Raw genomic sequence first — 57,671 nt, 5'->3', positions numbered from 1 at the left:
CCGATTAAATGCATATTAAGCATGATAAATCCAACGACAATCGTTCCTATAATTAGCGCTCTATGCATTGATTTTGCGTCTCGGTAAGACATAGCTCGGACCGCAACTTGCGGTAACCCGATGACCCCGACGCCAACAAGAATCCAAAAGGAAGACACATAAAGAGCTGTAAGCTGGCCGTCTTGGCCGTAAGGAGTTATTAAATTCGGATTCTCATTCATTAGATCCGAGAAAATTTGATCAAGTCCCCCACCTGCAATCACAACGCCAATAAGTAACAGCAGCGTCCCAACAAACATAATTACACCTTGAAAAGTATCTGTCATTGCTACCGCTCGAAATCCACCGATAATGACATAAATTAACACCGCAATCGCAAATACAAACAAAGCCGAGGTGTAAGTTAAGCCCGTAATCGACTGAATCAAATAGGCCCCGCCGATCCACTGGGCTGCCATGGCAGCGAACAAAAAGATAATTATACTCAAAGCCGAGAGCAACACAACCGATTTACTTTGATAACGCTCTTTCAAAAAATCTATTAACGTGACTGCTCGGTATCGTCGCGCGACTATGGCGAATTTTTTTCCTAACACTAACAGAACAAAGTAACCTGTAGCAACTTGTGTCATCGCTAGCAATACCCATCCTAAACCAATCGTATAGGCAGCTCCCGGTCCACCGAGAAAACTTGAAGCACTTCCATATGTGGCAACCATCGTCATCGCTAGCACAAGCCCGCCTAGCTCTCGGCTACCTAGAAAATAGTCTGTGATAAACGAGCTTGATTTCACCATTTTCCGGTTGGACCATACACCAATGAAAAAAATGACGACTAACAAAAGCACTAACGGAAGCAACACATCCCAATTCATGATGGGTCACCCCCTTCTTCACGTTCCTCTTCTTCATTTTCTAATGACATATCTACGAGTACAAACTTAACAACTATGACAACAAGGATCACCATCACAACAAACCCCGCAATGCAACTCCAAAAAAACCAGGCAGGAAAACCTAATATGTATGAATATTCTTCTGGTGGTTTCGAGCCTAAGGAATAAGCAAAACCATACCACCATGCTATATTAATCACCGCAAGCAGGACACCGATCCACGCCTCTCGATGGGCAATTTTAAACCGTCGTTCCACCGGTTTCGTCGTATCACTCATGTTGAACCCCTTTCTTCACAACTCTATGTTTACCTTCAGGAAGGTAATATTGAGAAAAGTATGTGGTGACCGTCGTTAACTACCCTTTACCTTGTAATCATTACCTTTTAAGATACCTTCTGTCAAACGAGATGCTAGTTGCTAGTATTTAGACTAATCATAAATGTAGGTGCGAAGAGCGCTCCCCATGCACTCTTCTCATCTGTATTTCATGAATTGAAAGATCCATTGTTTGATGGAGAAAGCTACTACAAATAATGAAATTGCGACGACCAAGGCTATTAATCCTCCCATTTTATCTCCTCCAATAGAGTAGGTTTTCCCTAATATAATAAAGTTTACCACGGGAAACTTATTTAACTTATTATATACATGGAGGAAGATTTTGGAACAACTTTTTCATCGTTTTATTCAATAGGGCGTTAAGGTATATCAACCTAGACCAGTCATTTTCTATTTTTTTAAAATCAAAAATAGAATATAAAAAAAGTGCCTGAGCCCTTTTCGAAATTTGACGGGACAGGCACTTTGTTCTAGCTATAGCATTTCTAAAAAGTAGACTAAATTCATTACCGGTAATTAATGTACTGAACAGGAATAGGCAAATCAGCCTCTCTGATCGCTGCAATGACGGTCTGTAAGTCATCACGATTTTTCCCACTCACGCGAATTTGATCATCTTGAATTTGAGTCTTTACTTTCAGACCTTTTTCTTTAATCAATTTCGTAATCTTTTTTGCATTATCTTTATCGACGCCTTGGACTAGCTTTGCTCGTTGGCGCACCGTTCCGCCCGATGCTCCTTCTAACTTTCCGTAATCAAGACTCTTCAGAGACACCTCTTGTTTAATCAACTTGCTAACTAATACATCTTTTAATTGATCCATTTTGAATTCATCGTCTGACACGAGCACTAACTCTTCTTTTTCTAGAGAAAGCGTACTTTTGCTACCTTTAAAGTCATACCGATTTTGAATTTCCTTCGTTGCCATCACAACAGCATTTTGTACTTTTGAAAAGTCTACCTTAGATACAATATCAAATGAACTCTCTTTAGCCATTATTTACCTCCGATTCGTTTGTCAACATTATTATAGATGATTTCGACTTGGCCTTCAACAGCTTCTCGACACAGGCTATTGCCAAGTTTGAAGAGTTTCTGGGAAAATTTAAACTATGATCGTTTTTTCAACAAAGGTTTATTCACATCTTTTAAGCCGACCAATCCTAAAACAGTCAATAAGATTTGTTGAGGTCCGTAGTAAGAATCTGTGGGATCAAAATATTCATCAAGAGTATGAACGCCGCCAAATTGGCCTCCCCCTCCTAAAGTTACGGCCGGAATTCCTAAACTGATTGGAACATTGGAATCTGTACTGGTGGGTCCTGCTAGAGCCGGTTGATAACCGACGGCATCCGTCGCGGCCAAGGCCGCTTGGACGATTGGTGCGTCCTCCGATTGGGAACCAGCGGGTCGGTCGCCTACTAGTTTGCTTTCTACCGTTATCGTGTCTGTGTCCCACCGTTTGTTTTCTTCGTCAGCTGCCTCATTAATAATACCTAGAACCTTCTCTTCTAACTTGGTTAACTCTTCGGGAGAGATGGAACGTAAATCAATCAGCATGTTCGCTTCGCCTGCAATCGTATTAACAGAGGTTCCTCCAGAAATGGTCCCGACTGTAAACGTCGTTTTCGGATCTTCTGGTGGGACAATAGCTGAAATCTTCGCTACGGCCCGTCCACAGGCATGGATCGCACTTGGTAAGCCAAATTCACCAAAGCTATGCCCGCCAGGCCCCCGATACGTGACAGAATACCTTCGACTACCTGTCCCTAAGTAGATCGTTCGAGATGGTGAACCGGGTTCAATGGAGATAAACCCATCGATATCGTTACGCTGATTGAAGAAGGCCTTCACTCCGTTTAAGTCTCCTAGTCCTTCTTCACCAACCGTTGCACCAAAGAGGATATCTCCCTCTGTTTCAACATTGAAGTTTTGAAGGGTCCGAAGAATCGTCAAAACAGCCGTCAGGCCTCTCCCGTCATCTGAAATCCCTGGGCCGTAAACCTTCCCATCTTTTCTTGTCGTTTTTACATCGGTGCCTTCAGGAAACACGGTGTCTAAATGAGCACACACAACCAACGTTGGTCCATTCCCTGTTCCTCGCCTTACACCAAAAACATTACCTGTTTCATCCGTATGTACACCTTCTAAGCCTAATAGCTCTAACCTTTTTTTATACTCCACACCTTTTTGTTTTTCTTGAAATGTCGGTGCAGGGATCTCTGTCAAGTCTATTTGCTCTTCTAACGTATGTTCATTCTCGCTTTTAATAAATGTAAGACTATCTTTTACCACTGTTTGTTTCAAGAGTGACTCATAAACTTTTTTAATCTCTTTATCTAAAATCGCTTCGCTCATCGAATCCCACCTTGTGTCTGTTTGTCTTTTATTGTATCAAATAATAGCATGGTTGGTTAATAGTGTTCTGGTCGGTTCCGGTGACGTCGGTTCCGGTGACGTCGGTTCCGGTGACGTCGGTTCCGGTGACGTCGGTTCCGGTGACGTCGGTTCCGGTGACGTCGGTTCCGGTGACGTCGGTTCCGGTGACGTCGGTTCCGGTGACGTCGGTTCCGGTGACGTCGGTTCCGGTGACGTCGGTTCCGGTGACGTCGGTTCCTGGAACCTCGGTTCGCGGAACCCTCAAAAAATCCTCTGAACTGGGGTTCAGAGGATCATCCATGACGAAGTCTTTTAAACTAACAAACTAAACTTTCACTCTGTGCTAAATCGTTCGGACGGTGACAATTCCTTCGATTTGTTTGATTTGTTCTTCCAGACCAGGAATGATGTCTCCGTTTACTTCACTATCGATATCGATCATCGTATACGCATAATCTCCTCGGCTTCTGTTAACCATGTCTGCGATATTCAAGTTGCAGTTGGAGATCGCAGAAGAGATTTGACCTACCATGTTCGGGACATTTTTATGAAAAGCAGTCACTCGACGCTTTCCTGTATAAGGCAACGATGCATTGGGAAAGTTCACTGAGTTTTTAATATTACCGGTTTCTAGAAATTCCTTCACTTGGCGGGCTGCCATAATCGCACAGTTTTCCTCTGACTCCTTCGTTGAAGCACCTAGGTGAGGAATTGGAACGGCATTCTTCATTTTCAGCACTTGGTCGTTTGGAAAATCGGTAATGTACTTACCCACTTTTCCAAGTTCGAGAGCAGCAGCCATATCTTGATCATTGATTAGACCATCACGTGAGAAATTTAAAATATGAACGTCAGGTTTCATTAAGCTGAACGTTTTTTCGTTAAACATTTCTTTCGTGTCATCTGTTAATGGCACGTGTACGGTAATGTAGTCGGAATGGGCAAAAACCTGTTCAATGGTCATGGCACGATGGACATTTCGTGATAAGTTCCAAGCCGTATTTACAGAGATGAACGGGTCAAATCCAATGACTTCCATATCTAAGTTGAGGGCATCATTCGCCACGAGGGCGCCAATCGCTCCTAACCCAATAACGCCTAACGTTTTACCTTTTATTTCTTTTCCAACAAATTGCTTCTTGCCTAATTCTACTTGCTTGGAGATTTCATCCCCTTCGCCTTCCAACGTTTTCACCCAAGATAATCCGGCAAACAGATTTCTTGAAGAGGCCATTAAGGTCGTTAACACAAGTTCTTTTACGGCATTGGCATTAGCTCCAGGCGTATTAAACGCAGCTATTCCTCGCTCTGTGCACTGGTCAACTGGAATATTGTTTACACCTGCTCCTGCCCGGGCAATGGCTTTTAAGTTGCTATTTAAATCCAAACTGTGCATATTGAAACTGCGAACCACGATAGCGTCGGGGTTTTCACTATCATTATCAATGGTATAGTCGCCTTGATTAAATACATTCAATCCTGTATCGGCAATATTGTTTAACGTTTTAATTGTTTTTGTCTGATCTAATGTTAGTGTACTCATTAAAAATCTCTCCTCTGGTTGTCTGATAGTCAATTCCTTGATCTGTTTCATCCCATTCTCTTAAAACGAGCTATATTAAGTATATTCTTTCAGCGATCCCCCCTAAAAATAAGCAGAAAAAGGCAAGGGAAGTTAATCCCTTACCTTTGCCCAGGCGAACGGCTATACGATAACTATGTGCTCCCTCACGGTCATCCGTGTTCGCCAGTTACACATAGCCTTTTGATTTCTCTCATAATAACAGATTCTAACCCTAGCTACAAGGTTTAAATTCAGAAAAATCAATTTAATTATTTTTTCTATCGAGGTAACCAATGTTTTGATGCAAAAAAATTATAAATGAACCGTTACATCAGCATCTTCTCGTAAGTCTTCTACGAGCGTTTGAGCGGCTTCAGCTTCTTTTTCAGCTTGAACATGGTTTTCTAGTTCAGGTTTCATTTCTTCAAATGATGGAATTTCCGTTTCTTCACCTTCTGCTCCACCCATTTGTTCTTGTTGAGCGACCATTTCATCGTAAAGTTGTTCAAGTTCTTCATCTGAAGGTTCAGCGTCACCTGTTTCGCTGGCAAGCAATTGATCGATCTTCACTTGCGTTTCAACTTGAGACATGACTTCTTCTTCATCCATGCCTTGATCTTCTAATGCGGCTAGGAATTGATCTTGAGATTCCATACCGCTTTGAGCTGCGATTTCATCTAAGGTTTCGTTGATGTCTTCTTCTGTAGCATCATAGCCACCGCTGTTTGCTTCTTGGATAAGAAGCTCTGTTCCGATCATTTCTTCTACTGTTTGCGCTTTTAACTGCTCTTGATCAACCTCCTCGCCGGTCATTTGCATTTGCATCGTCATTTGCTGGAATTGTCCAGAGTAAGTTGCTTCAAACTCTTCACCTGAAATCTCTTCCCCATTCACTTCCGCAACAACATCCGGAATGCCTTCTAAATCTGGTTCAGGCATATCTGGCTGAGCACCTTCTTCGCCTTCCATTGCAACTTCGTTTGCAGATTCATTATCTTCAGCAGGCTCTTCTTGTTGCGTTTCAGTAGCCTCATTATTATTGTTTCCTTCAGTATTTCCTTCATTGGGTTCATTGTCATTTCCGCAAGCAGCTACTACTGATACCGTAGCAGCGAGAGTTAGTGCTGATAACCATTTTTTCTTCATTCGTCATTCCCCTTTCAAATAGATCTTGGTGAATATTCTAACATAACAATATTCCATGTAAACTCATATGTACGATATTAAAACACCATGTACGAACATCTTATCTCTAAACGTCATCTTTATAATCATGTGCTGTTTTTTTTGAAATGAAGATGAGCGCCATTCTCATCCTTTTCAGCATGCTTTATTAGTGTCATTTTTGTTTTGAACAATGTCCATCACGAACTAACGTTGTAAAAGTGTGTAATATCCTCTTATCACATCTCATATAAGAAATGAGGGGCGGGGATGCTCTATGTAGTAGCCCCCCGCCAAAAAGACGTATAATTAGATTCTTTTTTCGGACACGACTTCACAAACCTGTTCATACATCTTGTCTACACCTTTAGACGATGCTTCAAATGAGAAGGCACTGTCCCTTGAAACCCCCATGTTTCCTGCCTCTTTCGCAGCATCAATGTTTGCGCCCATGAAAATAAACTCCCAATTGTATTTCGTTTGCTGATGATGGATCAATTCTTTTACTTTCTCATAGGTGAACTCGCGGCTCGCGTTCTCCATTCCATCGGTAGTAATGACCATGATCATCTTTCCAGGGCGTTCCTCCTCTTTTGTTTTTGACAATCGTGCACCCACTTCAAGAATTGTTTTTCCTATGGAATCCAAGAGAGCGGTAGTGCCTCTAACATAATACTCCTTTTCTGTTAGAGTCACTTCGTTTGCAGATACACCATTCCAGAGAATTTCATAATGATCATCAAACAAAACGGTCGTCAGGGTCGTCTCTCCTTCATGCTTGCACTGTTGTGTAATAAACGCATTGAAACCTCCAACGGTGTCCCGCTCCAGTCCAGCCATGGATCCACTTCGGTCTAGTAAGAATACAATTTCAGTTCGTTGGTTATTCATCTTCATCATCCTCCTTTGTTATTGATATAATCATAGCTAAGATGATCTACGAATAGGTCGCCTTGAAAGCGACATTCCAGGGAGGTTGAAGAAATGCTTGATCACAAGATTCTTAAAGAACTAGAAACATATTTGGAAGAACATCTTAACGGGGTTGAGTTTCTCTTGTATGAAAATGAGAAGTTTTCAGAAGAGAGAATCGAAGAAGAGAGGACGCTGACCGATTTAGAAGACTTTATTGAAAAAAACGGCAGCCCTCTTGGAATCAGATGTTGTTTCGGTTCATTGACAAAAAAGGGCTCAGTGACCCAGACATATACAAAAAGGCCGGACTGGATCGGAAGCATTTTTCGAAAATACGCTCCAACCCCAATTACCGGCCTGGTAAAAACACTATATTAGCTCTTGCTTTTGCTTTAGAGTTAAACCAACAGCAAGTAGAAGATCTACTCAGCTCAGGTGGGCATTCATTATCATCCTGTCATACGAGCGACTTAGTCATCCAGTTTTGTCTAGAGAAGAGCATCTACGACATCGATGACGTGAACCAAGCTCTAGACTATTTCGATCAGAAGCCGTTGACGCGGTAGGGACAGTTATTAAACTTCCGTCTCTGTGAAGACCGTTGTTTTTTAATAGACATCTTTCCTAGTGAATGTAATGAAAGCGACAAGGAGAGCTACTAGCCCCCATACGGTCAGGACCATTAACGAAAAACCTAGGGTCATGCCTTCGATCGGTGCTCCCATCCCGCTAATATAATTCGTCACACGTAGATTGACCATGAAAAAATACTTGGCCGTTTCCCAAGAAGAGACCATGTTGGACAAGATGGCGCCGGAAATCAAGGCGGCTAGCATAACACCCATCACTGCTGCTGTGCTGCGCATAAGAACGGAAAGCATCAACGTGATTGCCCCGACGGTGATCCCTACAAACCATGATAATCCAAGCTCCATGAGAATGTATTCCCATTGTTCAATTAAGCGCACATTGGTCGTGACAAGTTCTTCTCCTTCAACGGCAAACCCAGTTAAGATCGGCAAGCTCCAACCTGAATAGCCAAATACGGCTCCAGAAATCACGTATGATAAGACCCCCATGGACAACACAATAAAAGACACAGAAAAAACCATCGTCAAAAACTTGCTTAACAAAATTCGCCATCGCTTCACTGGTCTTGTCAACAGCATTTTGATTGTTCCTGCACTGGACTCGGAAGAAACAAGGTCCGCTACCACCACAACGACTAACAGTGGCAATACGAGGTCTATAGCATTTTCAATAAACACACGCATAAAAGTTGGGGCTCCGGGAGCGCTTGGATTAATATCTTGCTCCAAATAATATTCTTGCTGACTCACTTGGATTTGCAAATAGCCACGCCATTCATCGGAAATCCCGCTTGAATTTAGCCGGTTCTGTGTATTGGTAATCTCTTGTTGAAGTTCAGTGCGCCAGTCCAACGTTCCTAGTCGCTCTTGCATCGATTCCACTTGTTTCATTTGGGCATAGGTGAACAAACAGACGAGAACGGCAAGTATCGCAATAACGACGTACAATCTTTTTTTACGGACAAGCTTAATCAGCTCATTATGAACGAGATTAATCAATCGTTTCGCCCCCTGTCAGTTCAATAAACAGATCTTCTAATGTGGGCAATTTGATCTCAATCCCGTGAACGTTCACCCCAGCATGAACAAGTTTTTCGTTGATGTTCGCAATGCTCTCTCCATCGTAATGGCTAATAAGGACGTCTTCATGTTCAGCTACAATCTTCATTTTTTCAGATACAATGGTTTTGCCTATGGACATCGGATCAAGCTTCCACCACACACGCTCCTTCTCGGCCAAAAGGTGTTCCACAGAATCAACGGTGATGATTTGTCCTTTCGAAATGATCGCCACACGATCGCACATCAATTGAATTTCACTCAATAAATGAGAAGAGACGAGGATACTAATGTTATCTCGTTCAGCAAGCGTACGAATAAACTCTCTCATTTCTCTAATGCCACCGGGATCAAGACCATTGGTCGGTTCATCGAGGATAAGCACTTTAGGGTTTCCGAGCAAGGCCTGAGCGATCCCTAACCGTTGCCTCATTCCCAGGGAATACGTTTTGACCGTATCATGAATCCGGTTTTGGAGACCGACAAGATCGACCACTTCTAGCAATCTAGCCTGTTCAATTCGAGGGACCATCCGGGCGAACTGCTCCAAATTCTCCCAGCCTGATAAATAAGGATAGAGTTCTGGATTTTCAACGATAACGCCGATATGGTCGATCGCTTGAATAAATTCTTGTTGCAAATTGTGGCCATAAATGTACACCTCGCCTGAAGTAGGTTTGATTAATCCTACTAACATACGGACCGTCGTTGTTTTTCCAGATCCATTAGGCCCCAAAAAACCGAAGACCTCCCCTTCCTTTAATTCGAAAGAAATGTTTTTAATGATGTTCTTTTTTCCAATATCTTTACAAAGGTTTTTCACCACTAAAGTTGATGGCTGACTATTCATCGCCCTCGCCTCCCTCGTTCAATGTAATTAGAGCCGCAAGACGTCGGCCAATCAACTGGTAGCCTTCGTTGTTCGGGTGAAACTGATCGCTATATATAAAGTCGTTCACGTCTAATTGAAAGAGGTCGTAAGTAGGAACGAACACAACGTGATCGAATTTAGCTGCTATTTCAGCAGATTCATTATTCCAATTGCGCACGGCGCTCGATGTCATCTCCGCCCCGTCTAACTGATTGAATGGGTTATACAGTCCCAGATGATAGACCGTCGTATCACCGTTGGCACTCTCGATCGCGCTGTAAATCTCTTCGAGGTTCTCCAAATACGTTTCTGTCGAATTCTCAATAATAAAAGCAGAGTCTACGCTCAGTGCTTGGCCACCTTGAAACAAATCATTTCCACCAATTGTCATGAAGATCATGTCCGCTTGGGCGATTTGCCTTTGAATTTCCGTTTGCTCGAGCTGATTTAACAGTTCTTCTGAGGTATATCCCCTGACTGCAAGATTAGATAGTTGGATCGACTGGTCGCTTCTCGATTTTAACTCGTCCAGTAAATACGTCACATACCCTTGCCCTTGCAAGTCTCCTGTTCCCCGAGTAAGAGAGTCTCCTAGTGCTAACAGGAACGTATCACTCGATTGTTCTGCTTCATCAGAAGTGGAAGCGGGTGGCGAACCAGCTGAAGATTCTTGTAACAGTTGATCATTGATCGTCATCCCAAGACCGATGATCCAGACGATTGTAGCTACGATTGAAAGACTGGCAACCACGGTCACTAAATTCATTTTCATACACTCATCCCCTGTTAATCGTGTTATGTTTGATTTCTTTGGATGTACTCACTCTTATATAAGCTGGTCACCAAGGCCCGGACGGGAACGGACGTTTGTTTGATTTGTAATTCTATAGTATCATATGCCTCCTTTATTGACAGAAAATAACCCTTATAAGACAGCAAATAAAATAGCCTATCCTTCGATGAAGGATAGGCGTTGAACGTTATAAATAGGAGATTTATAGAGTCGTAAGCTTAGTTATTACGTTCATTTTCCAGTTCATCGACGATCTCTTGAACAAATTGACCGATGTTTCCTTTTGAATAAACTCGAATCACTTCTGGCAAGATGGATCGTAAACAATGCTTTCTATATATTTCTGGAAAACCTTGTTCGGTCATCTTCTCTTCTAAATCTTTCGCAGCCTTCACGGCATAATAGGTAGCCATTTTATTCACTTCTTCAACGGTTGACTCGTCATCTGCCACGACTTGACCTAACTGTGAAAAACGGTGAAGGATGTTTTCATATTCTTTCTTGTCTATCACCTTCTGGTCCGTTACAAACAGGCCGTTTCCGTTACTCATTAAATTCTCAGAATGGCCAACAAATTTCATGCCTATAAAAGTAAGATGAGGGAACGCCTCATTTAGTTGTGCAGTCGGCATCGTGGTCGCTACATTTAGCAAGACAGCCTTATTTAACGGGTACCCTTCAGATTCACATTCATGAATAAAAGGGATGATTTGTTTTGCTGGGAGGGCTAATATTAAATAATCTAATTGAGTTAAGTCTTTCTTTCCCATCGTTTCAGCGTGAGAATAGTCCTTACTTACGGTTTCAGCTTTTGCAGTATCCGGATGATAAATTCCTGTAGGTTGTTCACATTGAGTAAGGATCGCTTTACCTAATCGACCAATCCCAACGATTCCCCACGTCTTTTCCATCATGTTTTCCTCCTTCATATTAATCGGTGTCTTTTGCCCTTAATAATGCGGATGCAATAGTGATTATTGAACAATTTCATATACCTTTAAACATATGATGACATTATCTCTATGATTTTTCCACATAGACAAAAACCACTTCAGGACGATCGAAGTGGTTTTTATTCCTTTATCTGATACTATGCATTTTACTTTCTTCCATCAATGATTTCCCTATCAAGACAATGTCACTCTTAGGAGAGCCTACCTCACAATATGTTGGAATAAATACGTTTTCTCCGATGATTGCATGATCAATGACAGCATGATCTCCAATCACCGCATTGGGTAAGATGACCGAGTTTCTTACCTTGGCTCCCAGACCGATTTTCACCCCTCCGAAAAGAACAGAATGATCAACCTCGCCATACACTTCATTGCCTTCGCTGAGCAAGCTTTGTTTAACTGTGGCAGCGTGATCAATATATTGTGGAGGATAGCTTTGTTCGACTGTATTTACATCGATTTCTTTCGTTGATAAAAAAATGTTCGATTCTTTATTTAGTAAGTCCATGTTCGCTTCCCAGTAACTCTCTAATGTTCCAACATCTTTCCAATAGCCATGGAAGGGATATGCAAATAAAGGTCGTTGATCCTGGAGCATTCTTGGGAGAATATCTTTACCAAAGTCTTTCGTGGAGAATTCATTTTTTTCTTCTTCGATCAATAATTGTTTTAAAACGGACCACTTGAAAATATAAACGCCCATAGAGGCTAAATTTGACGTGGGATACTCTGGTTTTTCTTCAAAATCTTTAATTCTATTTGTGTCATCTGTGCGAATGACACCGAACCTGCTAGCTTCATTCCAAGGAACGGGCTTTACAGAAACCGTGGCGTCAGCCTGAGATTGAATGTGGCTTTCAAGCATTTCTGTATAATCCATCTTGTAAATGTGATCCCCTGAAATGATCAGAACATGTTCTGGGTCATATTGTTCAATGTAGTCCAAATTTTGATAAACCGCATGAGCCGTTCCTTCATACCAATGGTCCGTATTTTTGCATTGGTAAGGCGGGAGAATCGTTAAACCTCCCTGTTTTCGATCGAACCCCCACGCTTCTCCTCTTCCAATGTAATTCTGTAATGTATGAGGAGAGTATTGTGTTAACAAACCTACCGTCTGAATACCCGATGTTTGACAGTTACTTAGGGTGAAATCAATGATCCGATATTTCCCTCCAAAGGGCACCGCCGGCTTAGCAATCGTATCCGTTAATTCCTTTAATCTCGAACCCTTGCCACCAGCTAACAGCATCGCTACACATTGTCTTTTTTTCATGAAATCCTCCAATTTTACTCTCATAGAATGATAGACCGTTACCGCTGTTTTAGAGAGCTCTATTACAAACCGTTCCACTCATCCATGCCTTTTTGAAAAAGTAGCTCTCTCATTCTTCCTGTAATTTTCTTTTATTAGCAACAATGCATTAATCGTATCATAGGATTACAGCCTCTTAAATTGAAAAGTTCTGACGTTTATTGACCTTTCATGACAAAACGTTCTCTTCTTATCGAGCAACTTCTTTCATTAGATAAAAACAACAAAGAATCGCAACCCCTTTGTCGTTATTTCTTTGTGACCGTGGGGACGGTTCTCGCGGTTAGGCCGGTGGGACGACTCTTATAGTTATGACGTTCCAATAACTAAAATCCACAAAACAGTCGTGGTTCATTTCCACAAGATGATTTGCCAATATAAGTTGATTTGAATTTCAGATGATTGAAAAGAGAATGAACATTCGGGAAATAATCAGTTAAGATCCTTAGCTGTTTTATTTCTCTAGAGTGGTTTGCTGGCGAGAGGTATAATAAATTAAGAAAGACAACCGATTTTCCCGGGACGGCTATTTTGAATTCATTTGAAAGGATTGAGGCTTCATGATTTCTTTTTTAATTACGTTACAACGAATGCTACGAGCCATAATCCGGGGACTAAAAGAACCTGAGTTTCAAGTTCTATTGACCTTAACGATTTTGACCCTGATCTCAGGAACGATTTTTTACAGTACCGTCGAAAACTTGCGTATTTTAGACGCCCTTTATTTCAGTGTCACGACCTTATCAACGGTCGGATATGGAGATTTCTCTCCCCAAACCGATTTTGGGAAAGTATTTACGATCGTTTATATATTTGCTGGAATTGGGATTATCGTTGCCTTCGTAACTAAGATATACGAATATACCCAACAAGGTCGAATCGATGTAAAACAAAAGAAGAAAGAAAAAATTAACCGCGGGGACGGTTCTCCCGGTTAAATTGCCCAAAAAAAGAAGCGTGAGATCTTCTCTCAACGCTTCTTCGTCATTCAAATGAATAATAAAACAAATGCGAAACACACTTGCAATCAGACGAACCAAATCCTTTAACGGGAACGCTCGCCTGATTATCTTTCATTAACCTTTGAAAGAGCTGACATTCTCCTTCTTTTCCAGGGTAGGTTTGAATACCGACAATGTCAACATAAGGACGTAGGTAATCAAGGTGCCAACGATGTTTCTTCTCCCGGGTCACATGCCTGCTTATTCTGGACCGAATATTTCGCTTGGCACTGCCTACATAAACATAAGTCCCCTGGTGAAATGAAAATGACCCGAGTTTTCCAATCGTAATCTCTTCGTCCCTAGTCATTCGCATCTCGATCGCATACAGCGTATGAGCTTCGTTGATTTGATCGGTGAACGTTTCCATTCGACACTCAACCTTTCACGGAGATTATTCAGGATCCTTCAATCTGCCAATTCAATTTCACAGGTAGCACCTGCTGAATCTGTCCTTCATAAGCCATCTTCTCCTTTTCGTTCATCCAAATGTGAATCTTTCCTTTGTCTGAGCTCGTTCGCACGAGGCGACCAATGCCTTGTCTGAGACGAAGAATCATGTATGGCATGTCCACTTCTTCAATCGGATGAGCCGAATGGTTTCGTTTTGCTTGGAAAACAGGATCTAATGGAGGAAATGGCAACGACGAGATGATCACTTGAGATAAGGACTCACCCGGGACATCCAAGCCTTCCCATAAATGATAGGAACACAGGACCGACGTTTCATCTAGCTGGAAAGTCTTGACCATTTCGCTAATTTCGCGATCTCCTTCGTACATGACGGTGAAGTCCCACGACTGTTGATCGGCCCATTTACGAAAGTGACGCATCTCTTCCTTCGAAGAAAATAATACTAAAGTTTTCCCCTGGCTCCCGTTTAAATCCCTCGCAATCGTATCCCATTTATCCGATTCTGTTTTCTGAAGATGTCCTTGAATCGTCATTTGCTCCTCGTACTCAAAGGGTGAATCGACGATAAACGAATCATACTGGTTGATCCCTAGACTGTTGGAAATATAATTGAAGTCACCCGCTTGAGATAACGTGGCCGATGAGAAGACGATCGGGATTTTTTGAGAGAACACTTCTTTCTTTAAAACGTCCTCCACAAGGCGCGGCATGATCACAAAGGAACTTTGCGATTCATTTTCCTCTAGCCAATAAATGCCTTGATCGTCTTTTAACAAGGTCGTTAACCCGTAGGAGAAAAACTCCAAGTACTCTTCGATAATTCTCACGTGGTACTCGTCAATCGTAAATAGTTCTGAATCAAAGACTAATTGTTCTAGTAGGGCCTGGGCTTTTTCATCTAATTTTGCCGCCAAGTCCATCATTTTTTTCGTCCTAGGTACTTCTTTACGATTTGAGCCTTTCACAAGCGTCGCCGTTTCCGTTAATAAATCGAACCACTCATCGTGATACATTAAAATTTCTTCAATGAGCATCAATGATTCTTCTCTCACTTCTTCGTTCATGTATCCTGTTAAGATGGTCGATAACGTTTGTGATTGAAAACGATAAGTCAACGCCTTTTGCGCTGCAAATTCCAATAAATGACCTTCATCAAAAACGACGGAACTGGCCTCTGGTAATAACGGTAACTGTCCTTCCCGTTTTCTGGACTCTTCTGTCCACACATGTTCCATATAGAAGTCGTGTGAGCAAATAATTAGATCCGTTGCATGGCGATAATATTCGCGGTGGAGCGTTTGGGCGCAGCGGTGACGCCACTCACACGTAGAACATTGTTGAAGGGGATCCCAAGCGATTTTTTCCCACTTTTCATTAGGAACCCACGGATACTCTTTTCGATCCCCGTAACGTTCAAAGGTCTGCATCGATGCCCCTTGCTGGTAAACAAAATCAGGAATCTCGTCGTGGACAGAAAGGATATCTTCATCGTCTGTTTTGTTAGACAATGGATCTAATTTTTTCATACATACGTATTGTTCTCGAGCCTTCGCCAACCGGACATCAATCTTAAGACCGAGCGCTTTTTCGAGCTTTTTAATATCGCCCTCATCTTTTACTAGCTGCTCGATTAATGTTTCATCAGCACAGGAAATAATCGCCGGCTTCCGTTTATATCGGGCGTAACAAATCGCATACAGAAGATAGACAAACGTCTTCCCCGTGCCAACACCTGCTTCTGCAAAAATGGTGGATTTATTTTTGAATGCTTGTTCAAGCTGAAATGCCATATAAATTTGTTCGTCACGAAGTTCGTATCCTTGTTCCGGTAACACGTCATAAAAGACGTCCCCTACATAATCCCCGAGACGTTGAAAGAAATTTTCAGTTTTTGAAATCGTAAATGGAGTTGATTGTGCCATGAATAATGTTTCTCCTTCCAGGGGGACGGTTCTTGTGGTTCAACCTTGGTCGCTACTATTTTAGCAAACCTGCCCCGCGCCTTCCCCATTGTACAGAGTTTCTTTGGCAAATGTCCATTGATTGGGTTGATTTTTTTGTGAAATTTACTAGGGAAAAAGTTCATAGAACGAAGGTCTTCCCGAAAAAATAGACGCGGTCTAGAATGTTTGACTACCTTTTCCCATAGGTTAAGAATAAGAAGTTTGCAGTTGGCCGTCAGTTAATCAGCATGATTTAAGGGGGAGAAGAATGGAAAAAGATAAAAAAATCATTAGATTATATGGAAATCGACCTGTGCCCTTTTATTTCAAAACTCCTATTGAAACGCAAAAAAAGGATATTGAGTTAGCTGAAGCTCATTTAATCAAACACAAAAATAAAAAATATAAGACTGCCTACAAATAAAAAAACCTGAAGAAGTGATCCTTCCTCAGGTTGGTGATGTAGTTATCATTGTGCAATTTTCTCTAGCTTGATTAATCGCGCTTTGATTGAGCTATTTGTTCGTTTATGTAGCTCTGCCAGCTCTTTAATGGTTTTACCATTGTCAAAGGCTTCAATCAGTAATTCTTCCTCTTCTTCATCCCACCCTTTCCCTGCGTTTTCAGGCAGCCTTTTCTGCCGTTTCTCGCTTATTTCCAATTTTTCTAGCCCTTTCACCGCTATAAAGAGAGCTCTTACTGTCTCTGGATTTTGGTATGTGCTTTCTTCAGGGAATACTTCTCCTGTCTGCGGGTCAATCCCATCTGATAAAAGAGTGATCATTTCTAATGCTTTTTTAATTTCCATTTATACTTCCCTTCTTGTGAAAAATCGTAGTATTCTGCTAGTTTTAGGGAGAGCAGGGCCCTATTTATTATAAAAATCTTATGAGTCCATTGAGGCATTACAGGGGGGATCGATTTCCTTTGGCCATAAAAATGCACTGAAATCATCGTGTGAAAAAAGTTGATTTGTTTGAAGTGTAGTGGTAAAAGTTGGTATCAAGTGATTGGAAGGGCGGTGGTTTTACCAGGAGCACTGGTACATTAAATAGTGGGAATCAAAATCGAAGTGATTCAGGAGGTCTTCTAAGATGGATTTCGTCTCCTCAATCTGATAGTAATAGAAGTCATCATACGAGTAGTAACCGAAGAAAGGGCCAGGCATTGATGGTAGAGAATCTTGGGGATTTTTCCTGTTTTCTAGAACCTTTACGCATAAGTTATAAAGGTCTTCCAAGTTTTGTTTTGTAACAAGCTCAGTAAACAAAGGTTCATCGTTCCCATTATGGAGGTTTTCAACAAACCAATGGTGAATCTGATTTGCTTTTCGCCAGTAGGCTACTTCTTCCCTCAGACTTTTCCATGACATGCCGAACTCTTCAAAGTGTTTAATGTGTGGTTTTATTTTTCGATAAATCTCATTTTGTTCCTCTTCTAGTTCTCCTAAATCTGCACTAGCTGAATGGACTTCATAATAATCCATTCCTTCAATTTTAGGTAACGAAACTAAATACATATCTAATCCCATTGGCAACTCTCCTCTATCAATTTTTTGCTAGGATCTAGCAAATTGATTCTATCATAGTACATTTCACTATGGTCATCGGATATGTTACAAATTTCGCACAACCATGGGGACGGTTCTCGTGGTTGATGTTAGGTCAGAATTGTCTAACGAAAAGGACCGTCCCTACGGTATTGAACCGCAAGAACCGTCCCTCCGGTCTTTGACTAAGCGCCTAAATTTTTATTTTGATCAATTGGAGTGCCACTGTTGCCACGGAGGATGAGAATTGTGATGATCGCAATGGCAAGGGCTGCGATGTACCACAAACTGAAACCACCAGCGACAAAGGCCATTCCTAAGCAACCAACGACTAATAAATAGTAGGTCATTGGAATAAGAGTTTTACGAATAATTAATCCTTCTTTTCCAAGAAGCCCTACTGTTGCAGAAGCTGCTACGACGTTATGAACTGTAATCATATTCCCGGCAGCACCACCGACAGCTTGCAAGGAAACAATGATGGCGGCACCGGCTGATCCTAAACCGATCTCTTCGGCTGTCGTGAACTGGAAGTGGGAGAACATCATGTTACTAACGGTATTACTTCCTGCTATGAACGCTCCTAATGCACCGATAATTGGTGAGAAGAACGGCCATGCTTCTCCGGCAAGTGAGGAGACAGCCTGCGCCAATATAACCGGCATACTCTCTACACCTGGTCCACCAGAGTTAAGAAAAACTTGAGCCATAGGAACAGCAAAGAGTAACGCGGCCGCTGCACCGACAATCGTTTTCAAAGAATCTTTCCAAGCTCGACCGTATGAACCTGGTCTTTGTCTCATGTTGTGGGTAAAATAGGTAATTATTGTGACGACGAGAAAGATAAACCCTGGCAGGAAGAAAGGTGCTGCACTGGTACTAATAGCGGAACCGAATATATTGTCTATTACTAAGACCACACTAGGGTGTTGGAGAGCACCTCCGACTGCATCAACGGTCCGAGTAATAATCAGCAACGCGGCCACAATGATATACGGGCTCCACGCTCGTAACATCCCCATTCTCTCGCCAATGACTTCTTTTGTTGCAGCATCTTGAAGTTCACCAATCCATTCTGGCGCCCATTTGCTGCGATCTTCGAAGTCGAAATATTCGGACTTGTCAGGTTGTAAAAATCCAGCCTTTGCGGCAGGAACAACGATCATCAGACCGACTAATCCACCGAGTAATGAAGGGAATTCAGGTCCGAGGAATAAGGCGAATAAGTAGTAAGGTACGATAAAGGAAACAGCAGCAAAAATCGCGAACGGCCATATTTTAAATCCTTCCGCAAACGATTTATTTCTCCCAAAGAAACGAGTCAGAATGCCCGCCATTAATAATGGAACTAGAATACCAGCGATCCCATGGGTCATCGCTACTTGTGCGCCAATCTGTGTCACATATTCAAGAAGTGAAGTGTCTCCGATTGCGGCCATGACGTTGTCTTGGCCGGACAGTCCTGTTTGAACACCAACGAGCATTGGGGTACCGATCGCCCCAAACGAAACGGGAGTACTTTGGATGATTAAGGCAACGACAACGGCACTCATGGCAGGGAATCCTATTGCAACCAGGAGTGGAGCCGCAATCGCTGCAGGTGTTCCAAAGCCTGCCGCTCCTTCAATGAACGAGCCAAACAGCCAGGCAATAATGATGGCCTGAACTCTCCGATCCGGCGATACATCGACGAAACCTTGGCGGATCGTTTGTAACGCACCACTTTCTTTGAGCGTGTTTAACAATAATATCGCTCCAAAAACAATGAACAGAATCTCAAGAGCTTTGACAATACCGTGTACCATCGCCCCACCAACTTGACTCAGCTCTGCTCCCCAAACAACATATGCTAATAGAGCTGTTACAAAAAGTGCCAGTGGCATGGCTTTTTTAGCCGGCCAGTTTAACACAACTAGAAAAATAAAAACAACAGCAATCGGTGTTAGAGCCAATAAAGACAAGACGGTTAAATTTCCCGTTATAAAGTCCACAAAACTCCCCCAGACATAAAAAAGTATTTTGTTCTTTATGTCTCGTCATGGTGTCTAGCAAAATGTAAACGCTACCAATTTACTGCACCTCTATAAACATCACCTCCACAGCTTGATCAAACCAAGGAAACCATGGGGACGGTTCTTCTGGTCAGTCCCCTTGGTCATCCCTGTGGTCAGTGGTTCTTCTGGTCAGTCTCCCTGGTCATACGAACCGCAAGAACCGTCCCTGCGGTCAGACGAAGGTATTTTCCAGTGTGCCGATTCCTTTGATTTCACACGCTATTTTGTCACCTGATTTTACAAACTCAGCTCCGAGAGGGCTTCCTGTCAAAATCACATCGCCATGTTTCAATGTCATCACACTTGAAAGGTACGAGAGCATCTCCCGAATGGGAACAATCATTAATTCAGTGGCACTGTTTTGCTTTTCTTCATCGTTTAATCGCGCTTCCACATTCACGTTAAATGGATCAAGGGACGTTTCGATGACTGGTCCTAACGGTGTAAACGTATCAAAGGATTTCCCCACCATCCAATGCCCATCTTCTCGAAAGAACTGGGGAGCGGTCACGTCGTTGCCCACGGTGTAGCCAAATACATAGTCTAAAACATCTGCTTCAGCCACATCTTTCATCTCTTTTCCAATCACCACCGCCAATTCAGACTCAAACTTCACTTCATCTAAAGCGCCTGGTATCACAATGCTCTCTTCCGGGCCTATGACAGATGAATTTGGCTTAAAGAAAAACACAGGAATCTCCGGTAGCCCATCTGGTCGATCAGCTACTTTTGCAACATAATTAGCCCCGATTCCAATGATGTGGTTCGGCTCCAATGGCGCAAGAAGCTTCACTTCATTTAATGAATAGGTCTCACCTGTGTATTCCCACTGGCCAAAGATATCACCTGAAATTTCTTGGATCTCTTGATTGTCTAACACACCTTTATAAAGGTTCTCATTCACAGTAAATCTTATGAATTTCAAAAAATCAGCTCCTTGTGTAAGTTCTCCGGTCATTTATACCCCCCCCTAGAAGAAACGATCGTCTACATTTCAACTGAGGGGAGACATCCAATTATTTATAAGATTTTTCGCTCACTTTGGCTTTGTGCTCAATTCTGCGGCGGTGCAAGATTGGCTCTGTATAGCCACTCGGTTGATCGCATCCTTTGAAAACTAACTCACACGCTGCTTGGAATGCGACTGAACCATCATAGTCTGTGGCCATTGGTCGATATTCTGGATCTCCTGCATTTTGTTCATCGACCACTTTGGCCATCCGTCTCATCGTTTCATTGACTTGTGCTTCCGTACAAATGCCATGGTGTAACCAGTTCGCCATATGTTGACTTGAAATTCGGAGAGTAGCACGATCTTCCATCAATTGAACATTATTAATATCTGGAACTTTAGAACAGCCAACCCCTTGCTCAACCCAACGAACAACATAGCCTAAAATCCCTTGAGCGTTATTATCCAGCTCTTGTTGAACCTCGTCAGAACTCCAATCATACGTTTTCGCGACAGGTATTTGTAAAATATCATCCTTATAATCTGTCGTTTCTTTACTAATCTTCGCTTGAATAGACGGGACATCAATCTCATGATAATGCAAGGCATGTAACGTGGCAGCTGTTGGGGATGGGACCCACGCCGTATTGGCACCAGCTTCAAGCTGTCCGCCTTTTTGCTCAACCATCGCTTTCATTAAGTCAGGCATGGCCCACATGCCTTTACCCACTTGCGCACGCTCTCGAAAACCAGCGGAAAGACCGGTTGTTACATTTGATTTTTCATAAGCTTGCAGCCACGTAGAAGCTTTCATCTCATGTTTTCGAATCATCGCACCTGCATTCATGGAGGTATGCATTTCATCCCCCGTTCTGTCTAAGAAACCAGTATTAATAAATACGATTCTTTCTTTCACTTCTCGAATACACGCTTTTAAGTTCAACGAGGTTCGCCGCTCTTCGTCCATCACACCTATTTTAAGCGTGTTACGCTTAAGGCCTAAGAGGTCTTCCGTTCGGTCAAAGAGTTTATTAGCAAAAGCAACTTCTTTAGACCCGTGCATTTTAGGCTTCACAATATAAATCGAACCTTCGGAGCTGTTTTGATACTGGCCCGTTCCTAAGAGGGTGTGTTTCGCTAGTAAACTAGTAAACACCGTATCTAACATTCCCTCGTAAACTTCTTCACCATTTTTGTCTAGAACAGCATTATTCGTCATTAAATGGCCAACGTTACGGACAAACATGAGGGATCGGCCCGATAGCGTGAATTCTTTCCCTTCTACTGATGAATACACACGGTCAGGGTTCAATGTTCGTTCAATCGCTCTGTTGCCTTTCATAAAAGTTGTCGACAAGTCGCCTCTCATCAGCGCTAACCAGTTGCGGTAAACGAGTACTTTATCTTCTGCATCAACGGCTGCGACCGAATCCTCACAATCCATAATCGTTGTTAAGGCTGCTTCCATCAAAACATCTTTGACGCCTGCTTTATCTGTTTGACCAATAGGGTGATCAGGATCAACCTGAATTTCAATGTGTAACCCGTTATTTTTTAGCAACACTGCTTCAGGTTTTTCTTTATGGCCTTGATAACCTACGAATGCCGATTCATCCTTTAAAACGGTGGTACTTCCCCCTTCTAAGGCTATAACCAACTTTCCTTTGTCAATCACATAGTCCTCCGCGTCTTTATGCAGCCCATTTGCTAAAGGAACCGCTTGGTCAAGGAAGTCCTTTGCGAATGAAATAACTTTATCTCCGCGAACAGGATTGTACTTCGCATCACGAGTAGCCCCATCTTCTTCAGAGATCACATCTGTCCCGTAAAGAGCATCGTATAGACTTCCCCAACGTGAATTGGCCGCATTAATCGCATAGCGAGCATTATTTACAGGAACAACCAATTGCGGCCCTGCTTGATGAGTGATCTCTGGGTCGGCCCCTTCCGTTGTAATTTGAAAATCTTCTACTTCTGGCTCTAAATAACCAATTTCTTCTAAAAAGGTTTTATATTTGTCAAAGTCAAAGCTGTCTTTATGTTCTTTATGCCAAGAATCGATGTCTTGTTGGATCTCCTCGCGACGTTGTAACAACGCTTTGTTTTCTGGAGTTAACTCGTGAATCAATGAATCTACTTGGGACCAAAAGTGTTCACTTTTTACTTCACTACCTGGGATTGCTTCTTCATTAATAAAGTCATAAAGCTCTTTCGCTACTTGCAAATTGCCAACCTTCACGTAATCTTGTGTCATTTGTCATGACCTCCTATTATTTTTTTAAAGCGCTTTTCCGTTACACATATATCAAACTTACATTTTCCGAAGGTAAGGGCTGCTCGCTATTTATGAAATAACCGCCTTCATCGCTTTTTTCACCTCGCCGCAACGCCCTGGTGAAGGGAAAAGCTTGCCGGCATTCAATAGATTGTCCGGATTAAAGACCTCTCTTACTTCCGTTTGAGCATTAATTTCACTATCGCTAAAAACAAAACGCATTTCTTCTATTTTTTCGATCCCGACACCGTGCTCTCCAGTGATCGTTCCCCCCACATCTGCGCAGACTTTCAAGCAAGCGCTGCCTGCTTCAAGTGCTTTCTCCGTATCCCCCGGCTTATTGGCGTCAAAAAGGACTAAAGGATGAAGATTCCCATCTCCCGCGTGAAAAATATTCGCAATTCGGAGACCGCTCTCTTCACTGATTTGGTTGATTCTCGATAATACTTCAGGTAATCGACTTCTTGGGATGACACCATCTTGCACTAAATAGTCTGGTGAAATGGCTCCCATGGCGCCAAACCCTGTTTTTCGGTTCGCCCACCATCTAGCTCTTTCTTGTTCGCTTTCAGCTACTTTTACTTCGCGGACATTTCTACTCGTGCATACGTTAAGAATGTCTGTGATCTGTTCTTCTATTCCAGCGGAAATGCCATCTACCTCAATGAGTAAAACAGCTTCAATATCCTTTGGATGACCGACTGGGAAGGCAGCTGCTTCCACGGCTTCAATGGCTGTTTTATCCATCATTTCCATCGCGGCCGGGACAATCCCTGTAGAAATAATGTCCGACACCGCCCGACTGCCATCCTCAACATCATCGAAGTAAGCAAGGACTGTCTGTTTTTCCTCGGGATTTTTCAAAATGCGTACGGTAATTTTCGTGACAATTCCTAACGTTCCCTCTGACCCTGTGATGAGACCGATTAAATCATAGCCTGGGGTGTCAGGAATGCCATCGTTGCCAAGGTGAATAATCTCGCCATTGGGTAGCACGACTTCCAAACCTAATATGTGGTTGGTAGTTACCCCATATTTGAGACAGTGCGCTCCGCCTGCATTTTCTGCCACATTTCCACCGATCGTACAGGCGTACTGACTGGATGGATCTGGCGCATAATAATAACCTTTATCAGAGATGGAGTTTGTTAGTTTAAGATTTATATAACCTGGCTCCACGACTGCCCGCCTATTCTCCACATCTAGACTGATCAATTTTTTCATTCTAACAAGGCTAATAATGACTTCGTTATTGAGGGGAGTCGCTCCTCCACTCAAGCCTGTACCGGCGCCCCGGGCAAGAAATGGCAGTTGATGCTTCGCACAATATTGGACGATTTTGGCTACTTCTTCTGTGTTTTTTGGAAAAACGACAGCTCTTGGCAAATGCTTATGAATCGTAAATCCATCACAGTCATAGGCTAATAAATCCTCTTTATGGTACAAAATGGCATTGGGTCCGGTGAGCAGACGAGCTAACTTGTTAATATGTTTATCGTTTGTTTTCAATTTTTTAACCATCTGGCACTCCCCTTTCCTTTTGCTCATCATCTTGTTTATAAGCCCAGTCAAGAACTTGAACAGTATGAACGATTTTTTGATTCCGTCCATATTTTTCAACACCCATCGCCATTTGCAGCATGCAACCTGGGTTCCCCATGGAGATCATTTCAACATCTTCAGGCACGTTTTCCATTTTGCTTTCCAGGACAGCGCCTGCCATCTCCGGGTTCGTAATGTTATAAATCCCAGCACTCCCACAACATCGATCTGCATTTGGCATGTGGACCATTTCTACGCCAGGAATATTAATAAGGAGATCCCGTGGCTCCTCTCGAACATTTTGGCCATGGGCTAAATGACAAGCATCATGATACGTGATTCTTTTGTTCAATGGCGTTGAAGGTGTTTCATAGCCTGTATCATAAAGGTATTTAGAAATATCTTGAACTTTCTTGGAAAACTGTTCTGCTTTTTCTTGCCACTCTGGTTCTTCACGAAACAACTCAGGATAATCTTGCAACATACATCCACACCCAGCAGAGTTTACGACTACCGTGTCTGCGTCTTTAAAAGCTTCAATATTTTGTTTAGCAAGCTTTCTTCCTGTCTCACGGTTACCGGCATGAACATGTAATGCTCCGCAACACGTTTGATTTTTCGGTATGGTCACATCGCTTCCATTCCGTGTTAATACGTTGATCGTTGATTCATTGATGTCACTGAACATCACATCCATGATACAACCAGTTAAAAAGGCCACCTCTTGTTTCGATTCGTTTTTCGCTTTAATAACCTCTTGATTTTTATATTTTTTCCGAGCTGGAGGGTTTACCTTTGGCATGACCGCTTCCATGTCCACTAAGTGTTGCGGCATGACCTTCATCAACCCTGTTTTCCGAACGGCCTTCTGCATGCCACTCTTTTGATAAATCCCCAATAAGCTGCCCAGCTTGTTTAACCGGTTGTGGTAAGGAAAGAGCCCTTCCAGAAAGACTTTACTGACCATTCCTTTCCATCCACTTAGCGGCATCGCTTGGCGAATTTGTCCTCGCGCTTCTTCGATAAGTCCGCCTACTTGCACATCTGCTGGACAAGCTGTTTCACAGGCTCGGCAGTCTAAGCAAGTAAAGACGGGATCCATGAACCGTTCATTCACTTCCAATTTCCCTTCAGCAACGGATTTGATCAAATGGACTCGTCCTCGGGGAGAGTGTTGCTCCTGTCCGGTAATTTCGTAGGTCGGGCAAGCTTCTAAGCACAATCCACAATGAACACAATCTGCCCATTTCTCCTCATCAGGATGTTCCTTCCACTTGTAGTTCGTTAAACTCTTCGTCGTGCAGGTAGGGTCTTTGATCATTTCTTTTAAACTCACGTTATATTCCTCCTACAAAACGAGTGTTGTTGAGGGTTCTTTTTGGATCAATTTGTTTTTTGATCCCGTCCAACAGGTAAAAGTAAGGAGGGTTTTCTCCCCAAACATTTATTTCTTGGCGAAGTTTGTATGGTAGATGTTTAATAACCGCGTGTCCGCCGTATTTTTCAGCCACACCTCTCAAATGATGAATGGCTGAAACGACATCTGACTTCGCTCCCTTTACATGAATTTGACAAATACCGTGTCCCAGTCCGCCATGTGCTTCTACGTCTAAATTATGTGAATCTCTTAATCTATTGCTTTCTTTAATCACTTCGAGAACGTCTAAATTTTTTACTGATACTTTGATCGAAGCAACGGTTTCATCACCTGTATTGGAGACAGCTCCGTTAGGTCCAATCGTATAAAAACGATTCCAAAAGTGTTCCATATTTTCTTGTTTGAGAACATTCATGGTGGTTTGAGCAGGCTTTAATTTTTTCAAAAAGTCTTCTTGATAAGCAACAGAGCTTTCAACATCTTCAAAACTCATCGCTAATGTGTACTTTGGGATCTGCGTTAGTTTTTCAGATAATGATGGAGCTAACAATTCAAGAGAAGTGGGCTCCAATTGTGTATCTAAGAGACTGACGACAAACGATCGAATGGTTTCTAAATCGTCGTTCTCGACGGTCAATAAAACAAGCGTTTCATCTTTAGGCAAGGGACGAAGTTTCATCGTGATTTCAGCGATCACCCCAAGAGTTCCCATTGAACCAACAAAAAGTTTGTTCATATCATAGCCTGCCACGTTTTTAACGACCTTGCCCCCGGAACGGATAATCGATCCATCTGGATAGACCGTCTTCAGACCAATGACGACATCTCTCGCTGAACCATAGCCGAGACGCTTCGCACTGCTGTCATTTGCAGCTATGATTCCGCCGATCGTCGCATGATCTGGCCATGCTGCATCTAGTGACACCTTTTGCTTATGGTCTTTTAGGTAATGTTGTAATTGGTTGAATACCGTGCCGGCCTTTACCGTTAACGTCATGTTCCCAACGGTATGTTCGATGATTCCTGAATAATTTTCTAGCGACAGTAAAATATCGGCGGGTTTGTCCAGTCCACCAAATCCTCTTTTTGTTCCACTTCCGACCACCGTTACTTTTCTGTCATGGTCATTGGCATACTTGACAACGTTTACAATTTCGTCCAGTGAACTGGGATAGACAGTTACCTTTCCACCATTTCCTAAAGGATGATCTGCACTGTCATTTACTTTTATTTTATTTTCAGGTAAAAAGGAGGCAAATTCAGCTATAAGAGTTGAACTAATCAAGTGAACACCTCTTTCGTTTCTTATTAGGAAACCACGTTTCTTAAATAGGCCAAAAAAAACTTTTAAGCAACCTCACTTATGCTTAAGTTTTCTTAGCTGTCTAATTTCGTTGTCTTAACTCCCACAATCTCCCTTTTTGGGATGTGAATTACCTTTATTAAAGCATGAATTGGCATTCATTTCAATAATTTTCTGAAAATATCAACTTTTATCTTATTTTTACACACCCGTATAACCTAGCCGACGGGATATTTTATTACAGCGATCAATAAGGATCGTCTTGATTTCTTCTAATCGTGGCTCGGTTAATCTCGTCGATGGTCCAGATATACTGACTCCGGCCGTGATGTCCCCTCTATGATCAAAAATCGGTGCAGCAATGCAAGTGATCCCTACTTCATTTTCTTCAATTTCAACTCCAAAGCCTTGAGTTCTTATTTTCTGCAATTCCTGAAGTAACTTCTCTTTATCTGTAATTGTATTATCAGTATGTTTCGGTAAGCCATTTTTCTCAAGTATGGTAGCTGCTTCTTGGTCGTCCATATGAGCAATCAACACTTTTCCCACACTAGTTGCGTGAAATGACACTCTTTTACCTACTTTGGAATGGGTACGTAGCGTTTCGTTCCCTTCTAATTTTTCAATGTAATAGGCTTCACCTTGATCATAGACGACCAAATGAATTACTTCATTCGTCAGCGTCTCTAACTCTTTAAGAAAGGGCTTAGCTTGAGGACGCAAATCAATTGATTCTAGCAAAATCGAACTTAATTCAATGTACTTATATCCCAGTCTATATTTCTTAGTCTCTTCGTCCTGCTCGATATAACCATGATCCATAAGCGTTCTCAGCAATTTGAAAATAGAGCTTTTGTTCAACTCAATTTTTTCTGCAATTTCCGTGACTCCAAGCCCGTCTTTTTTCTGACTGACTAACGTAATGATCCTTAATGCCCTGTCGACTGATTTAACCATGTTCATCCCCCACTATGCGTCCGTTTGTATAATTGTGAATTATAACATATTTTGTTGCCATGGGGACGGTTCTTCTCGCCGCACCCTCGCCAAAGGTCGCCAAGGTGACGGTTCTTGCGGTTCAACCTTTTAGGCCTAGAAATTTCTTGTGAGATCTTTTCAATCAGTAAAATCGTTGAATTGTGTTATCCTCGGACCTTGCAGTTGACCAAAAGAACCGTCCCCTCGGTCATGGACCAGAAGAACCGTCCCTCTGGTCAGTCTTCCCGGTTAATAAACTCCATTAATCGTTCTTGGTATTCGGTGGTTGAGGTGGAGTAGGATTTGACGTGACCTGCTTCTGGGACTAGCCACAAGGTTTTGTCACCGCCCGCTGCCTCATAAATTTCTTCGGTCATCGATGTGGGAACAAGCTCATCTGCTTCTCCATGAATGAGAAGTAACGGGAGCGTATTTTTCGCAACCTGGTCAATGACAGAAGCTTCACCAAATGTGAAACCGGACCTGATTTTAGTCATTCCACTCGTCACTGGGATCATCGGAAACGGTGGCAGATTGTACAAATTCTCTAGTTGATAAGAAAGAATATCTTCTGCTGACGTGTAGCCACTATCTGCAATGACGCCTTTCACTTGCGGTGGCAGCTCTTCCCCACTCGTCATGAGTACGGTCGCTGCGCCCATAGAATGCCCATGGAGAAAAATTGAGCTACTGCCTGTTTTCTCAATCAAAACATTGATCCAGTCAAGGTAATCCAAACGATCATGCCAACCGAAACTGACGTAATCCCCTTCACTTTCCCCGTGGCCCCGAGAGTCAGGAATTAAGATATCAAACCCTTGATCGTAATAAAATTGCACATAATCTCCCATGTCTGCCCGCTGACTTCGAAAGCCATGGGCAAGGATCACCGCTTGATCTGTGCTTTCTTCATTGGCGAGAAAATCGGCTTCCAAAGTGAGACCATCGTATGACGTCAAGGTCATGGTTTCAAATGATTGATTCTCATACCACTCCGCTGCTTCGTCGATGATTTGCTCATTTTCTGCTGTCACCATTGCAGGTATGGCTATCTCTTCTCTATGCAGTTCCACTTCTCTTCCCCGTTCAACCGCTTCTCCATAAAAGAAATCAGCTGCAAACGTAAAGGCAACCACAAGAAGACTAGCTGTAACTCCAAGAACCGTCTTTAATTTTTTCATTTCTATCTCCCCGTTCATTTAACTGGTGCAGGTAAGCTGAATCATTTCACAGTTATGTTTTCCTACTAAAATTCTACCATAAGTCGCTTTTGGCCACAGAAAAAAAGACTTCCATGCAAAGACCATTCGGTTAGGGGAGATCATAAAAAGGAGTTATCAAGTGTTTTAAAGTTATTTCGGCTTGTGATTAATGTGGGGAAAAAAATAACATTTGAGCATTTCTTCTTCTGTTTTTCGTCAAAACACCAATTGCTGCAATTGGATAAACTGTGACAAACGAATAATTACAATTCTTTGAGATCGGTGAGAAGTTCAGGCAATCCATCATCGAAAAGATGTTCCGCTCCATCGATTATTCGAATTTTTGCCAGTGGAAGTTTTTCCTTATAGTGTTCAACGTGTGCAAACGGCACTATGTCTTCATTTTGGCTATGATAAAGGAAAATCTGTGGTATGTGTGGGAGTTTTGCAGCGAAATCATCTTGCAACCTAAAATCCTCCTTACGCCAATCATCGTCCACTCCCCAGTATGGGGAAGCAATCATAAACAAAGCGGAAATGGGTTGTTCGCATGGTCCCTCTGAAAGGTATTTCAACAAAACCGAACCGCCCAAAGAATGGCCGATAAGAATGATCTCATCCTCAAATGAAGCCAATTCTTTTTCAAGTTGAGCTTTCCAAAGCGCGTATGTTGGGTTCTCTGGATCAGGCATCTTTGGAGCTAGTAATGCGTATTCCTCACCCAGGTTTTTTTGTAAACAGACCTTCAGCCCACTACTACCTTGGTTAAGGTCTTGGGGTCCCGCACTATGAATGAATAAAATCCGTTTCCTCATGTTCTAACTCCCCCTTGTATTGATTACCGTAAAAAAGTCATCTTATCAGATCACTTTTTATCCATGACTGCAAAGTAATTTTCTTCATGATCAGCAAAGTTAAAAACCCTACCAGAAGGCATCTTAACGATTTCACCTACCTTGACATGTTGATTTTTCAAATCGGTATATAATTCGTCAAAGCTGTCTGAGAAAAACATTAGCGAAGGTGTACCGAGGTTCAATTCTGGAGCCATTTTAGCAATCAACTCCTTATTGTGAAGAATGATAGTTGTTTCTGCCCCTTTTGTTGGTGCCATTTCAATCCATCTCATTTCACCGTTAGTGTCATCTGCAATGACATTAAAGCCGACTTTTTCAGTCCAAAAACTCACGGCTTCATCTTGGTTATTTACATACACCATAATTTGCCCAACTTTACTAATCATTTTTTTCCCACTCCTTTGTGTGAGTATTTACTACCCTACATTTTTAAAAAGGTTGTTACTCGAGTTTATTTTTAAAATATTCTAATAATTATAGCAAAATTCCTGATCCCAGAAATAGGAAATCAGGAATAAGATTGAATTATTGATAAAATCTGTCTCTTACTTTTTTAGAACTTCCTTAATTACCTCACCCAATTTTTGAGCTCCTTCGTCTATTTCCTTTGGATTGGCGTAACTAAAGGATAGGCGGAGGTACTCTTTTCCTTCATGTGAATGTAAGAAGAAGTATTCGCCGGGGACATAGGAGACGCCTTTAGAGAGAGCCTCCGTTAACATGTCGGTCGTGTCCACTCCTGCAATATGGACCCATACGAAATAACCGCCACCGGGGACGTACCAGGAAACCTGTTTAGGAAGGTATTGCTCCAGTGCTGAAATTAACGCCTCACATTTCGTTTCGTACGTGTCTCGTAAAGTGTTGAGTCGTTTCGCCATCTCCGTTTTTTCTAAAAACGTCGCCATCGTCGCTTGCCCAAAGGGATGGCCCAAATCCTTCTTAAACCAGTCCAAAGCCTTAATAAATTCAGGCGCGGCCGCTACCCAGCCAATTCGCATGCCAGTTGCGACCACTTTAGATAGAGAACCAACATAAAGAACCCGGTCTTCACGATCCATCGCTTTTAAGGGGACAGACGGTTGATCGAAGTATAATTCTCTGTAGGCATCATCCTCTAAAACGAGAAAATCGTACTCAGAAGCAAGCCTCAACACACGCTTCCGACGCTCCGTGGTCATGGTGGTCCCTGTTGGATTTTGAAATGTAGGGATGGTATATAACAAACGAGGAAAAGGTAGCCCTTTATTTTTCCGATCCTCAAGGACCTCTTCTAAAACGCTTGTTTGTAGGCCGTGCTCATCGATGGGAATACTAATAAATTGGTCTGTATAGTTTTGAAAAATTTCTAGTGCTTCCATGTACGTTGGTGATTCAATGGCAACAACTGTGTTCTCGTCAATGAGGACACGAGCAATCAGATCTATGGCCTGACAAGCGCCAGATGTGATTAACAGTTCATCTTCCGCCACATGAATGTCGTGTCCTTTTATCATGTCTTGAATCTGTCCTGTTAGTTTTTCCACCTTAGGGCTACCGATGTAATGCAACGGTAAATCGCCCTCTTCATCAAGTAAGCTGGCTACTGCATCCTTTAGTTGATCCACTGGGACAAGAGAAGGTGCTGGAAACCCAGAGCTTAATCGAATACACTGTTCTGGCAGCGTTGGCATCCACGAACCCGGTGGATCGTTTTTCAGTGCGTCTTTTATGTTTTTAGAAAAAAAAGATTCTGCATTCACTTCTATCAATCACCTTTCCATACGTATGTTGGGGTGGGAGTTCACTATCGTTTCTTTAACATGACGAGCCACATAAATGTGAGGGATTGTTTCAATTCCCTTGATAATTGAGCGACCATGCTGTCGGTGACTCCTCGTTTGAAGACGCCTTGCCCGTCGATGACTTCCCAACCGTTTTCTTGGGCTAATTGTTCCAGTTCCCACGGCATCAGCGTATTGCAAACGACAGTTTTACCGTAAAGGCGGTTATAACTGTTCGCTCGTGGCGCTGCTGTTGGCCCGAGGATTCCTACGCACAATAAATGATCTTTTTTTAATACGCGGTGCATCTCCTTCAAGGCTTGGAGCGGATGTTCTGTCCACTCGATCGCATTAATGGACATTAATCCGGAGAAGGTTTCTTCTTCAAAGGGGAGTTTTGTAAGGTCTCCTTGGACAAATGTGATTCGGTTGTTTCTCTCTTCTCGTTTCGCTTTCTCAATCATTTCTTCCGATAAGTCTATCCCCGTCACGCGAAAACCTGCCTGAGCTAATTTATACGTGCCATACCCATCGCCACAACCTAAATCGGCTATGAAACTACCTTTCGGGAAGTGCTTTTGGATAAATGGAACAATGGACTTTCGGCTACCCGTTTCCCACATGTCTTTACTGCTCTGATTCCAAAAGTCCGCCTTATCATCCCACAAACTCTTCGCTTCCTTATGCCAATCAAAATGACTCATTCTCACACTACCTTCCGTGACCTGGGGGGTGACCAGAGGGACGGTTCTCCTGGCTAGCCCTGGTTAATCCCAGTTTAATTGTTCCTTAAAAGTGACGATTAGATGAGATCCGAGAACCAATCATCTTGTACTATAAGGAATGTCTTCACTGCTTGTTATGTCTCACTCAACCACTAGAACCGTCCCTGTGGTTAAGAAGGTCTGTGTCTATTTTAACATTGTATAGGAACGAATTGAACGAATGTGAGATCGTTGGAATAAAGCTCACTATTTTTAAACGGGTTTTTCTTATGAAAAACATAAAAACCCGAATAATGAGGCACTTTTTTAAGTGTCCATTATTCGGGTTTCAGTTCAAAATCTCCTAGCTCTTTTTTAGCTAAAGAGGCTTTGGAAACAACTCCTTGAAACTGTGAATATATATATTATTCTACTTCTTCTTCTTCAAAAGGTTTAAAGCTTTGAACCTCCAGTGTATCCCAGAAACTTGTATCAGCTTCATTAATTGAGCGATCAGCTATTGCATCGATAGCAGCTTCCATGGATACGACACCTTGTTGAATTAAATAACCGTTGCTTTTTTGACCGAGAATAGTGGTAGCACTTGGATGGTCTGACATCCCTCTCATTTCAAATAATAAAGTAGCAATACCATATTCGTAGGCTAATCCGTTTCGGGCTATTGTATTTGCAGTACCGCCATTATATTTTCCAAGAAGACCAAACCCACGGTCTTCAACAGCATCATACATGATTTTCCCTAATTGCTTAGACATCTCAGTAACTCCCGGGTCTACTCCAGGGTTTGTTGGATACAGAATTGATCCGGATACTAATTGATCATCAATGGCTGATCGGGCTCCCTGGTGATGGAAATCTACGAGATAATCAATATCGTACGCTCTTAAAACATTGTGATGCAACGCGTAAGTTTCCGGTTGTTCCAGGGTACTATGATCCCGGTTTAAATCTACTCCCACAGCATTTGCACGCGTTGATTGTCCTCCTGCTAAATGATTAGAGATATCAAAGTCTACGTCCCCTACAGCACCGTCTGGATTTAAGCGAGGGACAAAAAAGACATTGACTTGATCGGCCAGTTCACGATTATGCCGATTATTATTTGACAAACCTTTAATTACATTTAGTGCCGCCTCGGTAACTAATTGTTCATTTCCATGTTGCTGTGTCAGGAAAAGGATCGTGGGATTGTCTGGATTATTTCCAAACTTAACAAGCGGTAAATCCCTCCCTTTTACTGATTGTCCAATGATTTCTAATTCAATATTCTCAGAACGGCTAGCAGCACGTTCCACTTCTTTTATTAAATCTTCATTGCTCGTTAGTCTTTCATTCTTAATTGTTTCATTCCCATTATAATTAGGCCCTTGCCCAACAGCCCCTACCGGCAAAACGAAAGTCGAAAAGGTAAGTATAAAGATTAAAGTTGACAGAATAATTTTCTTCAATTACCATCAATCCCCTCTTTTTTTTATAAAACGACTAACACAAAAAAATTTCCCTCCTTTTCAAATATTTTGACTAATCTATATCTCATAGTCTAGGTGTACCTTAATGGTATCGATAATATAGTTCGATAGAAACCCACCGAACGTTTGGAATTTCTGAATTTTCAGAATAGGTATTTTTTATCAAATTAAGTATATTATATATATTTTTAGCATGTTTAAAGTCATAGAAAGAGACACAATTAACCGTTCTTTCCTACTGCTTATTTTCTAAACAAATTGGGTAATTGTTCCACAAGCCCTTTCTTCTCTTATTTGTCCGTAAGCCGTGTTAGTATTTGTCATACGAGGAAAATACTCTTCTTACTCTCTTTTTTATAGGTAATTTACATCGAATAAAAATGTCTGATTTTGAATAAATATGTATTCTAACCAGGGGGACGGTTCTTCCGGTTTATGCATTTTTCACTAGGCGAAGTTTCTGTTTTTAACCACTAGAACCGTCCCTGCGGTTTATCATACAAAAAACAACCATTGGACTTAATACTCTCAATGGCTGCTTATCTAAAGTTTTTTCTTCAAAGTGTTGATCAATTATTTCAATGGGCATGCGAACAAATTCGAAATGAGAATTCTATCTACTTTCGCCTTCAAGTTCCTTTCTTTTATCCACTTTTTTTGAAAGCCATAATTCTTTTTATTTGGCTTTTATCTTTCAAGCTTCGAAATCCTCCTAACATAGGCCAGCGATTTAGTTCGAAAATATAGAGAGAACCATCCTTTTGCAATCCTATATCGACACCAAAGATCTTTTGATTTGGAAAAGATCGTCCTAATGTCTCCGCTGCTAGGTGAGCTATCTTCTTTACTTCTTTCTCATCAAAGGGGATTTTCTTTCTCGCTTCTTCTACTGGTATGATAACCCCATGTCGATGTCTGTTTGTTACCTTATAGCCCTTACCTGCTCTTCTGATAATCACCCCATTTACCACCCAAGGAAGGTTCCTCTTCTTTCGTTGAACGATAATTCTAAAATCAAATCGTTTTCCATCAATTCTTGCAAGATCCACTTCTTGTTGAATAATAAAATTTCTTTTACTCGTTACCCTTTTCAAATAGTTACTAACGCTTTTTCTTTTTTTAAATGTTTTACGTTTCTTATTAATATAGACTACGTATTTGGAGCCAACTTTTTTCACAAAATATACTTTTTGTCCTTGTTTTCCATTGTTTGGTTTAACGACTACTGAATGATAGTTTCTTAACATAGTTACAAAGTTATTTTCACTCCACATCATTGTGTGAGGAAGAGCCGGTTCAAGAGATTTATTTTGTTTCAATGCTAAATACATTTTATATTTATTTCTTCCTCTTAATCGCACTGCCATTCTTAACATCCTCCTTTTTTTTAGTAATGAAAATATAATAAATGATATTAAAGGAACCTACTTCCTTCTTTTATACCTGCTAATCCTTTTCTGCTGGAGTCTAGAGAAACCTTTTAACAACGGGCTGCGATTGATCTCAAATATGTGAAGAGATCCATCTTCTTTTATTCCTATATCGATGCCAAAAAGACGCTTATTGGAATAATAAGGTCCTAACGTTTTTGATGCTAGGGTGGAGAGTTCCTTGATGTGTCCTAGTAAATTCTTCTTTATATGTTTAGGAATATTACACCTGTTCATTGCTGCCTTAAAGGTTAGAATAGTCCCTCCTTTACTGGCATTAGTTACCTTCCTACCTTCTTTGGCAACTCTTATTTTATAAGCCGTTGCTGTCCAAGGAGAAGACAATGACTTTCTTTGAATAATGACCCGAATATCAAAAGGTCTTCCATCTATTTTTGCCATTTTTATATGTTTTTGAATAATATAGGTGACCTGCCCTATCTTACCTTGCATAAATTTATAGACTTCTTCTCTATTTAAGAAAGAGTATTTCCTCTCATATATTTGAGTTTCATAGCCTTCTTCCTTTTCACATATAAAGTATATATTCTTCGCTTTTAACCCTTTATTTGGCTTCACTACAATTGATTTGTAACTCGATAGCATCGTATAAAAGTTTATTTTCGACCATAACTTTGTATCAACAAGATACTTGCTAAGTTTCTTGTTTTTTTTCATGGCAAGATACATTTTCCATTTGTTTCTACCATTTATTTTCATTCTATCCCCCTCCCTCCCAACGTTGTTATGATTACGGTTCTCGTTTACTAGTTTATTCTTGAAGGTGGAATTAGGAAGGGCATATTATGGAGGGGAAGAATGTAATTTACTAAATACTATGGATTTATATCAAATAAAGGCTGGCGAAATAGGGTTCATCCCCCCTATTTCGCCAGCCTTAGCATCAAATTATACTTTTGAGTTATATAATATCTTGAAAGAATTGTAGTTTTTCAGACCTTTCTTTTTCTTCACTTCCACCGAGTGCACTTTAGAAGAAGAACTTCCTCTATGCAATGCTTTTATGACGTGATCCACGTCCTCATTTTCACCTTGGATTTCAGCTTCTACTGTTCCATCATTCACATTACGAACCCATCCGACAATACTATATTTTCTGGCTACTTTTTTTGTGTATTTCCGAAAGCCGACGCCTTGAACTTTTCCCTTCACTTTAATAAAATAGCGTACCATTTATAACCTCCTTGGAAGTATGTGTGAAATCCACTTCCATGTGAACATCGCTTACCTACGCAGGTTACTAGAAAAGTCATGTAGTGCAAGAACCTAGATATCTAGCGTGAGGTTTCATTTAAATTCACTCTTTTTTTATGAAGGCAATTACTTCTGTGAAATCAAAAATTAATTCATAACTTCTATACTGTTTTTCTTACGTCTGCATTTCAATATAATAGTTTTTGCTAGTCAGTCCTTCTTTCCTAATCTTATCCTATTCCATTCATACACCAATTGTTTAGACTTTTCTCTTTTAAATAAGTCCTTTCGTGAGTTTTCTTATGGGGTTAGACCAGGGGGACGGTTCTTCTGGCTAGCCTTAGTAACTTCAATCCCTATAAGCTAAGATTAGATTGGCTACGAAACCCCCCCTTTCTTCTTAAAGAGAGTGGTTCGTGGCTTAGGTGAAACTGGAAATGGTTATGATTTTTGAGTTAGTATCTCTATCAGAGTCCTTATTAATAAAACTCATTTTATACATTTTTAGATGTATTACCTATTCTCAGCCACGAGAACCGTCCCTACGGAAAAAGCGATCCACCTATGAAGGTGAATCGCTCTGAGAATTTATCGGTTTCCTTTGCTATTTCCTTTTGTTTTTTCTTCTTCATTGTAATTAAAGGCCTGATCTACTGATTCATAAGCATCCACATAACCTGCGCCTACTTCCCATGATGCTCGATCTTCCATTGGTGTAGCAGTCTCTTGCAATATCTTTTTCACCTCTCCTGGTGACAGATTTGGATTACTCTCCAACATTAATGCTACAACCCCTGCAACATGAGGTGTTGCCATTGAAGTCCCACTCATCGTGGTATAGTAAGGCAAGTGGCCAGGATCGATGAATTCTGCATCATCTTGAACTGCTAGAGCAGACAATGGCGCAATTACTCTTGTAGAAATAATATCAACACCTGGAGCAGTGATCGTAGGTTCATCTTTCCATTCCCACTCTTCACCATCCATTTCAAACGTTCCACCTTTTCCATCAGTACCTCTGGATGAAAAGTCAGCGAGTGTTCCATCTTTATTGCCTGCTGCAACTGAGATAACCCAAGGTGCTTTAGCATAAGGATTATGCGTATTTTCTTCTGGCCCGCTGTTTCCAGCTGCAAATAAACTAACAATTCCGCGGTCATATGCTTTTTTACTCGCTATATTAATTGGATGGAAAGGGTCGAAATCTCCAGAACCACCCCATGAATTAGTCACCACACGGATATCATAACGCTGCTGATTTGTAATCGCATAGTCAAATCCACCAATACCATCTAAAACTAGAATGGCAGCGCCAGAACCATAACCAATCAAATCTGCACCTGGTGCTACTCCTTCGTATTTCCCAGAAGATTTTGCACCTGTTCCACCGACTGTTCCGGCTACGTGCGTCCCGTGACCTGAATTGGTGTCCGTATTCACTACGTTTTCAATATAGGTTACTGGAAAAATTCCATTATCTAAGCTGCTAAGATTCGTTGAAGCTAACACATTTTGTACGAGATTGTTCCCAAATTTATGATCACCATGTGTACCATCGACACCACTGTCATTGACAACCACGCCAACACCACTTCCTGAAACCGGAAGTCCACCATTCTTTTGACGCATCTCTTCATCCGTTCTCACTTCGTCTACTCTTGTTAAGTCAGTAGAATCTGCATTAAAATATTCTAATTCTTCGTTTAAGTAAATCGATAATACTTCATCAAGTTCTGATAGTGCTTCAACTTGACCTTTCGTTGCTACCAAACCAGCCATAGGAAGACTTTCAAATGTAGCAATTTTTGATAGTCCTAAGTCCTCTAATAAGGACAATTCCGTGGCATCTACCCCCTCGTCACCATGAAATGTGACAATCACTTCTGCAACTTCTCCGCCTTCCAAAACCTGAAGGAGGTTAGAATCAATCACGGTATCAAGTTCTAGATCAAGATTAAGATTACCTGTTAATGCTTGACTTGACATTCCCGTTGGTAAAAGTAAAACTAGCATCAACATAAAAGAAATAACTAATTTAATTGATGAATTCATGTTAACCTCTCCTTTTTATTGAATTCTGAATAACTAAAGTATGAACTTTTAGAATATTCTTTACAATTACTCGAACGACGTATTTATTTCAGTTTATCTACTACTTTTAGTCTATACGCTCCTGCGAAAAAAGAGGTGTACAAAAGGGTCAATTTCCCTCTCATACACCCCAAATCTATGAAAAATGAAACAATAAATGACTAATCTAACTGATCTCGATGGCACCTCAATCATTGAGTCTAACAAGCTTATGCTGGATAGCATAAATCACAGCTTGGGAACGGCTTTTCACTGCTAACTTCTTGAATATCTTACTCACATGAATTTTAACTGTTTTATCACTAATAAATAATTCTTTTGCAATTTCTTTATTGCTTAACCCCTTAACTAAACAAATCAGAACATCTTTTTCTCGATCAGTCAGTTCATCCTCTTCTTTTTTACCATCAGGCTGTTGGTGGAGGTCTAACAACTTTTTTGTCATAGAAGAATGTATCACCGCTTCACCTAACATGAGCGAACGAGCGGCATCTACTACTTGCTCGGATGGAGCATCCTTTAATAAATACCCATCAGCTCCGCCTTTTATTGCCGACATAAAATATTCATCATGTTTGTACATGGTTAATATTAATACTTTCACATGAGGATATAGTCTTTTTACTTCCTTTGTCATTTCAACTCCATCAAGCTTAGGAAGGTTGATATCCATGATAATAAGGTCTGGGAATTCTTCTCCATTTTCCAAGGTCGTAAGCGCCTCTTCGCCTGATTCTGCCTCTGAGACAACTGAAAGATCCTCCTCCATGGAAAAAATAGTTTTCAGACCGTCTCTTAATATAGCATGATCATCAACGATCATTATCTTTATCACTCTCTTTGCCCCTTTCTGAATAAACAGGCGTCACTAATAAAATATTTGTCCCTTTGCCTACAAAACTATTAATTTCAAGCTTAGCATCCAGTTTACTCGCTTCCTCATTCATATTTAAAATCCCAAAGTGATTCCCTTTCTGAGCCTTTAACAAGGCCTCATTTAAACGAAAACCACTACCATTATCCTTTATGTTCATAACAACTCTCTCATTTTGATAATCCAATATAGTCGTGATTTTAGATGCAGAGGCATGTTTTAAAGCATTTTGTATACTTTCTTTAAAAATATGAAAAGTCATTTTTTCAATTTCAGGCGAAAGGGTTTGATGATTTCCTCGTTCCATTAGATGAATATGAACATTTTCATGAGTCTCGTTTAATCGATTGACTTCTTCAGCTATCGCTTGCGGTAAACCATGCTTTTCCGTAGGATAAGGGCGCAACGCAAAAATTGATTCGCGAATTTCTTTTAAACTACCTCTTAATTCAGGTAAAACTTTTCTCAAAATCTCAAAAGCTTGTTGAGGACGATCCATTGAATGACGATTAGCCACTTCCAATTTCATGACAGTCCCTGCAACGGATTGAGCAATTCCATCATGAATCTCACGTGCAATCCGGTTTCTTTCTTCAAGAATCATTCGTCTCTCACGCTCAGACATAAGAGTTCTTCCTTTAATTAGAACCTCAATTTGATTTCCTAGGGCATTGATCATTTCATTTTCCTCAGGCCTCGTCTGTTGTGGACGCATTCTTCCTATAATCATTAGACCCTTAAATTCCTCATCTACAATTAACGGACAATAAATGCCGCACTTAATACTCGCTAAAAAACTTTTCTGATAGAAAGATTCAGCTTTTGCTAAAGGGGAAACCGTTATCAAATGCCCCCCAGATTCATTGATTATTTTATCGAGTTCCATGTTTTCTATAAGGTGGGAAACAGCCCCATGACTAAATTGACAATCCCAGTCTCCATCCTCTTTGATCCATATACTAAAGGCATCATAATCAAAGAGCTTTGGTAAGTTCTTCTCCAAGCCTTTAAGCCAATCTCTTTCTGATATCCTTGGATTTAAATCTTTCTTTATTGAAATCAAGCCTTGCAGTCGCTTTTTTTCTATTCTTAATTTAAAATGACTTGCACCAATCAATGATAAAGCAACCAAGGGTGAAAAGAAAAAGAAAAAAGAAAAGATATCAACTTCTCCCCTATTTTCTGTTCCTAATACAAAGAAAAGCGTTAAATAAATAGCCGACAACATCATCCCTATAAATTCAACAGCCACTCTCTGTTTCCATTCTACTAATGTATAAGGTTGAGGACGAATCCATAAGACAATATCTACAAAGAGCTCATTAAATATGTAGAAAAGTACCGTAAAAATAATTGCATAAGTTACTCTTTCGGAAACCGACACTGTCTCATTTATGAACAAAGTATAAATGAATATAAGAATACCTTTTGCAGCTAAAAAACTTAAAATCAATTGAGCAGAGTTAAAAAAGGCGACCCTGGTCGGTCTTCGCTGAACAAAATTAATCGTAAGTACAACTAAGCTATATACAATTAATGTTAACGATAATCCAAATAGAAAATCAAATGTAAATACTATTGGAAAGCCAAGTGTAGTAGAACCTTTCCCAATGGGGATTGAAAAAAACTCCGTTACTACTAAAAATAATATGAGAAGAAATAAAATTGAATAAGAAGATGGCCATTCAATATATGGTAACGACAATATAATAGCAATGAATCCGATCACAGTAATCAAAAGCATATATCGTTGGGCGATTCTTTCCCTTGCTGATGTTTTAAAGCGCTCCATAGTTTACTCCTTCAGAGGGACGGTTCCTTCGGTTGCTCTCAGTTAAATCATTCCATATAATCCTATAATTAGATGAGCTACGAGAACATCCACCTTTTGTCTTAAAGAAAGTGCTTCATTGATTATCTTATCTCAACCACAAGAACCGTCCCTGCGGTTTAACAACTCTCTTAAAACAAAGTTTTCCCGATAGATCCATCGATTTTGCTTAAATTGCTGCAGAGATTTTTCGTTGGCTTCAATGGCCTCATTAATGGGTAGCCAGTGAGGAGTGAATTCTTGGTCTGCCTCATAGTCATCTAATTGTTGGGCCACCTGTTCTTCGTCGGTCAATTCACAAAGATAATAGTGCGAATTCATTTGGAAATACGCTTGGTTATCGTACTCATCCTTACGTCTTTCCTTCACTACTCCTAATTTTTCATTGACTGTGCAATTCTTGTAACCTGACTCTTCTGCAACTTCACGGACCAAGCCATCTATGTGACTCTCATTCTTTTCCACCCCACCACCTGGAAACTTATAGTCCCCCATGTTCGATTGAATGAGAAGAATGTGATCATTTTGCACAATCACAGCCCTTACCGCTTCTCTGTAGTTTATTTTATTTTCGTTTTCGTTGTTGAGCTTCGTACCTAGTAGTTTGTTGAAGATCATTGGGTCACCTCGTAGTTTAGTAAAATTTGTTTTTTACCACGGGGACGGTTCTTTCGGTTGACTCCAGTTCCATCAAACCATTTAACTTTTGGTTAGATGAAATGAAAGAAAAACCATGGGTTTAGCCACGAGAACCGTCCCTCCGGTTGTAATACCGGTCATCTAGGTCGAGGGAACCGATGTGATCTGCTTCGCCTTTGCTTACGAGTAAGTCCAAGTAAAAGCATACAGGCACATAGATTTTCGGTCTTTTGGAGAAAGAATATCTATCTGCAGGAGCTTGGTTGTTTTTAATGAGCAATTCACAAATAATTCTTGCGCTCTTCACTCCTTGGCTTAAATACTCAAGCACGGCGTCCCTGTATTCATATGCCAGGACATAAGCTTGCAAATCTTTCTCTTCTTTCGGTGCTGGCATTTCCTCTTCACTAAATAGATTTAAAGGATCTGGCTCCTGCGCTTCGTAAACTGATTCCATGACAGGGGTCTTTCTTTCAGGTTCATGTTGTTGATCATCTCTTCTTGGACCTGCATTTAAAGACAACACGCTCTGTTTAAGTCTTTTAATTTGTCGATCTAACAACGGAACGTTTGCATCAAAGTGCTGTTGCATATCATTTGGATAAGGATAATCTTCGGGAATATAGGGAACCTCATCTTCTAGACGCCAGTCATTATGTAGTTTTACGAGGAGCTCATCCATTTCATAATCAATCTGTTGAAAACCATTTTTGATGTCCTTCACGATCTCTGCTGGTAACCCCGTATGTTCTTCAAAATGATTGATTCCAAAAGTTCGGATTTCATTGGAACCAATATGTTTGACAATATATTGATATCGAAGCGGTCGTCCGCACTCACATGGTGTGTCTGGATTCACCGTTCCATTGTCTATATAATCAATTAACACCCATCCATCTAATAAATGTTCGATATCTTCACTTTCAGTGTCCTGTGGAAGAACGATTCCTTTATCTTTAGCCATGTGATTGGCAAACGTTGTTTTCTTCCCACGCCTCACATGATTTTGTATGAAATCTTTTTGTTCTTGTGTGAGAGTCTTCATTCGTTCGTCTCTCTCTTCCTTTGTCAGTATCTCCGGCACCTTACTTCACCCCTTCAACTATGGGATATTATAACATTTTCTAAGCACCAGGGGGGTTCTTCTGGTTAACCTAAATTCCCTTCCTTCTATATAAACTCAAAAATAGTGCCTGACCCCCGCCACGCTAAAGTTATACCGCATTGGGGGTCAGGCACCCCATACCCAGCAGCAAGAACCGTCCCTGCGGCTGTCGCTGGCATGCACATTGAGTGTTACTTGCACATACTTTAGTTTAAAATGTGCCTGCTATCTTAACTGGAGGTTTAACTATGTTTTCCAAAAACAAACTCTCTGTCACGTTTATCCCCCCTGCCACTTTCTGTAACCCTGTCCTCCAGCGAAAATACACGTTAACTCACTCTGATGAGACAGGCGAGTTATTTTTGAGTGTGGGACTAACCTTCGACAACAATGCCATTGACATGACCATGCGTGATGAGGTCATCGCTGAGTGGAAACAAGACAGGAACGGACTTATGATATTGAAGGGTTGTGCCTTCGTAGACGCAGGCATGTTCGATGAACAGACAGCAAGCATCAGATATACCATATTCAAAAGGGAAATGGCCTTGGCATTAATGGGAATGATCAACGGCGACTCTGCCTTTTTCCCCTGCCATCCTACCCTCCTTGACTCTCCGATCTTCATACAATACGTATCTATCTTCCCACAATTTCACCATGTTTCTTACGAAGGTACGCCGAGGGATTTCTTAGTTTAGTATAAATGATAGAAGTGATTTTGTAGAATGTGTAGACCGTAATCTAAAGTAGTCTGTCCACAGCATAAAAAACACCCCCGAAAGTTAGTTTTTTCGCTCTAACTTTCGGGGGTAAGTGGTCCAATAGCATGTGTTTCCTTATGAATAGTTCGTTTGCACTTCAAAAGGAAACTTGTAAAGTCGTTCAACTCTTATTCTTCAATTGTCCGTGTAACATCGACCATTTCGTACAGACTACTCGGGTGAATATAGAAATTCTCGATGTCTGAGCGCAGGCCAGCTAAGTGTTCTACGTGGTAGAGTGGGACCATAGGTGCTTCGTCCACGATAATCTGCTGGGCGTCGTGGTATAGGGCGTTACGCTCTTCGCCATCCATTTCCTGACGGGCTGCTTCAAGCAAGTCATCTACCTCATCATTACTGTAAAACATACGGTTCCCTGTCATTCCGTGGCTGTCGGAATGAAAAACGGGATACAAGCCGTAATCACCATCTCCCGTAACGGTTCCCCATGCGCCAATGAACAAGTCATGCTCCCCTTCAGAGATGCGTTCACTGTGCACGCCACTTTCCATTGATACAATCTCCGCGTTCACATCAATTTGAGCAAGTTGGCTTTGAATGAGTTCAGCTGTGTCCCGTCTTACACGAGAATCATCAATCCACAACTCAGCATCTAGACCGTCTTCAAATCCCGCTTCCGCCAGTAATTCTCGTGCGGCCTCCACATCCATTTCTATCGGATCCAAATTGTCTGAAGCCCCTACAACCGGTGGCGCAAGTGGCCCATCTGCTTTCAATGCTGCCCCATTCAAAACACCTTCAATAATATCTTCTTTATTAATCACCATGGCAATTGCTCGGCGCACATCTGGGTCGTCAAACGGTTCAGCTTCAGTATTGAACCCAAAATAGGCAAGTGAAGCACTGTCATAGCGCGCTACCTTCGTGTTTTCATTTTCTTCCAACCGCGTGATGTCATTTGGATTTAAATGACCGATAATTTGCGCTGAATCTGTCTCAAGCTCTCCAACTCGTGTTAGATCTTCCGGTACTATTCTGAATGTGAGCGTATCCGCTCCTGCTTCGCCATCAAAATAATCCTCGTTTTTCACAAGACGAATTTCCTCACCTGGCGTTTGACTGTCGAACTTGTAGAAACCTGTTCCGATAGGATTTTCGTTAATGACTGATCCTGGTTCCTCCCCATCTTCAAAGGCTTGCTGGTCCTCTTCAATCAGATCAGGACTGATCATCTGTCCTGCTGGATGGGCGAAATGCGTTTTCAGTGGCGCAAATGGATATTCCGTGTGGAAGCGTACCGTGTAATCATCCACAATCTCCACCTCTTCAATCATGTTAAACATGAATGCCACTGAAGAACCGAGGTCAGGATCAAGCATCCGTTCCACATTTACTTTCACTGCCTCAGCATTAAACTCAACCCCATCATGAAAGGTAACCCCTTCTTTCAACGATACTTCCCATAAATCAGGCTCTTCTTGCTCAAACGATTCTGCCAGACTCATATGTAACTCCAAATCCTCATCCGTGCGAACGAGCGTATCATAAATTGTCCGCTTCACGTTAAGAGATGCGTGGTCGTTCCCGAAATGAGGATCCAAGGCATTCACATTCGATTGCATATTGACAATCAATGCGTCAGGATCTGCATCAACTTCTTCATTACCAGAGTTGCTATTGTTCGGCTCATTCACCGGACCATCTGAGTTTAAAGGCTCCCCTTCCCCTGCACAGCCAGCTAATACCGCCGTTGCTCCTGCAAGTACAAACCATTTTTTCATAAAAATCAATCCTTCCATTTTCTTAATTACTTAATCCTATCTGATAAGTCGGGTTTATGCAAGTCATTTTACTCAGATTTGACCGCGGGGACGGTTCTTTTGGTTCAGAGTAGTTACAATTCCTTAAAACCTAAGATTAGATTTCCAGATACACCTTTCTTTCTAAAAAAAGAAAGTGCTTCAATTCTTAGTTAACACAGAAAAAATAACTTTATTGAACCAGGAGAACCGTCCCTCTGGTCAGCTTTTCCCCAATGTACAAACGCACGTTCTTATTATATAATAGATATAGGTCTTCTTAAAGACTGCTTTACCTTTACTCAAGCTGATTAAGTGCTGCTGGCTGTCGATAGCCTCCCTCCTATGAGCAGTACTATGTGCCCCTTATATACCTTCAATTGGTACCAGTCATCTCAGGAAATGCTGTCAAATACCAAATCCAATTATTAAGGTGGTGAGCAATGCGGAAATCTAGTTCTAGTTTCTCTTTCTAGCAAAATTTTTTTCAGGTAAACTAGCCCTAAGGTAAAAAAATGTCGACGCAAAAAGGAACCCTTTCGAGGAGGAAAATGCATGAGCGAAAAATTGCTTCATCAAATAATCAATACATTAAAAGATGTGCAAGGGGATATTTCAGAAATGAAAGGTGAAATATCAGAAATGAAAACTGATATTTCAGGCTTAAAAAGCGAAGTTTCTAGCATCAAAGGTGAAATGAGTGACATGAAAAACGACATCTCTTCTCTCAAAGAATCTCAAGCTCTTATGAAAGATGACATCTCTTCTCTTAAAGAATCTCAAGCTCTTATGAAAGATGACATCTCTTCTCTTAAAGAATCTCAAGCTCTTATGAAAGATGACATCTCTTCTCTTAAAGAATCTCAGTCTCTTATGAATGAGGACATCTCAACTCTCAAAGAAACGACTGCGAGAATGGAGAAAAAGCTGGATGCGACGAACGAGCAGACGGGTAAACTAACAGAGCAGAATCACACAATTGTGGCACGTCTTGATAATTTGGCAACTAAAGAGGACTTGGAGTTTTTTGATATGAAGATTGGGAAACATGAACGTGATATATATGATTTAAAAAAGCAGGCATAATTATAAAAAGGATCTGATTTGATCATCTCAAATCAGGTCCTTTTAATTTAGTTTAAATAAATCTTTCAACTTTACCACCCCCCGTACGTTAACGTTTTTGTACACGGAGTACAGGAGCATCTATTTTTTATATTTGTAATAGGACTAACGTCCAAACTCGTTAGAACCTTATCTTCTAAAATTATTTACCATTATTTTAAAATTTCCGTTCTTAATAACGAATAAAGAGTTATAATGGTCTTAAAAAGTTTGAAAATAGCATAGGGGGAGTGGTTTACGTGCGGAATAGTAAAAATATGTTTTTAATATTTGTAGCTTTAGTTTTGGTTTTAGGAATGTTGAGTGCCTGCAATGCCGAAAGTCGAGGTAGTCAAGAAGTTGAGTCGGCAACCACACAGCAAGAGGAAGATCTAAGTGAAAAAGAAAAGGAGCTTGCAGAAAGAGAGAAAGAAATCGAAAAGAAAGAGCAAGAATTAAAGGATAAGGAAGAAGAAGAAAAAGCTAAAGGTAAAAGTGAAAAAAAAGAGCTTACTCCTAAAGAGAAAAGAGATAAGGAAAGAGAGAAGCAAAAAGAAATAGCTAGACAGAGAGATAAAGAAGAAAGAGAAGAAGAGAAAGCTAAGGCTGAGGATGAAAAGAAAAAGGAAGAAGAGAAAGCTAAAGCTGAGGCTGAGAAGAAAGAGGAAGAAGAGAAAGCTAAGGCTGAGGCTGAAAAGAAAGAGGAAGAAGAGAAAGCCAAGGCTGAGGCTGATAAGAAGGAAGAAGAAGAGAAAGCTAAAGCTGAGGCTGAAAAGAAAGAGGAAGAAGAGAAAGCTAAGGCTGAGGCTGAAAAGAAAGAGGAAGAAGAGAAAGCCAAGGCTGAGGCTGAAAAGAAAGAAGAAGAAGAGAAAGCTAAAGCTGAGGCTGAAAAGAAAGAAGATACAGGAACGATGTCACAGCAACAAGCAGTAACAATGGCTAAAAATTACTTGGTTTATACATCGTTTTCGAAAAGTGGCTTAGTAAGTCAGTTAGAATTTGAAGGGTTCAGTAATAGTGATGCCACTTATGCAGTAGAAAGTATCGATGTAAACTGGCGAGATCAAGCTGTTAAAATGGCTAAAAACTACCTGGATTATACAGCATTTTCGAAAAGTGGCCTAATACAACAGTTAGAATTTGAAGGATTCAGTAATAGTGATGCTACTTATGCAGTAGAAAATATCGATGTAAATTGGAAAGAACAAGCCGTTAAAATGGCTGAAAACTACCTGGATTATTCTTCATTTTCAAAAAGCGGCTTAATAGATCAGTTAAAATTTGAAGGATTCAGTGATGAAATTGCTACTTATGCTGCGAATGAAGTCGGTTTATAACATTCTTAGCGCCTCTTAAAAGGTTCCAAAAAAGGTTCCTGTCCCCCGGCACTTTAAAGTTATACCGTATTGGGGGTCAGGAACCACAAATTAGAATTTTTGACCACAAGAACCGTCCCTGCGGTCACATCTTAGCGCTCACACCTCGGCAACTAATGTCTTATTAATGACCCTAGTTAGGACCTTCACAGCCTCAGGGATCATTCCATGATTAAATGTCATTTGAGGATGATGCAGGCCCGGTTTGAGATTACAGCCTATGGCAAGCATCGAAGCTTTTAGTTGTGGTCGCTTTATTGTATAAAAGTGAAAATCATCTCCACCCGTCGTGGTCATTACTGGACGTAATGTCTGTTTCCCTAAAGTCTCACAAATCGCATCCTCTATGATGGATTGAGCGTCTTCATTTATCATCGCTGCTTTCATTGAGGCTTCGAGCTCTGTGTTCAGAAAAATCGTATGACGTTCACTTAAAAAGTGGATTGTTTTTTCTAATTGTTCCATCATTTCTTCCATTAAATCATTATTCTGAGCGCGGATATCAATGGTAAACGTAGCATTACCAGGGATAATATTGGTATTTTCCCCTCCCGAATGAAAGGAAGTCACTTTCATAGAGTGAGGAACCAAAGGATCAAAATTCATGCTGTTAATCGCTTGGACCAACTCTGCACCCACCTGGATGGCATTCGTATTTAAATGAGGCCTTGCACCATGAGCATCCTCGCCTTGAATGACACCCTTGACAAAACTCGCAGCTCCGTGTGAAATTCCTGGGGCAAATTCGCCATCAGATAACTCTTGAACCGGACGCAAATGCATCCCATAAAGATAATCCACATCATCTACAACGCCATGTTCAATCATCTTCAGCGCACCAGTCCCCTTCTCTTCTGCAGGCTGAAAAATAAAACGAACGGTTCCTTGAAGTTTGTCTCGATCCTTTATTAAATCTAGAAACACCCCTAGAACAATCGTCATGTGAGCATCATGCCCACAAGAATGATTTGGACGAAATCCTCCATTGACCTCTTGCCATAAAGCATCCATATCCGCTCTTAACCCAACCACTGGTGAACCTTGCCCAATATCTGCCACTACCCCTGTGCAATCTTCAAACGTTTGAACCTTACAACCATAACTTTCTAAAAATGATTTTATGTAATGTGTTGTCTCAATTTCTTCCCAACTAAGTTCTGGGTTGTTGTGCAAATGATCAAAAATATCATCTAAATTTGTTGAGAATTTTACCTTGTTTGTCATCATCTCTCACTCCTTTTTACCAGGGGGACGGTTCTTCCGGTTAGTTCGCTCATAACCTATTAAGAGCTATGTTCCATTGAGGTTTTAACTCTCTGATCAAAGCCTCTTCAAGTAACACGATTTCATCTACGTTCTCCATTGGATAAACACAAAATTTCACTTGATCTTTATTTAAAGTAACAAGATTATTTAAATGGCAATTCGTACTCTGGCCATCTAAATAACAATTTTTCGGATGAATCTTCCCATAACCTTGGTTGATTCTTTTCTTGAATGAATCTCTACATCTACCTATATACTTTACTTCGTCTCCAACAAAATAAGCGTACAATCCTTTTGAATTCAAGTAATTTTTGTCATCTATATAGAAGTTACTATAGACCTTATCACCATTCTTATTAAGGAAATTCATATAAAAACGATCATCTAAGGATTTCAAACGGTGTAAGAAACGGCCGAGCTCCCATTCAAGAAAGTCAGAATATGAATTCTGTACTCTTTCTTTGAATTTTAAATACCGTTTATGTTCAATCGTTTCGCCCAGCGAATTGTTGTTTTTGTCCGCAAAAATATTTTCTAGATTTGAAGATTTAAAAATCAAGTCAATTGGCATAAACTCCAATTCTTGACTATTCCAATTAATTTTCACTTAATCACCTCCAGTCTTAGATAAGAAGTTAAATAAAATGATAAATTCATGCTTCAACCACTAGAACCGTCCCTGCGGTAAGTTCAACATTCCTTCAAGATCCTCACCCGTATGTTCGATGGAATCTAATCGGACTGTTTTTACTTCGATGTATTTCTCAGGCGTATAGTCTGGTACAAGCCAAGTTGGGAGCGTTCCGTCTTCTGTTTTTGGATAGAGAAGAATACATCGCTCCGCTTCTTTATACGCGGTAATATAGGCGTACATTTGATAAATATCACTTTGTTTGTAAAGCACCCTAGAATCCATAAGGATGCTTTTCCATTTTGTATCAATGATAACTTTAGGTACCCCATCACTATCTTCAAGGACAAAGTCCGGTTTTAATAATATATTCTCTCTGCCTGAATGGACATTGTGCAATAACCTTTTCGCAGTGTGTTGAGACCACACCTTATAGGAAGAGGATGCCATGATCTTTTTCAACATTTCTCCAGTGTACCCTTCAAATAAATCGTTCATTTTAAATAAGTAGGAAAAGGCTATTTGTTTGCTTTGCCCACTACTCATAGACGTGGATTGTAAAATAGCAGTCGCTAACTGCAAAGTCGTTTCATAGTGTTGGTTCTGTCGATTGATTTCAACCTGATCCAGCATCGCTGACGTGATTGGCACATCACTGACATCATCTAACATTTCAAAGCCATTCATCAATTTCATCTTTAAGGACGATTGTTGAACATATGGGAAAACAATCCTTAAGGCAGCTTTAAGAAGCTGATTGATTAGTATATCTGGTGTTAATTCGTCAAACTCACAAAAGGCGTTTACGGATCGGCGAGTATTTTTCCGAAGGGGCTCGGACACTAATAATCGTCCTTTTAACGTAGGAATGTTTTCTTCAGTTAATCGGTATTCTCGATACATGCCTCGATTCAATGTTTTTGATAGTTCGACAATAAACAGATTTGCTATTATATGAACTAAATCTACTTTTTCATACGTACTTAATGTTTTATCTCCGATCGCTATGGGCAGCTTTTTTGTCATGGAAAGCATGTTTAATAAAGCCCGACGATTCAAGCTTTCTTTCGTTTTATTTAAATCGATCTTAGGGAGGATCTCAATTCTTACTGTATCCAATTGAATTACGCCAACAAGATTAATAAAACGGAGTCTATGGCTTCCATGCTCGACGACATTTTCGTTCTTATACCTTTCCTCTATAAATAAGAGGAGGTGCTCCCACTCGACTTGAGTAAGAGCTTTTGGTTGATTTTTATCGCAAAAAATCCAGTCATACGCCTCTCTTATAACGATTTGCTTCATCATTCATAAATACCTTTGATATCATCAACGGTGATGTTTGATTTAACATAATATTTCGGTGGAAGATCCATAGCTGTATAAGTAGATGATCGTTTAAATAATGCTTGAACATCGACTTGATCTTGGTAAATCATAAATGAATCTTGTTCACTTTTCCCTACTCCACCAAGGACTAGCGCAATTTTTTCCCAATCATCGTAAAAATACTCTTTTAGTAGTGGAATAACCTTGCTTTGCATAGCTGTAATCACGTCATCGACTGTTTGCACATCCATAAAATAGGCATGACCAATCGTATGATCTCGACTGTAAAGCACTTCAATTCGTTGGTTCATACGATGCAACATGGTCGGTAAGTCAATATCATCGATAAAGGGCAATAATGAAGGTTTTGGCATGACTTCTTCAAATAAAAATCTTCTCCTTAAAGCCGTATCAAGCAAGGCAATGGATCGATCTGCTGTATTCATTGTGCCAATAATCCAAAGATTTGGCGGAAGAACAAAAGGATCCCCTGACAATGGTAAATCCACACGGGTCTCATTACTTTTCGTCAGACGTTTATCTTCTTCAATCAACGTAATTAATTCGCCGAACACTTTAGAAATATTCGCACGATTGATTTCATCAATAACGATGACAAATTTTTCAGCACGATTGAAATCGAACGTACTATTGTTTCTTAGGGCATCTAAAACCATCTTTTTACGATCTAAATAATGATCCACATGATTAAAAGTTTCAAGGCCAGCAAATAGAGCGTCAATCACTGCTCTTTTAAACATTCCGTCAGTGGGGACAAACTTCCCTTCCTCGTCAGAACGTAAGCCTTCGTTAAAGTCTTCATAGGAATACGATTGGTGAAAGGTGATAAAGCGAACGTTCCCTTTTTGCTGATACTTTTTAAACATCTTCTTAATATTTATTTTCTCAGCTAACTCATCTGCTGGAAGGTTATAAATGATCTCCATTGACTTCGTTGCAAGTTGATACGTTTTTCCTGTTCCTGGTGGACCATATAAGATCATATTAGGATTACTGTAAATCAAGTCTTCTTCGTAAGCTGGTCCTAAATCGTTTGAACTCTCTTCATCGTCCTCTTGGACTATTTTTGTCTCTACATCTGTATTAAAAATTAAATGTAGGCCTTGTTGCGTTAATTTACTGGCATTTCCTTTATGAACGGGCTCGATTTGATCTAACATAATCCTTGGTGATTGTTTCACTAGTTTACTAATCTTCATCCAGACCGTTTTCCCTTTAGCGGTAAATGGAGCAATCTCTATTACTTCCGATTGCGATGGGAAGTTCTCCTCCGCTAGGAATATTTGATCGACATGAGCGATCCACTCCACTTCTTTTGTCACTTGATCACAAATATATAACGTGGCCTGGTCGATCGTTTTCACTGTCTTTAAACTTGTTTCATCAGTCTCAATTTTTGCTATCACATGGGATTCCGTGTTCAACTGTTGATCGATTCTCATGACAGAATCATTTGATTGAAAAGAAAGGAACGAGCAATCAAGCTTTAAAGTATCACAGCGTTCAACAAATTGATAAATCTGTTTCTTTAAGTTTTTAAATTCTTTTTGTTTTAAACTTGGCTCCAAATCGTTTATATCTTTCGCAATTAAACATTGAATTACAGTAGTGAATGCATAAAATATGTAAGAGTTTTCCTCACTAGCATCAGAAAATTGTTGGTATGTATCTAGCAAATCATTGTATTCATCGGTCTTGTCGAAGATCAATTTATTTATGCTTCTTTCAAACTTATAAGCAACAATGAATTCTCCCGGGGACTGAATATTTTTTACAATAGAAAAGAGATGAACAAAGTGACCTTTTAAAGTTGGCGGCATGTTAAAGTTTTCTAACATATGAAGATAATTTGTCTCTACTTTCATCTCATTAAATAACGAAACTAAGTCAATCCTACTTTGTTTGAAGTTATTAATATAATTATTTGTATGAACGATTAAATTAATCGCTCCAGTGAAGATATCTAAATCAGCAATGTGATCATCTGTAAACATATCTTCAGGGTTTTTAATGATATCGATTACTCGGATAACTGAACTTTTTTTATCTTCATCCCAATTCGAATCATTCACTCTATCATAGAAATCTTTATGGAATTTAGAAGATTTATCATACACTTCTTCAAACATTTCTCTATGATGCGTCTTCACTTCGGCTAGTGTTATCATCTTGTATTTATCAATAATTTGTTGAATTCTGTCCATGTATCTTTCCCCCCCCACTTATTTTGGAATGCTCTTAAAAATATAGTAATCAATCCACTTCAATTGAAAACGGATCCTTTAGAAAATCAATGGTGTCCTTATCTCTTAACTTACAAACGATATTTTGATTCGCAAACATTCCTTTCTTTCTTAGAGCGTTACCTCAACTTACCGTTCTGATCCATTTTATACCCACAGCCCAATCGGCAAGTTCAGGGTTATCTTTATTCTTTTTAATATTAGACTGAATAAGTGTCTTATCAAATAAATAAGATCCATCTGACACTTTGAAAAGCTCTTTCCAGATAGAGAATGCTTCATAAAATTAGATGAAACCGAAAAAGGTTATGATGTGTTTGTTATTATCTATTTAGATCAAATTTATGAATTTCTCATTAATAGAATTACCTTTTCTCAACCACGAGAACCGTCCCTCCGGTTACCCGCCTTCTTCTCAAAATAACTCTCCAGCCGATACTCACAAACTTCCTTTGTCCACTCATAAATATACTCATTAAGTTCCTCTTTAAACTCTAGATCCAGCTTGAACAATTCACCATCAAATGAAGCACTCTCACCGAACTTCGTCATCGGCATGCGAGCGACTAATTTGGCCACTTTATCCAAGTCATCTTCTGTCCAGTTTTTCTTGTCTTTATCGGCGAAATCGATCTTTCGTCGGTACTCTTTCTCAGTTAAATAATCAAAGAAATACGGGGCTACTTCATCAGATGTGACAGGCTTTAACCATTCTCTTGCTCCTCGGTTTAACATGTATTGCAAAACAACCATCTTATAGCTCTTTGTCATACCTGTTTTCTCAACTTCTGTGAGCCAAGCTTCCCCATCCTTGAAAGCTTGCTTCTCTTTCTCAGACAACTCCTCAGCCCAATAAAGAAATCCAACATAAGACTTGAACTCTTGACGAACGGCCATTGAATTTTCATAGCCGTGACGGTGGAACTCCAGGTATGTCGGGCGATAGCCGAACTCCTCTTTCATTCTATAGTAATCGCTCAAGATTTTCTGTTTTCGAGGCTGTTGTTTCCGCTTCAATTCTTTCAATAAATTGATGGCTCTTAGGTCAATATCAATCGTACAAGACGCTGGGACTTGAGGAACCACGTCCCGGTTCTTTGCCCGCTTATCCTCAGGCCGAGTATCTAACAAACTGAGCTTCAAATCAGCATTTCGATAATTACCAATCAAATCAATTACGACGCAGTGGTCTTTGCCTGCGTTTAATCGCAGTCCCCGACCGATTTGCTGGGTGAAGACGGTCAAGGATTCAGTCGGTCGAACAAACAGTAACGTATCTAGCGCTGGGATGTCCGTCCCTTCATTAAACAAATCCACTGTAAAGATGATATCGATCTGGCCATCCATAATCTGCTGGATCGCCTCTTTTCTGTTCATCCCGTCTGCTGCAGAATGAAGTTCAACCGCTTTAACGCCTTGTTTTCTGAAAAACTGAGTTAAAAAGGCTGCTTGTTTAATTGATGAACAAAAAGCCAACGTTCGTGACTGTTTATGGTTATTCCAAGCCTCGTAGATTTTTTGCGCCATATCATCTCGCAACTGTGTTTCAAGAAGCTCTTCCTGACTATAGCGTGTTCCGAGCCACGTGATTTTTGAATAATCCGTGTCATCATAGATGCCATAGTACTGGAACGGAGCGAGCCAACCAATTTGGATTGCTTCGAGGAAATGCATCTGAAAAGCGACATTTCCTTCACAAATGGCAAACACGTCTTTCCCGTCCATCCTGTCAGGAGTTGCCGTTAACCCTAATAAAAACGTGGGCTGAAAATAATCGAGAGCTCTTGCATAGGAATTAGCTGCTGCGTGGTGGAACTCATCCACTATCACCAAGTCAAACCCGTCACGATCAAAGGATTTTAATTGGGCGTCACTAGAAAGGGTAAAAATAGAGGCAAAGACATGGTCAGCATTTGTTTCTTTATGCGTGCCATTTAGAATTCCGCTCTTTATTTCTGGCATGACGTGTTTAAACGAGTGTTGGGCTTGGAAGAGAATCTCTTCACGGTGAGCAATGAACAACACCTTTTTGAATTTCCTAGCAAAAAAAGCGGCTAAGTAGGTTTTACCTAAACCAGTGGCCATGACAATCATCGCTTTGTCATAGCCTTCATCCATCGTGTTCGTCAATGATTCAAGGGCGTCAATTTGTGGTCCACGAGGATGAATGGAAGTTGTATAAGTTTCAGGCGGTTCCGCTATTACAGGTACTTGTTTGCGATCGTCCGCAAGCATTAAACTTTTTTCATCATCCTCGGTCCACCATCGAACAAACTCAGGGAGCTGTTGCCGTTTTTCTTCATAGACTTCACGATACAGCTGCAACGTTTGTTCATTCAATGGAACGGTCTGTTCATCATAAAACAACCGTAAAAACTCTTCTCTCGCTTGATCAATCGTTTCGGATGCCACATGGTTTGAAACGGCTAAGTTCCACTCCACACCGTTTGTAAGGGCTGAAGATGATAGATTGGAAGATCCAACGTACAAATAACCATCGTTTTCTTCCTCTAGCAAATAAGCCTTTGGGTGAAAGGACTTCCCTTCACTTCTCCAAAGGCGAATTTCCATACGAGGATCAATATGTAACAACGTTTCTAGCGCTTCTGGCTGAGTGACATACAGATAATCACCTGTACAAATTTTAATATCAGCTCCACGCTCAGTTGCTCTTTTTAACGAAGGGGCGAGCAAACGAACGCCTGTTTTCATCGAAAAAGACACGAGGATATAGACAGTTGACGCTTGATCAATCTTTGTTGTCAGCTCTTCAATGAGTTGGGTCGTAATTAGTTTAACTTCACTCATGTCTGTCCTCCTCCGCTAATACTTCTGTTTTTCAGGGATTACGCCACGGACACCACCAGGTGGGTCATCCATATCCCCTTTGTACCTAGGGATGACGTGCATGTGAACGTGAAAAATCGTTTGACCAGCGGCTTCCCCACAGTTAATTCCGATATTAAAACCATCAGGTGAAAGCTCTTCTTTCTGAACTTCACTTATCTCTGCAGCAAGTTGAAGCATCGCCGCTTTTTCCTCTTCCGTCGTATCAAAATAATCTGCTACATGCCTCTTCGGAATGACAAGAGCATGTCCCTTTGCAACCGGATATTTGTCGTATATCACAAAAGCTAGATCATTTTCTAATACGTATATATCTAGTTCGCAGAATGCACAGTTAGTAGTCATTCGATTCATTCTCCATTTCCATTAAGTATTGCTAAGGTATATTTTACTAGCTATTGAGTGTGATTTCCATGAATACATAAGAAAAAGTGACTATACATAATAGCCACAGTTCAGTATTAATGATAAGCACTCATACTATTTATTAATCTTTAATTCGGAAAAAGTATATAGAAATTCCGGCTTATTGTAAAATATCAATTTTTATTGCATAGTATCGTTGTACTGTGCAGCAAAGAACATGTTATAAATGATAGTTCTTTATTTATCAAGTCTATAGTACAGTAATTCCATTGAATAACCTTGAAGAGAAATGCCAAGTTCGTTTTCTGTTTTAACCATTTGATGGAAGTGTTCTGGTACTGCATCCTTTCCTCCAAGGAAAAGCATTTTGTCAAGTTGTTCTTCTTTTAAATAAGTGACCCTTCCAACTTTAAGCAAATTATTTATTAAACCACTATATATATTAATTGCAACTGCTCTAAAGTCTAGTGGAGTAAACACATATTTTTTTTCCCAAACCCATCTTTCTGTTTTCTGTTTTTTAGCAATAA

Annotated in this window: 52 protein-coding genes and 1 riboswitch (2 of these 53 only partly in view); of the genes, 6 read left to right on the top strand and 46 right to left on the bottom strand. The window is 40.7% G+C overall.

The window, feature by feature from the left end:
* The 8 genes from panF to CR194_RS05525 all read right to left on the bottom strand — a co-directional run.
* Positions 1 to 875: the 5' portion of a sodium/pantothenate symporter gene (panF, locus tag CR194_RS05560; RefSeq protein WP_110608613.1), read on the bottom strand. 577 nt of this gene lie to the left of the window's left edge; 875 of the gene's 1,452 nt are visible here — the first part of the coding sequence; its start codon is at positions 873 to 875; its stop codon lies beyond the left edge, outside the window.
* A complete protein-coding gene (locus CR194_RS05555) occupies positions 872 to 1,174 on the bottom strand; it encodes a YhdT family protein (RefSeq protein WP_110608612.1) in 303 nt (100 codons plus the stop codon). Before CR194_RS05555 ends, panF begins: the two co-directional genes overlap by 4 nt.
* A gap of 569 nt (positions 1,175 to 1,743) precedes the next feature.
* Entirely contained in the window at positions 1,744 to 2,235 is a 492-nt protein-coding gene (locus CR194_RS05550; protein ID WP_110608611.1) for a YajQ family cyclic di-GMP-binding protein, read from the bottom strand.
* A gap of 113 nt (positions 2,236 to 2,348) precedes the next feature.
* Positions 2,349 to 3,596 carry a M20/M25/M40 family metallo-hydrolase gene (locus tag CR194_RS05545; RefSeq protein WP_110608610.1) on the bottom strand — a complete coding sequence of 416 codons (1,248 nt, stop codon included), beginning with the start codon at positions 3,594 to 3,596 and terminating at the stop codon, positions 2,349 to 2,351.
* 28 nt (positions 3,597 to 3,624) lie between these two features.
* Positions 3,625 to 3,918 (bottom strand): pentapeptide repeat-containing protein, encoded by a 294-nt coding sequence (locus CR194_RS05540; protein ID WP_110608609.1) that lies wholly within the window; start codon positions 3,916 to 3,918, stop codon positions 3,625 to 3,627.
* A gap of 42 nt (positions 3,919 to 3,960) precedes the next feature.
* A complete protein-coding gene (locus CR194_RS05535) occupies positions 3,961 to 5,160 on the bottom strand; it encodes a phosphoglycerate dehydrogenase (RefSeq protein WP_110608608.1) in 1,200 nt (399 codons plus the stop codon).
* A gap of 141 nt (positions 5,161 to 5,301) precedes the next feature.
* Positions 5,302 to 5,382, bottom strand: a riboswitch (ZMP/ZTP riboswitch).
* A gap of 111 nt (positions 5,383 to 5,493) precedes the next feature.
* A complete protein-coding gene (locus CR194_RS05530; RefSeq protein WP_110608607.1) occupies positions 5,494 to 6,327 on the bottom strand; it encodes a SurA N-terminal domain-containing protein in 834 nt (277 codons plus the stop codon).
* Between the two features lie 327 nt (positions 6,328 to 6,654).
* Complete coding sequence (locus CR194_RS05525) at positions 6,655 to 7,236, bottom strand: vWA domain-containing protein (RefSeq protein ID WP_110608606.1); 582 nt, start codon at positions 7,234 to 7,236, stop codon at positions 6,655 to 6,657.
* Positions 7,237 to 7,329: 93 nt separating this feature from the next.
* Between CR194_RS05525 and CR194_RS20490 the strand changes: the two genes are divergently transcribed.
* Positions 7,330 to 7,638 (top strand): hypothetical protein, encoded by a 309-nt coding sequence (locus CR194_RS20490; protein WP_233254240.1) that lies wholly within the window; start codon positions 7,330 to 7,332, stop codon positions 7,636 to 7,638.
* Positions 7,639 to 7,868: 230 nt separating this feature from the next.
* Here CR194_RS20490 and CR194_RS05515 read toward each other — a convergent pair whose 3' ends face one another.
* The 5 genes from CR194_RS05515 to CR194_RS05495 all read right to left on the bottom strand — a co-directional run bounded on the left by CR194_RS05515 (position 7,869) and on the right by CR194_RS05495 (position 12,805).
* The gene (locus tag CR194_RS05515; protein ID WP_110608605.1) at positions 7,869 to 8,849 is read right to left on the bottom strand and encodes an ABC transporter permease; all 981 of its coding nucleotides are present in this window, start codon (positions 8,847 to 8,849) and stop codon (positions 7,869 to 7,871) included.
* Positions 8,842 to 9,759 carry an ABC transporter ATP-binding protein gene (locus CR194_RS05510; RefSeq protein ID WP_110608604.1) on the bottom strand — a complete coding sequence of 306 codons (918 nt, stop codon included), beginning with the start codon at positions 9,757 to 9,759 and terminating at the stop codon, positions 8,842 to 8,844. The genes CR194_RS05515 and CR194_RS05510 overlap by 8 nt, the downstream gene beginning before the upstream one ends.
* The gene (locus tag CR194_RS05505) at positions 9,752 to 10,552 is read right to left on the bottom strand and encodes a GDSL-type esterase/lipase family protein (RefSeq protein WP_110608603.1); all 801 of its coding nucleotides are present in this window, start codon (positions 10,550 to 10,552) and stop codon (positions 9,752 to 9,754) included. The genes CR194_RS05510 and CR194_RS05505 overlap by 8 nt, the downstream gene beginning before the upstream one ends.
* 239 nt (positions 10,553 to 10,791) lie before the next feature.
* The gene (locus CR194_RS05500; protein WP_110608602.1) at positions 10,792 to 11,484 is read right to left on the bottom strand and encodes a Rossmann-fold NAD(P)-binding domain-containing protein; all 693 of its coding nucleotides are present in this window, start codon (positions 11,482 to 11,484) and stop codon (positions 10,792 to 10,794) included.
* A gap of 169 nt (positions 11,485 to 11,653) precedes the next feature.
* Complete coding sequence (locus tag CR194_RS05495) at positions 11,654 to 12,805, bottom strand: glucose-1-phosphate adenylyltransferase (protein WP_110608601.1); 1,152 nt, start codon at positions 12,803 to 12,805, stop codon at positions 11,654 to 11,656.
* Positions 12,806 to 13,404: 599 nt separating this feature from the next.
* Between CR194_RS05495 and CR194_RS05490 the strand changes: the two genes are divergently transcribed.
* On the top strand, positions 13,405 to 13,782 hold the full coding sequence (locus tag CR194_RS05490) for a potassium channel family protein (protein WP_110608600.1): 378 nt from the start codon (positions 13,405 to 13,407) through the stop codon (positions 13,780 to 13,782).
* Between the two features lie 46 nt (positions 13,783 to 13,828).
* Here the strand turns inward: CR194_RS05490 and CR194_RS05485 are convergent, their stop codons facing one another.
* Both CR194_RS05485 and CR194_RS05480 read right to left on the bottom strand, forming a co-directional pair.
* The gene (locus CR194_RS05485) at positions 13,829 to 14,215 is read right to left on the bottom strand and encodes a GIY-YIG nuclease family protein (protein WP_110608599.1); all 387 of its coding nucleotides are present in this window, start codon (positions 14,213 to 14,215) and stop codon (positions 13,829 to 13,831) included.
* A gap of 28 nt (positions 14,216 to 14,243) precedes the next feature.
* A complete protein-coding gene (locus tag CR194_RS05480; protein WP_110608598.1) occupies positions 14,244 to 16,181 on the bottom strand; it encodes an ATP-dependent DNA helicase in 1,938 nt (645 codons plus the stop codon).
* A gap of 289 nt (positions 16,182 to 16,470) precedes the next feature.
* On the opposite strand from CR194_RS05480, the gene CR194_RS20195 reads away from it, so the two are divergent.
* Complete coding sequence (locus tag CR194_RS20195) at positions 16,471 to 16,626, top strand: hypothetical protein (RefSeq protein WP_158282177.1); 156 nt, start codon at positions 16,471 to 16,473, stop codon at positions 16,624 to 16,626.
* A gap of 45 nt (positions 16,627 to 16,671) precedes the next feature.
* Here CR194_RS20195 and CR194_RS05475 read toward each other — a convergent pair whose 3' ends face one another.
* From CR194_RS05475 to CR194_RS05365, 23 genes are all read right to left on the bottom strand, one after another.
* Complete coding sequence (locus CR194_RS05475) at positions 16,672 to 17,010, bottom strand: hypothetical protein (protein ID WP_110608597.1); 339 nt, start codon at positions 17,008 to 17,010, stop codon at positions 16,672 to 16,674.
* A 219-nt stretch (positions 17,011 to 17,229) separates the two neighbouring features.
* Positions 17,230 to 17,733 (bottom strand): hypothetical protein, encoded by a 504-nt coding sequence (locus CR194_RS05470; RefSeq protein ID WP_110608596.1) that lies wholly within the window; start codon positions 17,731 to 17,733, stop codon positions 17,230 to 17,232.
* 203 nt (positions 17,734 to 17,936) lie between these two features.
* Entirely contained in the window at positions 17,937 to 19,742 is a 1,806-nt protein-coding gene (locus CR194_RS05465; RefSeq protein ID WP_233254239.1) for an L-lactate permease, read from the bottom strand.
* 235 nt (positions 19,743 to 19,977) lie between these two features.
* The gene (locus CR194_RS05460; RefSeq protein WP_199228139.1) at positions 19,978 to 20,730 is read right to left on the bottom strand and encodes a fumarylacetoacetate hydrolase family protein; all 753 of its coding nucleotides are present in this window, start codon (positions 20,728 to 20,730) and stop codon (positions 19,978 to 19,980) included.
* A gap of 91 nt (positions 20,731 to 20,821) precedes the next feature.
* Positions 20,822 to 23,011 (bottom strand): malate synthase G, encoded by a 2,190-nt coding sequence (locus tag CR194_RS05455; protein ID WP_110608594.1) that lies wholly within the window; start codon positions 23,009 to 23,011, stop codon positions 20,822 to 20,824.
* Between the two features lie 90 nt (positions 23,012 to 23,101).
* Positions 23,102 to 24,553, bottom strand: coding sequence for an FAD-binding oxidoreductase (locus CR194_RS05450; protein ID WP_110608593.1), 1,452 nt, complete (start codon positions 24,551 to 24,553; stop codon positions 23,102 to 23,104).
* Positions 24,546 to 25,895, bottom strand: a complete 1,350-nt coding sequence (locus tag CR194_RS05445; protein ID WP_408640735.1) for a (Fe-S)-binding protein — start codon at positions 25,893 to 25,895, stop codon at positions 24,546 to 24,548. Before CR194_RS05445 ends, CR194_RS05450 begins: the two co-directional genes overlap by 8 nt.
* 16 nt (positions 25,896 to 25,911) lie before the next feature.
* The gene (locus CR194_RS05440; protein ID WP_110608591.1) at positions 25,912 to 27,237 is read right to left on the bottom strand and encodes an FAD-binding oxidoreductase; all 1,326 of its coding nucleotides are present in this window, start codon (positions 27,235 to 27,237) and stop codon (positions 25,912 to 25,914) included.
* Positions 27,238 to 27,456: 219 nt separating this feature from the next.
* Positions 27,457 to 28,212, bottom strand: coding sequence for an IclR family transcriptional regulator (locus CR194_RS05435; protein WP_199228123.1), 756 nt, complete (start codon positions 28,210 to 28,212; stop codon positions 27,457 to 27,459).
* A 257-nt stretch (positions 28,213 to 28,469) separates the two neighbouring features.
* On the bottom strand, positions 28,470 to 29,414 hold the full coding sequence (locus CR194_RS05430; protein ID WP_110608589.1) for an alpha/beta hydrolase: 945 nt from the start codon (positions 29,412 to 29,414) through the stop codon (positions 28,470 to 28,472).
* Between the two features lie 284 nt (positions 29,415 to 29,698).
* Entirely contained in the window at positions 29,699 to 30,250 is a 552-nt protein-coding gene (locus CR194_RS05425; RefSeq protein WP_110608588.1) for an alpha/beta hydrolase, read from the bottom strand.
* Between the two features lie 50 nt (positions 30,251 to 30,300).
* Positions 30,301 to 30,678, bottom strand: coding sequence for a VOC family protein (locus tag CR194_RS05420; protein ID WP_110608587.1), 378 nt, complete (start codon positions 30,676 to 30,678; stop codon positions 30,301 to 30,303).
* Positions 30,679 to 30,837: 159 nt separating this feature from the next.
* Complete coding sequence (locus tag CR194_RS05415; RefSeq protein WP_110608586.1) at positions 30,838 to 32,034, bottom strand: aminotransferase-like domain-containing protein; 1,197 nt, start codon at positions 32,032 to 32,034, stop codon at positions 30,838 to 30,840.
* Positions 32,035 to 32,078: 44 nt separating this feature from the next.
* Positions 32,079 to 32,759: a class I SAM-dependent methyltransferase gene (locus tag CR194_RS05410; protein WP_110608585.1), complete on the bottom strand. Its 681-nt coding sequence runs from the start codon at positions 32,757 to 32,759 to the stop codon at positions 32,079 to 32,081.
* 425 nt (positions 32,760 to 33,184) lie between these two features.
* Positions 33,185 to 34,228, bottom strand: coding sequence for a M14 family zinc carboxypeptidase (locus tag CR194_RS05405; RefSeq protein ID WP_110608584.1), 1,044 nt, complete (start codon positions 34,226 to 34,228; stop codon positions 33,185 to 33,187).
* 665 nt (positions 34,229 to 34,893) lie between these two features.
* Entirely contained in the window at positions 34,894 to 35,616 is a 723-nt protein-coding gene (locus CR194_RS05400) for a YheC/YheD family protein (protein WP_158282176.1), read from the bottom strand.
* A gap of 57 nt (positions 35,617 to 35,673) precedes the next feature.
* Positions 35,674 to 36,399: a YheC/YheD family protein gene (locus CR194_RS05395; RefSeq protein WP_110608582.1), complete on the bottom strand. Its 726-nt coding sequence runs from the start codon at positions 36,397 to 36,399 to the stop codon at positions 35,674 to 35,676.
* Positions 36,400 to 36,588: 189 nt separating this feature from the next.
* Entirely contained in the window at positions 36,589 to 36,873 is a 285-nt protein-coding gene (locus tag CR194_RS05390) for an acylphosphatase (protein ID WP_110608581.1), read from the bottom strand.
* Between the two features lie 609 nt (positions 36,874 to 37,482).
* Complete coding sequence (locus CR194_RS05385; RefSeq protein ID WP_233254238.1) at positions 37,483 to 38,946, bottom strand: S8 family peptidase; 1,464 nt, start codon at positions 38,944 to 38,946, stop codon at positions 37,483 to 37,485.
* 226 nt (positions 38,947 to 39,172) lie between these two features.
* Complete coding sequence (locus CR194_RS05380) at positions 39,173 to 39,820, bottom strand: response regulator (RefSeq protein ID WP_110608580.1); 648 nt, start codon at positions 39,818 to 39,820, stop codon at positions 39,173 to 39,175.
* Positions 39,798 to 41,651, bottom strand: coding sequence for a sensor histidine kinase (locus CR194_RS05375; RefSeq protein WP_110608579.1), 1,854 nt, complete (start codon positions 41,649 to 41,651; stop codon positions 39,798 to 39,800). The genes CR194_RS05380 and CR194_RS05375 overlap by 23 nt, the downstream gene beginning before the upstream one ends.
* Positions 41,652 to 41,783: 132 nt before the next feature.
* Positions 41,784 to 42,308: an NUDIX hydrolase gene (locus CR194_RS05370; RefSeq protein WP_110608578.1), complete on the bottom strand. Its 525-nt coding sequence runs from the start codon at positions 42,306 to 42,308 to the stop codon at positions 41,784 to 41,786.
* Positions 42,309 to 42,429: 121 nt separating this feature from the next.
* A complete protein-coding gene (locus CR194_RS05365) occupies positions 42,430 to 43,413 on the bottom strand; it encodes a DUF3895 domain-containing protein (protein WP_233254237.1) in 984 nt (327 codons plus the stop codon).
* A gap of 269 nt (positions 43,414 to 43,682) precedes the next feature.
* Between CR194_RS05365 and CR194_RS05360 the strand changes: the two genes are divergently transcribed.
* The gene (locus CR194_RS05360) at positions 43,683 to 44,135 is read left to right on the top strand and encodes a staygreen family protein (RefSeq protein WP_110608577.1); all 453 of its coding nucleotides are present in this window, start codon (positions 43,683 to 43,685) and stop codon (positions 44,133 to 44,135) included.
* A gap of 191 nt (positions 44,136 to 44,326) precedes the next feature.
* Here CR194_RS05360 and CR194_RS05355 read toward each other — a convergent pair whose 3' ends face one another.
* Positions 44,327 to 45,940 (bottom strand): glutathione ABC transporter substrate-binding protein, encoded by a 1,614-nt coding sequence (locus CR194_RS05355; protein WP_110608987.1) that lies wholly within the window; start codon positions 45,938 to 45,940, stop codon positions 44,327 to 44,329.
* A gap of 573 nt (positions 45,941 to 46,513) precedes the next feature.
* On the opposite strand from CR194_RS05355, the gene CR194_RS05350 reads away from it, so the two are divergent.
* Together CR194_RS05350 and CR194_RS05345 are read left to right on the top strand one after the other, a co-directional pair.
* Entirely contained in the window at positions 46,514 to 47,044 is a 531-nt protein-coding gene (locus CR194_RS05350; protein WP_110608576.1) for a microtubule-associated protein Bicaudal-D, read from the top strand.
* Between the two features lie 278 nt (positions 47,045 to 47,322).
* Entirely contained in the window at positions 47,323 to 48,399 is a 1,077-nt protein-coding gene (locus CR194_RS05345) for an Ltp family lipoprotein (protein ID WP_233254236.1), read from the top strand.
* A gap of 138 nt (positions 48,400 to 48,537) precedes the next feature.
* Here CR194_RS05345 and CR194_RS05340 read toward each other — a convergent pair whose 3' ends face one another.
* The 7 genes from CR194_RS05340 to CR194_RS05310 all read right to left on the bottom strand — a co-directional run.
* Positions 48,538 to 49,662, bottom strand: coding sequence for a M20 peptidase aminoacylase family protein (locus CR194_RS05340; RefSeq protein ID WP_332888657.1), 1,125 nt, complete (start codon positions 49,660 to 49,662; stop codon positions 48,538 to 48,540).
* Between the two features lie 49 nt (positions 49,663 to 49,711).
* Positions 49,712 to 50,311 (bottom strand): GIY-YIG nuclease family protein, encoded by a 600-nt coding sequence (locus tag CR194_RS05335; RefSeq protein WP_110608574.1) that lies wholly within the window; start codon positions 50,309 to 50,311, stop codon positions 49,712 to 49,714.
* A 60-nt stretch (positions 50,312 to 50,371) separates the two neighbouring features.
* Positions 50,372 to 51,640, bottom strand: coding sequence for an McrC family protein (locus CR194_RS05330; RefSeq protein WP_158282175.1), 1,269 nt, complete (start codon positions 51,638 to 51,640; stop codon positions 50,372 to 50,374).
* Positions 51,640 to 53,889, bottom strand: coding sequence for an McrB family protein (locus tag CR194_RS05325; RefSeq protein WP_110608572.1), 2,250 nt, complete (start codon positions 53,887 to 53,889; stop codon positions 51,640 to 51,642). Before CR194_RS05325 ends, CR194_RS05330 begins: the two co-directional genes overlap by 1 nt.
* Positions 53,890 to 54,303: 414 nt before the next feature.
* Positions 54,304 to 56,736: a DEAD/DEAH box helicase family protein gene (locus CR194_RS05320; RefSeq protein ID WP_110608571.1), complete on the bottom strand. Its 2,433-nt coding sequence runs from the start codon at positions 56,734 to 56,736 to the stop codon at positions 54,304 to 54,306.
* A 15-nt stretch (positions 56,737 to 56,751) separates the two neighbouring features.
* On the bottom strand, positions 56,752 to 57,120 hold the full coding sequence (locus CR194_RS05315; RefSeq protein ID WP_110608570.1) for an HIT family protein: 369 nt from the start codon (positions 57,118 to 57,120) through the stop codon (positions 56,752 to 56,754).
* A gap of 258 nt (positions 57,121 to 57,378) precedes the next feature.
* On the bottom strand, positions 57,379 to 57,671 hold the final stretch of the coding sequence (locus CR194_RS05310) for a hypothetical protein (RefSeq protein WP_110608569.1). 703 nt of this gene lie beyond the right edge of the window; 293 of the gene's 996 nt are visible here — the last part of the coding sequence; its start codon lies beyond the right edge, outside the window; its stop codon occupies positions 57,379 to 57,381.

The sequence above is a fragment of the Salipaludibacillus keqinensis genome (assembly GCF_003226325.1).
GTDB lineage: Bacteria > Bacillota > Bacilli > Bacillales > Salisediminibacteriaceae > Salipaludibacillus > Salipaludibacillus keqinensis.
Note: the sequence above shows the minus strand (reverse complement) of the source record. Positions and strands in the feature narration are given on the sequence as shown.

Excerpts from the sequence above, each read along its gene's own strand:
- CR194_RS05495 (WP_110608601.1), bottom strand. The coding sequence starts at position 12,805 with ATGAAAAAAAGACAATGTGTAGCGATGCTGTTAGCTGGTGGCAAGGGT.
- CR194_RS05475 (WP_110608597.1), bottom strand. The coding sequence starts at position 17,010 with ATGGAAATTAAAAAAGCATTAGAAATGATCACTCTTTTATCAGATGGG.
- CR194_RS05390 (WP_110608581.1), bottom strand. The coding sequence starts at position 36,873 with ATGGTACGCTATTTTATTAAAGTGAAGGGAAAAGTTCAAGGCGTCGGC.
- CR194_RS05485 (WP_110608599.1), bottom strand. The coding sequence starts at position 14,215 with ATGGAAACGTTCACCGATCAAATCAACGAAGCTCATACGCTGTATGCG.
- CR194_RS05505 (WP_110608603.1), bottom strand. The coding sequence starts at position 10,552 with ATGAAAATGAATTTAGTGACCGTGGTTGCCAGTCTTTCAATCGTAGCT.
- CR194_RS05500 (WP_110608602.1), bottom strand. The coding sequence starts at position 11,484 with ATGGAAAAGACGTGGGGAATCGTTGGGATTGGTCGATTAGGTAAAGCG.
- CR194_RS05320 (WP_110608571.1), bottom strand. The coding sequence starts at position 56,736 with ATGAGTGAAGTTAAACTAATTACGACCCAACTCATTGAAGAGCTGACA.
- CR194_RS05360 (WP_110608577.1), top strand. The coding sequence starts at position 43,683 with ATGTTTTCCAAAAACAAACTCTCTGTCACGTTTATCCCCCCTGCCACT.
- CR194_RS05400 (WP_158282176.1), bottom strand. The coding sequence starts at position 35,616 with ATGGCAGTGCGATTAAGAGGAAGAAATAAATATAAAATGTATTTAGCA.
- CR194_RS05385 (WP_233254238.1), bottom strand. The coding sequence starts at position 38,946 with ATGAATTCATCAATTAAATTAGTTATTTCTTTTATGTTGATGCTAGTT.
- CR194_RS05330 (WP_158282175.1), bottom strand. The coding sequence starts at position 51,640 with ATGAAGCAAATCGTTATAAGAGAGGCGTATGACTGGATTTTTTGCGAT.
- CR194_RS05470 (WP_110608596.1), bottom strand. The coding sequence starts at position 17,733 with ATGGGATTAGATATGTATTTAGTTTCGTTACCTAAAATTGAAGGAATG.
- CR194_RS05480 (WP_110608598.1), bottom strand. The coding sequence starts at position 16,181 with ATGGCACAATCAACTCCATTTACGATTTCAAAAACTGAAAATTTCTTT.
- CR194_RS05435 (WP_199228123.1), bottom strand. The coding sequence starts at position 28,212 with ATGGTTAAATCAGTCGACAGGGCATTAAGGATCATTACGTTAGTCAGT.
- CR194_RS05355 (WP_110608987.1), bottom strand. The coding sequence starts at position 45,940 with ATGAAAAAATGGTTTGTACTTGCAGGAGCAACGGCGGTATTAGCTGGC.
- CR194_RS05350 (WP_110608576.1), top strand. The coding sequence starts at position 46,514 with ATGAGCGAAAAATTGCTTCATCAAATAATCAATACATTAAAAGATGTG.
- CR194_RS05540 (WP_110608609.1), bottom strand. The coding sequence starts at position 3,918 with ATGGATGATCCTCTGAACCCCAGTTCAGAGGATTTTTTGAGGGTTCCG.
- CR194_RS20195 (WP_158282177.1), top strand. The coding sequence starts at position 16,471 with ATGGAAAAAGATAAAAAAATCATTAGATTATATGGAAATCGACCTGTG.
- CR194_RS05455 (WP_110608594.1), bottom strand. The coding sequence starts at position 23,011 with ATGACACAAGATTACGTGAAGGTTGGCAATTTGCAAGTAGCGAAAGAG.
- CR194_RS05490 (WP_110608600.1), top strand. The coding sequence starts at position 13,405 with ATGATTTCTTTTTTAATTACGTTACAACGAATGCTACGAGCCATAATC.
- CR194_RS05535 (WP_110608608.1), bottom strand. The coding sequence starts at position 5,160 with ATGAGTACACTAACATTAGATCAGACAAAAACAATTAAAACGTTAAAC.
- CR194_RS05430 (WP_110608589.1), bottom strand. The coding sequence starts at position 29,414 with ATGAAAAAATTAAAGACGGTTCTTGGAGTTACAGCTAGTCTTCTTGTG.
- CR194_RS05325 (WP_110608572.1), bottom strand. The coding sequence starts at position 53,889 with ATGGACAGAATTCAACAAATTATTGATAAATACAAGATGATAACACTA.
- CR194_RS20490 (WP_233254240.1), top strand. The coding sequence starts at position 7,330 with ATGCTTGATCACAAGATTCTTAAAGAACTAGAAACATATTTGGAAGAA.
- CR194_RS05420 (WP_110608587.1), bottom strand. The coding sequence starts at position 30,678 with ATGATTAGTAAAGTTGGGCAAATTATGGTGTATGTAAATAACCAAGAT.
- CR194_RS05375 (WP_110608579.1), bottom strand. The coding sequence starts at position 41,651 with ATGGAGCGCTTTAAAACATCAGCAAGGGAAAGAATCGCCCAACGATAT.
- CR194_RS05510 (WP_110608604.1), bottom strand. The coding sequence starts at position 9,759 with ATGAATAGTCAGCCATCAACTTTAGTGGTGAAAAACCTTTGTAAAGAT.
- CR194_RS05450 (WP_110608593.1), bottom strand. The coding sequence starts at position 24,553 with ATGGTTAAAAAATTGAAAACAAACGATAAACATATTAACAAGTTAGCT.
- CR194_RS05525 (WP_110608606.1), bottom strand. The coding sequence starts at position 7,236 with ATGAATAACCAACGAACTGAAATTGTATTCTTACTAGACCGAAGTGGA.
- CR194_RS05425 (WP_110608588.1), bottom strand. The coding sequence starts at position 30,250 with ATGAGGAAACGGATTTTATTCATTCATAGTGCGGGACCCCAAGACCTT.
- CR194_RS05550 (WP_110608611.1), bottom strand. The coding sequence starts at position 2,235 with ATGGCTAAAGAGAGTTCATTTGATATTGTATCTAAGGTAGACTTTTCA.
- CR194_RS05445 (WP_408640735.1), bottom strand. The coding sequence starts at position 25,895 with ATGATCAAAGACCCTACCTGCACGACGAAGAGTTTAACGAACTACAAG.
- CR194_RS05370 (WP_110608578.1), bottom strand. The coding sequence starts at position 42,308 with ATGATCTTCAACAAACTACTAGGTACGAAGCTCAACAACGAAAACGAA.
- CR194_RS05395 (WP_110608582.1), bottom strand. The coding sequence starts at position 36,399 with ATGAAAATAAATGGTAGAAACAAATGGAAAATGTATCTTGCCATGAAA.
- CR194_RS05555 (WP_110608612.1), bottom strand. The coding sequence starts at position 1,174 with ATGAGTGATACGACGAAACCGGTGGAACGACGGTTTAAAATTGCCCAT.
- CR194_RS05340 (WP_332888657.1), bottom strand. The coding sequence starts at position 49,662 with ATGACAAACAAGGTAAAATTCTCAACAAATTTAGATGATATTTTTGAT.
- CR194_RS05530 (WP_110608607.1), bottom strand. The coding sequence starts at position 6,327 with ATGAAGAAAAAATGGTTATCAGCACTAACTCTCGCTGCTACGGTATCA.
- CR194_RS05545 (WP_110608610.1), bottom strand. The coding sequence starts at position 3,596 with ATGAGCGAAGCGATTTTAGATAAAGAGATTAAAAAAGTTTATGAGTCA.
- CR194_RS05315 (WP_110608570.1), bottom strand. The coding sequence starts at position 57,120 with ATGACTACTAACTGTGCATTCTGCGAACTAGATATATACGTATTAGAA.
- CR194_RS05410 (WP_110608585.1), bottom strand. The coding sequence starts at position 32,759 with ATGAGTCATTTTGATTGGCATAAGGAAGCGAAGAGTTTGTGGGATGAT.